At 61.6% G+C, this 54,998-nt stretch carries 56 protein-coding genes and 1 tRNA gene (1 of these 57 cut by a window edge); 31 read left to right on the top strand and 26 right to left on the bottom strand.

The window, feature by feature from the left end:
* The 7 genes from AC6I97_RS20750 to AC6I97_RS20720 all read left to right on the top strand — a co-directional run.
* Nucleotides 1-699, top strand: the 3' portion of a protein-coding gene (locus AC6I97_RS20750; protein WP_497946589.1) for a PIG-L deacetylase family protein. It extends 216 nt beyond the left edge of the window; only the last 699 of its 915 coding nucleotides appear in the window; its start codon lies beyond the left edge, outside the window; the stop codon is at nt 697-699.
* 95 nt (nt 700-794) lie between these two features.
* Nucleotides 795-1,622, top strand: coding sequence for an ATP-grasp domain-containing protein (locus AC6I97_RS20745; protein WP_497946587.1), 828 nt, complete (start codon nt 795-797; stop codon nt 1,620-1,622).
* A complete protein-coding gene (locus tag AC6I97_RS20740; RefSeq protein WP_497946585.1) occupies nt 1,619-2,896 on the top strand; it encodes a glycosyltransferase family 2 protein in 1,278 nt (425 codons plus the stop codon). Before AC6I97_RS20745 ends, AC6I97_RS20740 begins: the two co-directional genes overlap by 4 nt.
* Nucleotides 2,893-4,020: a hypothetical protein gene (locus AC6I97_RS20735; protein ID WP_497946583.1), complete on the top strand. Its 1,128-nt coding sequence runs from the start codon at nt 2,893-2,895 to the stop codon at nt 4,018-4,020. Before AC6I97_RS20740 ends, AC6I97_RS20735 begins: the two co-directional genes overlap by 4 nt.
* Before the next feature lie 43 nt (nt 4,021-4,063).
* The gene (locus AC6I97_RS20730; protein ID WP_497946581.1) at nt 4,064-4,393 is read left to right on the top strand and encodes a hypothetical protein; all 330 of its coding nucleotides are present in this window, start codon (nt 4,064-4,066) and stop codon (nt 4,391-4,393) included.
* A 117-nt stretch (nt 4,394-4,510) separates the two neighbouring features.
* Nucleotides 4,511-7,309, top strand: coding sequence for a phosphoenolpyruvate carboxylase (gene ppc, locus AC6I97_RS20725; RefSeq protein ID WP_309931174.1), 2,799 nt, complete (start codon nt 4,511-4,513; stop codon nt 7,307-7,309).
* A 148-nt stretch (nt 7,310-7,457) separates the two neighbouring features.
* Nucleotides 7,458-7,763, top strand: coding sequence for a hypothetical protein (locus AC6I97_RS20720; RefSeq protein WP_224094314.1), 306 nt, complete (start codon nt 7,458-7,460; stop codon nt 7,761-7,763).
* Nucleotides 7,764-7,770: 7 nt separating this feature from the next.
* Here the strand turns inward: AC6I97_RS20720 and AC6I97_RS20715 are convergent, their stop codons facing one another.
* Nucleotides 7,771-8,403, bottom strand: a complete 633-nt coding sequence (locus AC6I97_RS20715; RefSeq protein ID WP_224094316.1) for a DedA family protein — start codon at nt 8,401-8,403, stop codon at nt 7,771-7,773.
* Nucleotides 8,404-8,456: 53 nt separating this feature from the next.
* Between AC6I97_RS20715 and AC6I97_RS20710 the strand changes: the two genes are divergently transcribed.
* Nucleotides 8,457-8,993, top strand: coding sequence for an O-acetyl-ADP-ribose deacetylase (locus AC6I97_RS20710; RefSeq protein WP_497946577.1), 537 nt, complete (start codon nt 8,457-8,459; stop codon nt 8,991-8,993).
* Here AC6I97_RS20710 and AC6I97_RS20705 read toward each other — a convergent pair.
* Together AC6I97_RS20705 and AC6I97_RS20700 are read right to left on the bottom strand one after the other, a co-directional pair.
* A complete protein-coding gene (locus AC6I97_RS20705; RefSeq protein ID WP_497946574.1) occupies nt 8,990-9,250 on the bottom strand; it encodes a hypothetical protein in 261 nt (86 codons plus the stop codon). The genes AC6I97_RS20710 and AC6I97_RS20705 overlap by 4 nt on opposite strands.
* A gap of 36 nt (nt 9,251-9,286) precedes the next feature.
* Complete coding sequence (locus AC6I97_RS20700; protein ID WP_497946572.1) at nt 9,287-10,216, bottom strand: NAD(P)/FAD-dependent oxidoreductase; 930 nt, start codon at nt 10,214-10,216, stop codon at nt 9,287-9,289.
* A gap of 77 nt (nt 10,217-10,293) precedes the next feature.
* On the opposite strand from AC6I97_RS20700, the gene AC6I97_RS20695 reads away from it, so the two are divergent.
* Entirely contained in the window at nt 10,294-10,890 is a 597-nt protein-coding gene (locus tag AC6I97_RS20695) for a helix-turn-helix domain-containing protein (RefSeq protein WP_497946569.1), read from the top strand.
* Between the two features lie 44 nt (nt 10,891-10,934).
* On the opposite strand, the gene AC6I97_RS20690 is transcribed toward AC6I97_RS20695, so the two are convergent.
* On the bottom strand, nt 10,935-11,864 hold the full coding sequence (locus tag AC6I97_RS20690; protein ID WP_497947249.1) for a pseudouridine synthase: 930 nt from the start codon (nt 11,862-11,864) through the stop codon (nt 10,935-10,937).
* Nucleotides 11,865-11,959: 95 nt separating this feature from the next.
* Here AC6I97_RS20690 and AC6I97_RS20685 point away from each other — a divergent pair, with 95 nt between their 5' ends.
* Together AC6I97_RS20685 and AC6I97_RS20680 are read left to right on the top strand one after the other, a co-directional pair.
* Nucleotides 11,960-12,595, top strand: coding sequence for an ArsR/SmtB family transcription factor (locus tag AC6I97_RS20685; protein WP_497946567.1), 636 nt, complete (start codon nt 11,960-11,962; stop codon nt 12,593-12,595).
* Complete coding sequence (locus tag AC6I97_RS20680; protein ID WP_497946563.1) at nt 12,588-13,280, top strand: SRPBCC family protein; 693 nt, start codon at nt 12,588-12,590, stop codon at nt 13,278-13,280. The genes AC6I97_RS20685 and AC6I97_RS20680 overlap by 8 nt, the downstream gene beginning before the upstream one ends.
* Nucleotides 13,281-13,358: 78 nt before the next feature.
* Here AC6I97_RS20680 and AC6I97_RS20675 read toward each other — a convergent pair whose 3' ends face one another.
* Complete coding sequence (locus tag AC6I97_RS20675; RefSeq protein ID WP_497946561.1) at nt 13,359-13,934, bottom strand: TetR/AcrR family transcriptional regulator; 576 nt, start codon at nt 13,932-13,934, stop codon at nt 13,359-13,361.
* 79 nt (nt 13,935-14,013) lie between these two features.
* Between AC6I97_RS20675 and AC6I97_RS20670 the strand changes: the two genes are divergently transcribed.
* Nucleotides 14,014-14,517, top strand: a complete 504-nt coding sequence (locus AC6I97_RS20670; protein ID WP_497946558.1) for a DUF4188 domain-containing protein — start codon at nt 14,014-14,016, stop codon at nt 14,515-14,517.
* On the opposite strand, the gene yczR is transcribed toward AC6I97_RS20670, so the two are convergent.
* Nucleotides 14,514-15,968, bottom strand: a complete 1,455-nt coding sequence (gene yczR / locus AC6I97_RS20665) for a MocR-like transcription factor YczR (RefSeq protein WP_497946556.1) — start codon at nt 15,966-15,968, stop codon at nt 14,514-14,516. The two genes, AC6I97_RS20670 and yczR, sit on opposite strands and share 4 nt — an antisense overlap.
* 60 nt (nt 15,969-16,028) lie before the next feature.
* Here yczR and yczE point away from each other — a divergent pair, with 60 nt between their 5' ends.
* Nucleotides 16,029-16,721 (top strand): membrane protein YczE, encoded by a 693-nt coding sequence (yczE, locus tag AC6I97_RS20660; RefSeq protein WP_224094325.1) that lies wholly within the window; start codon nt 16,029-16,031, stop codon nt 16,719-16,721.
* A 33-nt stretch (nt 16,722-16,754) separates the two neighbouring features.
* On the opposite strand, the gene AC6I97_RS20655 is transcribed toward yczE, so the two are convergent.
* The 3 genes from AC6I97_RS20655 to AC6I97_RS20645 form a co-directional block, all read right to left on the bottom strand.
* Complete coding sequence (locus AC6I97_RS20655; RefSeq protein ID WP_224166437.1) at nt 16,755-17,699, bottom strand: carbohydrate ABC transporter permease; 945 nt, start codon at nt 17,697-17,699, stop codon at nt 16,755-16,757.
* Nucleotides 17,683-18,624, bottom strand: coding sequence for a carbohydrate ABC transporter permease (locus tag AC6I97_RS20650; protein ID WP_224094329.1), 942 nt, complete (start codon nt 18,622-18,624; stop codon nt 17,683-17,685). The genes AC6I97_RS20655 and AC6I97_RS20650 overlap by 17 nt, the downstream gene beginning before the upstream one ends.
* A gap of 80 nt (nt 18,625-18,704) precedes the next feature.
* Nucleotides 18,705-20,015, bottom strand: coding sequence for an ABC transporter substrate-binding protein (locus tag AC6I97_RS20645; protein ID WP_497946551.1), 1,311 nt, complete (start codon nt 20,013-20,015; stop codon nt 18,705-18,707).
* Between the two features lie 330 nt (nt 20,016-20,345).
* Here AC6I97_RS20645 and AC6I97_RS20640 point away from each other — a divergent pair, with 330 nt between their 5' ends.
* Nucleotides 20,346-21,398, top strand: a complete 1,053-nt coding sequence (locus tag AC6I97_RS20640; protein ID WP_224094334.1) for a LacI family DNA-binding transcriptional regulator — start codon at nt 20,346-20,348, stop codon at nt 21,396-21,398.
* Between the two features lie 8 nt (nt 21,399-21,406).
* On the opposite strand, the gene AC6I97_RS20635 is transcribed toward AC6I97_RS20640, so the two are convergent.
* The 6 genes from AC6I97_RS20635 to AC6I97_RS20610 all read right to left on the bottom strand — a co-directional run bounded on the left by AC6I97_RS20635 (nt 21,407) and on the right by AC6I97_RS20610 (nt 30,083).
* Complete coding sequence (locus tag AC6I97_RS20635; RefSeq protein WP_497946546.1) at nt 21,407-22,237, bottom strand: DNA-formamidopyrimidine glycosylase family protein; 831 nt, start codon at nt 22,235-22,237, stop codon at nt 21,407-21,409.
* A complete protein-coding gene (locus AC6I97_RS20630) occupies nt 22,230-27,140 on the bottom strand; it encodes an ATP-dependent helicase (protein ID WP_497946544.1) in 4,911 nt (1,636 codons plus the stop codon). The genes AC6I97_RS20635 and AC6I97_RS20630 overlap by 8 nt, the downstream gene beginning before the upstream one ends.
* Nucleotides 27,141-27,195: 55 nt before the next feature.
* The gene (locus tag AC6I97_RS20625) at nt 27,196-27,825 is read right to left on the bottom strand and encodes a DUF4232 domain-containing protein (protein ID WP_497946541.1); all 630 of its coding nucleotides are present in this window, start codon (nt 27,823-27,825) and stop codon (nt 27,196-27,198) included.
* Between the two features lie 114 nt (nt 27,826-27,939).
* Nucleotides 27,940-28,677 (bottom strand): YcnI family copper-binding membrane protein, encoded by a 738-nt coding sequence (locus AC6I97_RS20620; RefSeq protein WP_497946539.1) that lies wholly within the window; start codon nt 28,675-28,677, stop codon nt 27,940-27,942.
* A gap of 100 nt (nt 28,678-28,777) precedes the next feature.
* Nucleotides 28,778-29,398, bottom strand: a complete 621-nt coding sequence (locus AC6I97_RS20615; RefSeq protein ID WP_309931199.1) for a hypothetical protein — start codon at nt 29,396-29,398, stop codon at nt 28,778-28,780.
* Between the two features lie 133 nt (nt 29,399-29,531).
* Nucleotides 29,532-30,083, bottom strand: coding sequence for an SRPBCC family protein (locus AC6I97_RS20610; protein ID WP_497947245.1), 552 nt, complete (start codon nt 30,081-30,083; stop codon nt 29,532-29,534).
* 461 nt (nt 30,084-30,544) lie between these two features.
* On the opposite strand from AC6I97_RS20610, the gene AC6I97_RS20605 reads away from it, so the two are divergent.
* Both AC6I97_RS20605 and AC6I97_RS20600 read left to right on the top strand, forming a co-directional pair.
* Complete coding sequence (locus AC6I97_RS20605) at nt 30,545-31,825, top strand: MFS transporter (RefSeq protein ID WP_224094346.1); 1,281 nt, start codon at nt 30,545-30,547, stop codon at nt 31,823-31,825.
* 261 nt (nt 31,826-32,086) lie between these two features.
* Complete coding sequence (locus tag AC6I97_RS20600) at nt 32,087-32,734, top strand: hypothetical protein (RefSeq protein WP_309931203.1); 648 nt, start codon at nt 32,087-32,089, stop codon at nt 32,732-32,734.
* A gap of 93 nt (nt 32,735-32,827) precedes the next feature.
* Here AC6I97_RS20600 and AC6I97_RS20595 read toward each other — a convergent pair whose 3' ends face one another.
* Nucleotides 32,828-33,007 carry a hypothetical protein gene (locus tag AC6I97_RS20595; protein WP_497946535.1) on the bottom strand — a complete coding sequence of 60 codons (180 nt, stop codon included), beginning with the start codon at nt 33,005-33,007 and terminating at the stop codon, nt 32,828-32,830.
* Nucleotides 33,008-33,206: 199 nt separating this feature from the next.
* On the opposite strand from AC6I97_RS20595, the gene AC6I97_RS20590 reads away from it, so the two are divergent.
* Together AC6I97_RS20590 and AC6I97_RS20585 are read left to right on the top strand one after the other, a co-directional pair.
* Nucleotides 33,207-34,904: an FG-GAP-like repeat-containing protein gene (locus AC6I97_RS20590; protein ID WP_497946533.1), complete on the top strand. Its 1,698-nt coding sequence runs from the start codon at nt 33,207-33,209 to the stop codon at nt 34,902-34,904.
* A gap of 34 nt (nt 34,905-34,938) precedes the next feature.
* The gene (locus AC6I97_RS20585; protein WP_497946530.1) at nt 34,939-35,370 is read left to right on the top strand and encodes a hypothetical protein; all 432 of its coding nucleotides are present in this window, start codon (nt 34,939-34,941) and stop codon (nt 35,368-35,370) included.
* Nucleotides 35,371-35,543: 173 nt separating this feature from the next.
* Here the strand turns inward: AC6I97_RS20585 and AC6I97_RS20580 are convergent, their stop codons facing one another.
* Together AC6I97_RS20580 and AC6I97_RS20575 are read right to left on the bottom strand one after the other, a co-directional pair.
* The gene (locus AC6I97_RS20580) at nt 35,544-35,936 is read right to left on the bottom strand and encodes an ankyrin repeat domain-containing protein (protein WP_497946528.1); all 393 of its coding nucleotides are present in this window, start codon (nt 35,934-35,936) and stop codon (nt 35,544-35,546) included.
* 240 nt (nt 35,937-36,176) lie between these two features.
* Entirely contained in the window at nt 36,177-36,356 is a 180-nt protein-coding gene (locus AC6I97_RS20575; protein WP_497946526.1) for a hypothetical protein, read from the bottom strand.
* 965 nt (nt 36,357-37,321) lie between these two features.
* On the opposite strand from AC6I97_RS20575, the gene AC6I97_RS20570 reads away from it, so the two are divergent.
* From AC6I97_RS20570 to AC6I97_RS20550, 5 genes are all read left to right on the top strand, one after another.
* Nucleotides 37,322-37,567 (top strand): hypothetical protein, encoded by a 246-nt coding sequence (locus AC6I97_RS20570; RefSeq protein ID WP_497946521.1) that lies wholly within the window; start codon nt 37,322-37,324, stop codon nt 37,565-37,567.
* Between the two features lie 96 nt (nt 37,568-37,663).
* Nucleotides 37,664-37,873 (top strand): hypothetical protein, encoded by a 210-nt coding sequence (locus AC6I97_RS20565; protein ID WP_497946519.1) that lies wholly within the window; start codon nt 37,664-37,666, stop codon nt 37,871-37,873.
* Nucleotides 37,874-38,238: 365 nt separating this feature from the next.
* Nucleotides 38,239-38,745, top strand: coding sequence for a hypothetical protein (locus AC6I97_RS20560; RefSeq protein WP_497946515.1), 507 nt, complete (start codon nt 38,239-38,241; stop codon nt 38,743-38,745).
* A gap of 449 nt (nt 38,746-39,194) precedes the next feature.
* The gene (locus AC6I97_RS20555; protein ID WP_309931804.1) at nt 39,195-40,043 is read left to right on the top strand and encodes an FG-GAP repeat domain-containing protein; all 849 of its coding nucleotides are present in this window, start codon (nt 39,195-39,197) and stop codon (nt 40,041-40,043) included.
* 435 nt (nt 40,044-40,478) lie between these two features.
* Nucleotides 40,479-41,312, top strand: coding sequence for an FG-GAP repeat domain-containing protein (locus AC6I97_RS20550; protein ID WP_497946509.1), 834 nt, complete (start codon nt 40,479-40,481; stop codon nt 41,310-41,312).
* A 234-nt stretch (nt 41,313-41,546) separates the two neighbouring features.
* Here AC6I97_RS20550 and AC6I97_RS20545 read toward each other — a convergent pair whose 3' ends face one another.
* Both AC6I97_RS20545 and AC6I97_RS20540 read right to left on the bottom strand, forming a co-directional pair.
* A complete protein-coding gene (locus AC6I97_RS20545) occupies nt 41,547-41,705 on the bottom strand; it encodes a hypothetical protein (protein ID WP_224094353.1) in 159 nt (52 codons plus the stop codon).
* 236 nt (nt 41,706-41,941) lie between these two features.
* Nucleotides 41,942-42,031, bottom strand: a tRNA-Ser gene (locus tag AC6I97_RS20540).
* A 138-nt stretch (nt 42,032-42,169) separates the two neighbouring features.
* On the opposite strand from AC6I97_RS20540, the gene AC6I97_RS20535 reads away from it, so the two are divergent.
* From AC6I97_RS20535 to AC6I97_RS20520, 4 genes are read left to right on the top strand one after another with little or no spacing between them, the layout of a single operon-like run.
* Nucleotides 42,170-43,171: a zinc-dependent alcohol dehydrogenase gene (locus AC6I97_RS20535; protein WP_497946506.1), complete on the top strand. Its 1,002-nt coding sequence runs from the start codon at nt 42,170-42,172 to the stop codon at nt 43,169-43,171.
* 3 nt (nt 43,172-43,174) lie between these two features.
* On the top strand, nt 43,175-43,573 hold the full coding sequence (locus tag AC6I97_RS20530; RefSeq protein ID WP_224094356.1) for a 6-pyruvoyl trahydropterin synthase family protein: 399 nt from the start codon (nt 43,175-43,177) through the stop codon (nt 43,571-43,573).
* Nucleotides 43,573-44,580: a glycosyltransferase family 4 protein gene (locus tag AC6I97_RS20525; protein ID WP_497946502.1), complete on the top strand. Its 1,008-nt coding sequence runs from the start codon at nt 43,573-43,575 to the stop codon at nt 44,578-44,580. Before AC6I97_RS20530 ends, AC6I97_RS20525 begins: the two co-directional genes overlap by 1 nt.
* A gap of 4 nt (nt 44,581-44,584) precedes the next feature.
* Nucleotides 44,585-45,808: a DNA glycosylase AlkZ-like family protein gene (locus AC6I97_RS20520; RefSeq protein WP_497946499.1), complete on the top strand. Its 1,224-nt coding sequence runs from the start codon at nt 44,585-44,587 to the stop codon at nt 45,806-45,808.
* A 22-nt stretch (nt 45,809-45,830) separates the two neighbouring features.
* On the opposite strand, the gene AC6I97_RS20515 is transcribed toward AC6I97_RS20520, so the two are convergent.
* Together AC6I97_RS20515 and AC6I97_RS20510 are read right to left on the bottom strand one after the other, a co-directional pair.
* Nucleotides 45,831-46,211: a VOC family protein gene (locus tag AC6I97_RS20515; protein ID WP_309931793.1), complete on the bottom strand. Its 381-nt coding sequence runs from the start codon at nt 46,209-46,211 to the stop codon at nt 45,831-45,833.
* 22 nt (nt 46,212-46,233) lie between these two features.
* Complete coding sequence (locus AC6I97_RS20510) at nt 46,234-46,770, bottom strand: nucleoside deaminase (protein WP_497946494.1); 537 nt, start codon at nt 46,768-46,770, stop codon at nt 46,234-46,236.
* A gap of 22 nt (nt 46,771-46,792) precedes the next feature.
* On the opposite strand from AC6I97_RS20510, the gene upp reads away from it, so the two are divergent.
* The 4 genes from upp to AC6I97_RS20490 are packed head-to-tail and all read left to right on the top strand — an operon-like array spanning nt 46,793 to nt 50,045.
* Nucleotides 46,793-47,428 (top strand): uracil phosphoribosyltransferase, encoded by a 636-nt coding sequence (upp, locus tag AC6I97_RS20505; protein WP_497946492.1) that lies wholly within the window; start codon nt 46,793-46,795, stop codon nt 47,426-47,428.
* 48 nt (nt 47,429-47,476) lie between these two features.
* The gene (locus AC6I97_RS20500; protein ID WP_224094365.1) at nt 47,477-47,854 is read left to right on the top strand and encodes a VOC family protein; all 378 of its coding nucleotides are present in this window, start codon (nt 47,477-47,479) and stop codon (nt 47,852-47,854) included.
* Between the two features lie 45 nt (nt 47,855-47,899).
* On the top strand, nt 47,900-48,604 hold the full coding sequence (locus AC6I97_RS20495; RefSeq protein WP_497946488.1) for an HAD-IA family hydrolase: 705 nt from the start codon (nt 47,900-47,902) through the stop codon (nt 48,602-48,604).
* Between the two features lie 49 nt (nt 48,605-48,653).
* Entirely contained in the window at nt 48,654-50,045 is a 1,392-nt protein-coding gene (locus AC6I97_RS20490) for a pyridoxal phosphate-dependent decarboxylase family protein (RefSeq protein WP_497946486.1), read from the top strand.
* Between the two features lie 10 nt (nt 50,046-50,055).
* Here the strand turns inward: AC6I97_RS20490 and AC6I97_RS20485 are convergent, their stop codons facing one another.
* From AC6I97_RS20485 to AC6I97_RS20470, 4 genes are all read right to left on the bottom strand, one after another.
* Nucleotides 50,056-50,814, bottom strand: a complete 759-nt coding sequence (locus AC6I97_RS20485) for a MerR family transcriptional regulator (protein WP_497946484.1) — start codon at nt 50,812-50,814, stop codon at nt 50,056-50,058.
* Between the two features lie 89 nt (nt 50,815-50,903).
* A complete protein-coding gene (locus AC6I97_RS20480) occupies nt 50,904-52,985 on the bottom strand; it encodes a hypothetical protein (protein ID WP_497946482.1) in 2,082 nt (693 codons plus the stop codon).
* 69 nt (nt 52,986-53,054) lie between these two features.
* Nucleotides 53,055-54,137: a glycoside hydrolase family 130 protein gene (locus AC6I97_RS20475; RefSeq protein ID WP_497946480.1), complete on the bottom strand. Its 1,083-nt coding sequence runs from the start codon at nt 54,135-54,137 to the stop codon at nt 53,055-53,057.
* A gap of 5 nt (nt 54,138-54,142) precedes the next feature.
* Nucleotides 54,143-54,898 (bottom strand): carbohydrate ABC transporter permease, encoded by a 756-nt coding sequence (locus AC6I97_RS20470; protein ID WP_497947243.1) that lies wholly within the window; start codon nt 54,896-54,898, stop codon nt 54,143-54,145.
* Nucleotides 54,899-54,998: the final 100 nt, after the last annotated feature.

The following is a 54,998-nucleotide window of genomic DNA, read 5'->3' as shown; positions in this document are numbered from 1 at the left end:
CTCGCAGGAGCCGGGTTGATTGTGGGCTTTCTTGTCGCGCCCGCCTTCAGGATTCATCATGGTGTGGCCTCGCAGCCCCGAAGGGTGCTGGCCATAGGAGCCCACCCTGACGATCTGGAATTGGCTTGCGGTGCCACCCTCGCCAAATTGGCCGATGCCGGCCATGAAGTCCGAACCATGGTGATGAGCTCGGGGGGAAAGGGTGGAGACAGTGCCATCCGTTTGACCGAAGCCGCGTCAGGCTCGGATTTCATGGGCGCCTCCAAAGTCCATGTCCACGACTTTACGGACACCAGCCTCGCCGAACATGGGGATGAAATGGTCCAGGCGATTGAGGTCGTGATGGGCGATTTTCGCCCCGACGTTGTGATTACCCATTCCCGTAACGATTACCACCAGGACCATCAGGCCGTACACAGTGCGACTATGCGGGCATCCCGCCAGCACTCCTCCATCCTGTGCTTCGAGAGTCCTTCATCCACACGGCAGTTCGATCCCAGCGTCTTCGTGGATATCGCGGGGTATGTGGACGTAAAGATTCACGCCGTTGCCATGCACCGGAACCAAAAGGGCAAGCCTTACATGAGTGCAGAAAGAGTACGGAGCCTCGCAGCGTTCAGGGGCTCGCAAGTAAAGACGACATACGCAGAGGGTTTCGAACCTGTTCGGCTGCTTGGCTCTGCCGTAGGGGAGTTCTGATGGTTCGGGTACTCGTAACAGGCGTCGGAGGACCAGCTGGCTCCTCCTTGGCGCGCCAGCTAAGAGAACTGGGACATTGGGTCCTGGGCGTTGATATGCAAGCAGTGAACGGTTCCGCGGCTCACATGGTCGCCTTGGTATCGGCCTCCAGCTCTCCCGACTATCTTTGGGAACTGCGGGGACTCGCGGGCGTCCATGCCATCGATCTTGTGGTGCCCACCGTCAGCGATGAACTCGTCCTGGTTTCCGAAGCCAGGCAAGGCTTCGCTCCTAATGTCGAGGTCGTAATTGCGGACCCCGCACCCGTTCGAACCGCGAATGACAAATTCCTCACCATGAGGTGCCTTGCCAATGCAGGCGTCGCTGTCCCCGATTTCGGGCTGCCCGGCGATTTCGCCTCTGTCAATCAGGCGATGGCGCGGCTAGGGGGATCCCTGGTGGTCAAGCCTCGGATTTCGCGCGGCGGACGCGGGGTGCAGGTACTGGAAAAGGCTGCCGACGGCGGCCGGAACGCCGCCCATGTCTGGTCCTCCTTGGACGATTCCTGGATTGTGCAACGATTCGCGCCTGGAACGGAGTACGCGCCCGTGGTCCTCCACCACAGGCCTGAGCCGGGTCAGGACGATCTTGTGGTGGTGCTGGAGAAGACAGAACTCAAAGAGGGACGCGTGGGCAACGCCGTGTCCGTCAGGAGGATCGAGGGAGCCGGGAGTGCCGACGTTGCTCAATTGGCTGATTCAGCCGTGACCGCGCTCGGGTTGACAGGGCCCATCGACGTGGACGTGCGCCGCCTGCAGGACGGAAGCCCGGTGGTACTGGAGATCAACGCGAGGTTCGGTGCAAATAGTGCGTTCGCGCCCGAACTCCTGGAGAACGTCCTGGGCCGATATATCGCCGGTCGATTGACCGGAAGGCCTGCGTGACACCTCTTGATGCTGCCCTGGCGTTTGTCCAGGTTGGGGGCGTGCTGATTCTCAGTTTCGGTGTGGTCAAAATCGTCTACGTTCCACTGGCCTTGTATTTCAACCGGCTTTACCGTTCCAACTCTGCCAGGCATCGCTATTCCGTCATCACTGACCGGCCCCTGGTCTCTGTGATCGTGCCCGGCTATAACGAGGCCGTGGTGATCACCAGTTGCGTCGAGTCGATACTTGCCAGCCGCTATTTACGCCTGGAAGTGATTCTGGTGGACGATGGTTCCACTGATTCCACCGCCAGCATCATGGCAGGGCTTGCAGATCAATATGATCGGGTCCGGTTTCTCTCCCAAACGAACGCAGGGAAGGGAGCTGCGCTCAACTATGGCATCGCCAAGGCCAAGGGAGACATCCTGATGTTTGTCGACGCCGACGGCATTTTTGCCCCCGACACCCTGACGCGCATGCTGGAGGGTTTTGATCACACCAAGGTAGGAGCGGTATGCGGCGACGACCGGCCGGTTAACCTGAATCGCGTTCAAACGATGATGCTTGCCGTCCTAAGCCACGTCGGGACAGGCCTGGTCCGCAGGGCCTTGTCCTTGCTGCATTGCCTGCCAATCGTCTCCGGGAATATAGGTGCCTTCCGCCGTGACGTAGTCCAACTGGTAGGAGGTTTTCACGAGGACACGCTCGGTGAGGATCTTGAGCTCACTTGGCGTGTCTACAAGGCCGGCTACCGGGTGAGGTTCCAGCCCTCAGCCCTGGTCTATGCCGAGTCGCCGTCAACGATGGGCGGATTGTGGCGGCAGCGCGTGCGGTGGTCGCGGGGCCTGCTTCAGACGCTCCGGATGCATATCGGTATGCTGGGCCGGCGGCGTTACGGGCTGTTTGGCATGTTTCTTTTGTTCAATGCCATCACCATGGTGGTGATCCCTGTGCTGCAACTTGCCATCTTGGCTGTGCTGCCGTTCCTGTACCTCGCTGGTTCTGGTCCGGTACCCGGTGAAGTCCTCGCCATTCTTGGCTGGTTGGGACTGTTTGTGTCCCTGGCGCTAATTGTCTTCTCCATTGGCCTCAACCGTTCATGGAAGGACCTTCGTTTTCTATGGACGCTGCCCCTGTGGCCCCTCTATTCGGTATTCGTTGGCCTGGCTTTAGCCAGCGCAATCATCAAGGAGATCCGCGGCAGCCCTGCCGTCTGGAACAAGTTGCAACGGACGGGCGTCATTTCCGTAACTGCCACAGAATCCGGCCCCCGCTACGAGGCAGGGGTATGAAGGCTTTCGGATCCAGGATGCTGTTTGCCAGGCTAAGTGCTGCCCTGGTGGGCTCCGTTCTCCTTGGCGTTGCATTGACGGGTGTCGCCGTGTGTGGAGCAGAAACGGAGGTTCGTCCGATGGACCGCATGGTGAATCTTGGGTTTGAGGACGTCGTCAACGAGGACCGTTCACCCCTTGTGGACCTGGCGGAACGATTGGAAGCTGTGGACGCCACCGCCGTATCGATCTCCGTCGGACGCACAGATTGGACGGCCTTTCCATGGTCCGGCCAAGCCGGCTCGGCCTCTTATGAGGTTTCCCGCACTGGACGGGACTTCGTGGGGGAGGCGATCTCAGCATTGGCGAAAAGCGGGAAGGAACGGGATGTGATCCTCACGATCGATGTCCTGTTGGACCGTGCGCTGAGTGAGGACCCCTCCCTGGCCGGTCGGAATATCGCTGGTGAGCCATCCAAAGCCTTCGCCAGTGTGTCGTCCCTGCGGCACGGCAAGGCCGGCGCCCGCTTGGCTTCCTTGTCTGCCGCCGTCGCGAAGAAGTACCGGCCCACAGCGGTGAATCTCACGGAATTGATGTTCGATGATTTCACCTTTGGCAGTGATGACTTCGATGACTTCAAAGCCACCACCGGAGAAGATGACTGGCCCAGAAACCATGAAGGCGGGATCGACCAGTCGGATGCCCGGATCAGCACTTGGCGGAGCGAAGCCATGGCTGACATCGTGCGCAGGGTGGCAGCCGCCATCGAACCCTATGGCGTCCGGCTGGAGATGGATGTGCGCTCGCCGCGGGAATCACCGTTGGCGGACCGCTCCGACAGCGGCCATGATTACGTCCTCTTGCTAAAGCAGCTCGACCGGCTCCACGTTTGGGAGTACGTAGGACTTAATGCCGAGCGCTCGCCGCGGACGAAGGACCTCGCAGAAGCCCTGACCCGCCGCGCGGGCTCCCGCATGTCATTGTCCATCGGGCTCTGGTCCGATGACGGCACGATCTCCCCGGAAAGGTTCGAAACGGCTTTGCGTGAGGCTGCCCGGGGCGGCGCCACCTCGGTGTCCGTGACACCGGTAAGCCTCATGACCGACGCGCATTGGGAGGTCTTGCGGAAAGCTTGGGTCCGGTAATTACGGGCTGTCCGGCGCTCATCCCGGGGCGTACCCTGAGCGCATGGGCATGGAATCCGTGATGACGGCAGTAGTAAGCCTTGCACTGATTGTCGGGTCGGTTTGGGCTGGCACACGGCTGGTGCAGAAGGGTGTTTCCGCGAAGGGGGCAACGGGCACACTCGGGAGTGTCCTATCCATGATCGAGCCGGCCACTGGTGCGCCGACCAAAATGGAGGCCGCGGCAGCCCGCGAGGAAATGCGGCAGCGAAGGCACGAGAAATTGGTAGCCGGCCCGGGCACCGCAGAGGTCGGGCTATTCGCCGGGAAGGTGGTCCTGCCGCCGTCGGCCGACATGATAGCCAGGCAGCAATCCGGTGAGGCCAAAATCTGAGACGTATTCCCGAGGTCGAGTCTGGTGCGGGTAAGATCCCGTAGGAAACACTAGTAACCCGGCTCACAGTATCCAGCGCAGTGTACGAGCCAAACCAGATCCCGAAGGTAAGTATTTATGGTTCACACTGCCCATCAAGACACCGATCTCGCTGCAGAACTGCGGGCTGATGTACGCCGGGTTTCCACCCTGTTGGGTGAGTCCCTGGTGCGACAACACGGCCCGGAATTGCTGCAGCTCGTGGAGCAGGTCCGCTTGCTGACCAAGGAATCCAAAGAGGCCGCGCGGGGCGGGGCGGACGCGACCGGTCCATGGAGCGCGCACGACGTCGTAGCCCAGGTCCGCGAGTTGCTTGCCTCCCTGCCTCTGGACCAGGCGACGGATCTGGTTCGTGCCTTCGCGTTCTATTTCCACCTCAGCAATGCAGCCGAGCAGGTCCACCGCGTCCGCGGGCTAAGGACCCGACAGGAGAAGGACGGCTGGCTTGCGAAGGCCGTTACGGAAATTGCCGGCCAAGCTGGGCCGCAGGTCCTTCAGGACGTTGTTAATGAGCTTGACGTGCGGCCCATTTTCACAGCACACCCCACGGAGGCTTCGCGACGCTCAGTGCTGGACAAGGTCCGCAAACTCTCTGACGTCCTGGCCCAGCCCACGGAAGAGGGAACCACTGCCCGACGCCGCCAGGATCGCCAGCTCTCGGAAATCATCGACCAAATGTGGCAGACCGATGAGCTTCGCCAGGTCCGGCCAACGCCTGTGGATGAAGCCCGAAACGCGATCTACTACCTGAACAGCATCCTCACCGATGCCATGCCGGAGATGCTGACCGACCTTTCCGAACTCCTTGCCGAGCACGGGGTGGTCCTGCCCGCCGCAAGCGCGCCGCTGCGTTTCGGTTCATGGATCGGTGGCGACCGCGATGGAAACCCCAACGTTACCGCGGCTGTTACGCGCGAAATCCTGCAGTTGCAGAACCAGAATGCGGTCCGGATCAGTATTGCGCTGATCGACGAGCTGATCTCGGTGCTGTCCAACTCCACCGCCCTGTTCGGGGCCGACCAGGAGTTGCTGGATTCGATCGAGGTGGACCTCAAGAACCTCCCCGGTCTGGATAAGCGCATCCTGGAGCTCAATGCCCAAGAGCCTTATCGACTCAAGCTCACGTGTATCAAGGCCAAGCTCATCAATACGGGGCGCCGCGTTTCCGCCTCGACCTATCATGAGCCCGGCCGGGACTACGCCACCACGAGTGAGCTGCTGGCCGAGTTCGGCCTGCTTGAGGCGTCGCTCCGGAACCACGCTGCGGGCCTTGTTGCCGATGGCGCCTTGGCACGTGTTCGCCGTGCGATCGCAGCCTTCGGCCTTCACCTGGCAACCTTGGACATCCGCGAACATGCCGATTACCACCACGATGCAGTCGGACAGCTCGTGGACCGCCTTGGTACCGAGAAGCCGTACGCCTCTCTGACCCGCGAGGAACGTTTCGAATTCCTCGGTGCCGAGCTGGCCTCACGCCGTCCGCTCTCCGGCCACCCGATCAAACTCGAAGGCACTGCGGACGGCACCTACGACGTCTTCCGGAGCATCCGCCAGGCCCTGCACACGTACGGTCCGGACGTCGTGGAAACATACATTATTTCCATGACCCGAGGCGCCGATGACGTCCTGGCGGCAGCTGTGCTGGCACGCGAGGCTGGTTTGATTGACCTCTTCGGGGCAAAGCCGCACGCCAAGATCGGCTTTGCTCCGCTGCTGGAAACCGTCGAGGAGCTCCGCGCGTCCGCTGAGATTGTGGATCAGTTGCTCTCCGATCCGTCCTACCGTGAACTGGTCCGGCTCCGCGGCGACGTCCAGGAAATCATGCTCGGATACTCCGATTCCAACAAGGAATCCGGTGTCATGACCAGCCAGTGGGAGATCCACAAGACCCAGCGGAAGCTGCGCGATGTGGCTGCCAAGCACGGCGTCAGGGTCCGTTTGTTCCATGGCCGCGGTGGTTCCGTAGGCCGTGGTGGTGGTCCGACGTACGACGCCATCATGGCCCAGCCCAATGGTGTCCTCGAGGGCGAAATTAAGTTCACGGAGCAGGGCGAGGTCATCTCGGACAAGTACTCACTCCCCGAGCTTGCCCGCGAGAACCTTGAGCTATCCCTGGCAGCAGTCATGCAGGGTTCTGCCCTGCACCGGACTCCGCGTACCTCCGAAGACGAGCGCGTGCGCTACGCGAACGTCATGGAAACAATTTCCGATGCTGCCTTTGCACGCTACCGGGCATTGATCGACGACGCCGATCTTCCGGCATATTTCCTGGCGTCCACACCTGTGGAGCAGCTGGGTTCCCTGAACATCGGATCACGCCCTTCCAAGCGGCCCGATTCCGGAGCAGGCCTGGGTGGCCTCCGTGCGATCCCGTGGGTGTTCGGTTGGACGCAGTCCCGTCAGATCGTTCCCGGCTGGTTTGGCGTGGGCTCCGGCCTGAAGGCAGCACGGGAAGCCGGCGACGCTGATCAGCTGATGGAAATGATGGACCGCTGGCACTTCTTCCGTTCGGTGATTTCCAACGTCGAAATGACCTTGGCCAAGACCGACATGGAAATCGCGGGACACTACGTTTCCTCGTTGGTCCCGGAGGAATTTCACCGCCTGTTCCACATGATCCGGGACGAGTACGAGCTCACCGTGGCCGAAATCGAACGCCTCACTGGAGAGATTGAACTTCTGGACGCCCAGCCCACGCTGAAGCGGTCCCTGGAAATCCGTGACCAGTATCTGGATCCCATCAGTTACCTCCAAGTGGAGCTGCTGCGACGCGTCCGCGAGGAATCGGTGTCCGGCGCGGAAATCGATGAACGGCTCCAGCGCGCCATGCTGATCACCGTCAACGGAGTGGCAGCCGGCCTGCGTAACACCGGCTAGACGTTCTCTCACATCCTGCCGGTTTTTCCGGATCGTTCTCTCACATCCGGTCGGTTTTTCCGGAACGCTCTCTCACCCTTCGATATGTCGACGGGGCGGGGGAGCGTTCCGGCTTAAAGCACCTGTGCCGGAGCGTTAGGGTTGTTGGATGCCGTCGTTCCAGACCAAGTTGAAGATCACTGGCCTCAAGCCTGGCAACCCTCCCGAATCAGTCATGGCAGCGGCCATCGAAGCTTTGGAAACCCGCCATCATGTCGAATCGAACCAGCTCGATATCGTGGGAGGAGTCCCGCAGCTCAGCCTCCGCTTCATGGTTGACGCCCGCGATTACACGGGTGAGAACGACGAAGCCCTAACCTCGGCTGCCATGATGCGCGACGCCGTCGAACGCGTGGCGCTGACCGGGAGCCTTTACGTGCTGCGTCGTAGCCGCGGACGCTGGGCGCCGATTTAGGCTGGCGTCACTCCGGCTGCGGCAGGTCGCCGTCGAACGGTTCATCCACAGGGGAACGGCTCCCGCGCCGCCGCGTCACGATCAACCCGACCACCACACCTATGACCAACCCGACGCCCACTCCAATTAGTGAGCTGGCCCAGAACGGCAGTTTGGTTGCAGAGCCTGTGAAGTAGCCCAGGCCCACCTGCCAGACCGCCCACAGCACTGCGCCCAACCCGGCGCAGAGGCTGAAGCCGCGGGCCGAGACGTTGGCGATTCCAGCTGCGGACGAGGTTGCGAGCCTGCCGCCAGGGACGAACCGGGCGCCGATAATGGCGCCGTAGGTGGAGGATCGGCCTGCCTTGGCGATAGCCTCGTGGATTCCACGGTGGACTTTCCGGCCCCATCCCCAGCGATCAAGTACATGGCTCACCCGCCGCTTGAACAGCACGTAGACTGCCATGTCTCCGAGCCAGGACGCGAAGGCTGCGAGTAGGAGGATGAGCCAGAAATTGGCGTGGCCGTCGGCCGCCAGCGCACCGCCGGTGATGACCACCATTTCGGACGGGATCGGTGGGAAGATGGCATCGCCCAGCACGATGGGAACGATCCACAAGTAAATTGCGGATCCCCACGTCTCGGGGGCGATGAAGTCCATTGGCACAAGGTACCGCACTTGCCGCCATGGCCGCTCGGCGGGAGACTGGCGCAATGCAGATCGAAATCATGCACGGGGACATCACCACGCGCGATGTAGATGCGATCGTCAACGCCGCCAACTCTTCACTGCTCGGTGGAGGGGGAGTGGACGGTGCGATACATCGGGCCGCCGGGCCGGAACTGCTGGAGGCCTGCCGCGAGGTCCGTCGCACCAAAGTGCCGGACGGCCTGGCTGTTGGCGCCGCCGTCGTGACTCCCGGATTCAGGCTCCCGGCGCGCTGGGTGATTCATACCGTGGGTCCCAACCGGCGTGCCGGCCAAACCGATCCTGCTCTGCTCGCCTCTTGCTTCCGGGAAAGCCTGAATGCGGCCGTGGAGTTGGGTGCACGGTCTATCGCTTTTCCCGCGATCAGCGCTGGAATCTTTGGTTGGGATGCCCGGGAGGTCGCGGAAGTAGCGTTCGAAGCCGTGAGTTCGTTTTCATCTGGGTCTGCAGATGATGCCGGGACGGCCAGCGGCCTTGAGTTGGTGGAGTTCGTCCTGTTTTCGGAGGATACGACGGCGGTCTTCCGGTCCGTGTTCAGTTAGTTGGGCGAGCGTCGAGTAATCAGGTGGGCGCGCATGCGGTGCAGTTGGGGCATGAGGCCGTAGATGACGATCGGGACAGCGATGGTGGCCAGGATGAAGGTGCGCAACACAGGAGCCAGGGTCGCGAGCCATTCGCCGAGCACCGCATTGATCGCTACGAGGGTCGGGAATACAGCGAGCCAGATCATTAGCGCAAGTTGGTGCTTGTTTGGCGGCGGGACCTTTACGGGTGTGGTGGGGGCTGCAGGCTTTGTCATTGGTGCTCCATAATTCTGTTGAGGAGGTTTGCCGGGTCAAAGACCCAGGTTGAAGGTTCGGACGGCGTTTCGGATGTCCTCATCTACGAGGTCGGCATTGATGGCTATGCCCGAGGCGGAGCCTTCACCGGCGGCGGTGATGACCTGGGCTCGGGGGTTTGCAACATTGCCGGCGACCCATACGCCGGGAATGGTTGTTTGTCCGTGAACGTCCGTGACAGGCCAGCCGTTTTCGTCGATTTCGCAGCCGAGGCGAACGGGAAGCTCGTTGTTTGGGGCAAAGCTGGGCGGCACGAACAGTGCCTTGCGGGGGACAACGCGGCCGTCATCCATTTGGATTCCGGATAGCTGGCCGTTCTCGACCAAGACGCGCTCCACTTTGCCTTCGACGATGCCGATGGATCTGGCGACCAGTTGGGAGCGCTGATCGACCGAAAGAGTGTCAGCGGGCGTGAACAGCACTACGTCTTCACTCCATTGGCGGATGATCTGTGCGTAGCGGATTGTGTCCTGAGAGCCACCCAGGACGCCCAACGCTTGGTCACGTACCTCGTAGCCGTGGCAGTACGGGCAGTGCAATACGTCGCGGGCCCATCGCTCCCGAAGTCCTGGTATGTCCGGCAGCTCATCAGTGAGGCCAGTTGCGATCAGCAAGCGTCGGGCGGTAACCCGTTGGCCGTGTGCCAGCAGAACCGAGAACGCGGACTCTCCGCATTGCACGATCTCGCTGACAATGGCGTTCAGGATCTCGCCCCCATATCCCTTGACCTCGTTCCGTCCTGCTGCCAGAAACTCTCCAGGGGGCATGCCGTCACGGGACAGGAACCCTTGCATGTGGGCAGCGGGAGCGTTGCGCGGCTCCCCGGAGTCCACCACGAGAACGTTCCGGCGTGCCCGTGACAACACCAGTGCCGCGGACAGGCCGGCAGATCCGCCGCCGATAATGATTACGTCATAGTCGCTCATGTCTTCAAGGCTCCTTGGACTTCCCTACTTCGACAACAAACGTTGCTGTTTTCGGGAATCTGACGTTGGATGGGGCCATGGATGACAGTGCAACAGTGATCGCATCGGCGCTTGATCAGGTCGGCTCCAGGCTCAAACGATTGCGTAACCAGCGCAATGTGACCCTGACCAGCCTCGCTGCTATGACCGGCATTTCGAAAAGCACATTGTCCCGGCTGGAGACGGGGCAGCGCCGCCCCAGTTTGGAACTGCTCCTTCCGCTGGCGCACGCCTACCATGTGCCCCTGGATGATCTGGTCGGCGCTCCGGACGTTGGAGACCCCCGGATACGCCTCAAACCACGGCAGGCAAACGGGCGGACAGTAGTTCCGCTGACGAGGCACCCCGGGGGAGTCCAGGCCTGGAAGATCGTCATCCCCAACTCGAAGATCGAGCCTGAACTCAAGACCCATGAGGGATACGAGTGGCTCTATGTTCTCTCCGGCCGTATGCGGCTCGTTCTGGGTGACCATGACTTAACACTTGGGCCCGGTGAGGTGGCTGAGTTCGACACCCGGGTGCCGCACTGGTTCGGCAGTACGGGCGACCAGTCTGCGGAAGTGCTGAGCCTCTTCGGGCAGCAGGGGGAACGGATGCATGTCCGTGCCAAGTCCAGCCGGGAGCAAGGGCGCTAGCCCAGGCGCAGATCAGATTGGGATGGTGCCCGGAGGCGGGGGACTCAGTCGAGTGCTTCGCTGAGCTCCAGCCGGCTACGGTATTCCACGGGCTTGTTGGTGATCGGATCCACGAAGGTGATGCCGCGGGCCAACAACTGAAGTGGCTTGCTGTAATCGTCCGGGGCTTTGTCCAGCAGGTCCGGGTAGAAGGCGTCGTTGACAATGCCCAGACCCAGCGAGGCCATATGCACGCGGAGCTGGTGCGTCTTACCGGTGTGCGGCTCCAGTCGGTACAGCGCGCGCTGGTGAGTACCGGCGTCGAACGTTCTTGTCTGTTCGATGCGCGTTTCCGCGTTCGGCAGGCCATCGATAACTTCGGCGAGCAGATAGCTGCGGGACTTGGTCATGCGGTTGCGGACCACTGTGGGGAACTCGACGGCGGGATAGCCTGCGGCGGGCGTCGCGGCGGACACGCACTCGTATTCCTTTTGGACTAGTCGCTTCTCGAAGAGGACTTGGTATTTTCCGCGCGTCTCCGGGTTGGTAGAGAGCAGCAGGATGCCGGCGGTCATCCGGTCGAGGCGGTGCATGGGGATGAGATCCGGGAGATTCAGGAGGTTCCGGAGCCGGACCAGCGCGGATTCCTGGATGTACGTCCCGCCTGGAGTGGTGGGGAGGAAGTGTGGCTTGTCCACCACGAGGATGTGCTCGTCCTGGTGGAGGATGTTGATTTCCACGGGCAGCCGCGTTTCGGGCGGGAGCGTGCGGTAGTACCAAATGAAGGTGTGGTCTTCGAGTTTTGTCCCGCGGTCCAGGGGTACGCCGCCCTCGCCCACGATTTCGCCGGCATCGAACCGGTCCTCGATGCCCTGCGGATCAATGTGTCCCCAGCGATGCATCATGTAGTCCATCGCGGTGTCCCACGGCCCGTCATCCGGGAGGCGCAGGCGGGTCGCGTTTACGCCGTCGCGCACGGGAAGGGGGGACTGCATCACCGGACAATTCTACTGTGGCCCGACATCGCAGTCGCAGACCGACGATAAAAAAGTTCTTGACAATAAAATTTGTCGGTAGGCATACTGGAAGCATGTTGGACATCGAAGTGATTGAGGACGCAGCCGCGGCAGAGGCGTCGTTGGATCCGATCCGCACGCGCATTCTGCAGGAGCTCGCCGAGCCTGGGTCGGCCACTCAACTGGCCGCCAAGGTAGGGCTACCCCGGCAAAAGGTCAACTATCACCTCAAAGCCCTCGAGCGGCATGGCTTGGTGGAGCTTGTGGAAGAGCGCCGGAAAGGCAACGTCACCGAGCGCGTCCTCCAGGCGACGGCGGCCTCGTACCTGATCTCGCCCGTCGCGTTGGCTTCGGTAGCCCCGGATCCGCAGCGTTTCGCCGACAGGTTCTCCGCCTTCTGGCTCCTGGCGCTCGCCTCCCGCACTGTCCAGGAAATGGGCAAGCTCATTTCGGGTGCGGCCGCGGCCAAGAAGAAGCTCGCGAGCTTCGCGATCGACGGCGAAATTACTTTCCGATCAGCTGCGGACCGCGCCGCTTTCGCTGAGGAACTCGGCGTAGCGGTCACGCGCCTCGTCGATAAGTACCACGACGGCGGTGCTACCGCAGTGGCGGGCGGCGCACGAAAGCACCGGCTCGTCGTCGTACTTCATCCCACCCTCAAGACCCCGTCAACGGAAAAATCAGCAGAAAAGGAACAAGGCAATGACTGACAACCGGAAATTCGAGATCGTGGCGGACACCGAACTGCCGGGCACTCCTGAGCGTGTGTGGCAGGCGGTCACCAAGGACACGGCGGCCTGGATGTTTCCCACGGACCAGTGGCCCGATGTGAAGACCGTAGAGGAATTCCCCAACCATCTTGTGTCGCGGATGGAAGGTCCCAACGGTTGGTTCAACCAGTTGGAGCATGTCCTGGAGCCTGTGGAGGGCGGCCGGGCAAAGCTCCACTATGTCCACAGCGGCATCTTTGACGACAACTGGGACGAACAGTACGACGGCGCCAGCAAGCACACGGAGTTTTACCTCCACACACTGGGCCAGTATCTGCAGTACTTCGATGGGCAGCCAGTGGTCTTCACGGATATCCAGGCGCCTGCTTCGTCGCAGACTCCCGACGGATTTGTGCAGCTGAAAAAGGCCTTGGGCGTGGATGGCGTGGAAGCCGGTACGCCATTTGAGGTGGACGTCGACGGCGTAGGCCGGCTGAGTGGGGAGGTGGACTTCTCCAACGAGAACTTCGTGGGCCTGCGCACCGGAGATACGCTCTTCCGATTCTTCGGTAGGAACGCTTTTGGTGCACCGGTAGGAATGACCGTGCATGAATTCGGTGGCTCGGGGGACTCCGAACTGACGGCGAAGGCGTGGGGTGCGTTCCTGGAGAAGGTTTACGCGTAGGGGTTTCCCGCCCAACTGACTGGCAGTAGTTGTTGTTCCCAGCGCTGGGAACAACAACTACTGCAAGTCAATTTGCGTTTACGGGGCCCACGCGCGGGCGACACCGTCCAATGCTGCCTCGTAGATTCCCGCCCAATCCGTGCCCTGGTTGTCCACTTGCGCCAGTTCCAGGCTGACCAAGCCGTGAACTTGCCCCCAAATCGCCATGGCCACGGTAGCGGGGTCGTCTTGTCGGAGCCCTCCCGCTTCCTGCGCCTTGGTGACCGCCTCCACCAGGGGAAGCATGGAGGCTGAGGCGACTTCCGGCGTCGGGCTGCAATCCACATAGGCCGCCAGTGCGCCGCCGAACATCAGCCGGTAAAGGGCTGGATGCTGCAAGGCCCACTCGCGGTATGCGCTGCCCAGGCCGCGGAGTCCGTCTTTTGCCGCAGCCTGCTGGGACTCCCCAAAGGAGCGAAAACCGTCGTCGACGGCGGCCGTCAGGAGTTGCGCTTTCCCGCCGAAGAGCGAGTAGATCGCAGAGGTGGACGTGTCTGCGGCTGTGGCAACATCGCGGAGAGTGACACGTGCGGGGCCTTCACGGTCCACAAGTTCGGCGGTCACTTCAAGGAGCCGTTGCTGGACGTGCTGATCGTGAACTATGGGTCTTGCCATACGTCCAAGTGTTTCATAACATTGTTTCATAACAACGTTATGAAACCAGGAATCCCGAATTCCCCACCAAAGGAGTGACATGGCACAGGAGATCTTTCCCGGACGCTTCACGGCGGACGTCGGGCGCGAAACAGTGACTGTCTTCCTGATCGGGATGCGCGCCAACCGGTGGTGGAAGATGGGCAAAGTGGGACGGGTGGCATCAGCCATGCCTACGATGATGCGACATCTTGCCGCCAATCCCGAGGCAGGGTTGCTCGGCAGCGAGCAGTGGTTTGGGCGCACCACCATCCTGCTCAGTTATTGGGAAAGTCCTGAGCATCTGAGGCGCTTTGCCGTGGACCGCGATTCGCCACACCTGGGGCCATGGCGGAAGTTCATGAAGGAAATTGCCGGCAGTGGCGACATCGGGGTCTGGCACGAGACGTACCAGGTACCGGCGTCGGGCATTGAAGTGGTGTACAACGGGATGCCGCTTTTTGGCCTGGCCAAGGCAACTTCCCATGTTCCCGTCGGCCCGGGCAGCAATACGGCGAAGCAGCGCATGGGCTCAGCCGCCCGGACCTCAACGGCGGGCGCCTAGGCGATTGCGACGGCGGCCGGCCGCTCGGTCTTCAGGGTCCGGCGGAGTTGGGGCGAGGCGTCGAGCTTCTGCTGGGCGGCATGCAGTCCACTGACGGCGAATTCGAGTTGCGCGGGCGGCAGGGTGTAGGGGACGCGCAGGTAATGCTCGAAAGCTCCGCCGACTCCGAAGCGCGGTCCGGCCGCCAACCGTAGCCCGAAATCCGGCGCCAGCACAGTGAGGGCGGTGCTGCAGGCGCTGGGCAGGCGGCACCAAACCGTGAGCCCGCCGCGGGGCCGTTCCACTTCCCATTCCGGCAGGTGTTCTGCAAGCAAGGCCAGCAGCGATTCCCGATTGTGCCGCAACTGGTCCAGGCGGGCGTCGAGCGGTTCCGCGAAGGACCTGACCAATCGTGTGGCGGCCAACTGCTCAACCACTGGTCCGCCCAGGTCCATGGTGGTCCGCGTCGCCACGAACCGGGTGATCATCTCCTCCTCCGCCCGGATCCAGCCCGTTCTGAGTCCCGCCCAATGGGATTTGCTGAGCGAACCGATCGAAACCACGCTGGGACTGAAGGCGGACATCGGCGAGGTCCGGACGCCGTCGAGGTTCAACCCCCGCAACGTCTCGTCCACCACCAGAACTGTTCCGGCGGCAGCAGCCGCCCGGGTCAAGCGGCGGCGCTGCAGGTCCGACATGATGCGCCCGGTCGGGTTGTGGAAATCGGGCACAAGGTAGGCCATTGCGGGGCGCTGATGGTTCATTGTGGAGACCATCGCATCAACGTCCCAAGCAGGTGAGGCGTGGGGCGGTAACGCCACGGGCAGCACTTTGCAGCCGGCTGCCCGGATGGCGTCCAAGGCATTGGGATACGTGGGGTGTTCCACCAGAACTCTGTCCTGCTTTCCCACCAGCGTATGGAGAACGATGTTGAGGGCGTGCTGTGCGCCGGACGTCACCAGGATCTGATCCGGGGTGGTGGGCACACCTTCCGAGGAGTATTTCCCAGCGATCGCCTGACGCAACGCCTGAACTCCAAGGGCGTCGTACCCGAAGCCGGGGAGCAACGCAGGCAGTTCGGTGAGGGCGTCAGCGAATGCCCGGTGGACAACTTCGCCGGCGGCCGGAAGTGACGCGTAGGCCAGGTCCAGGAGTCCCTCGGGCGCGGCAAGGCCCGGAATGCTCGCAGGTGCGGCGCGGTGAGGGATGCTCGTCCTGCCACGGCTGCCTTGGCCGGTGGTGAGGAAACCTTGCTCGCGCAGGCTCGCATAGGCCGCGGTGACAGTGGTGCGGCTTAGGCCCAGGGTCTGCGCCAGCGCCCGCTCGCTGGGGAGCGCGACGTCAAGCGGGATGCGCCCATCCATGACCAGCAAGCGCACGACGTCGGCCAACTCGCGGTAGGCGGGCAGGGCGCCATTGTTCCAAGAGCCCAGGAGGCGGACGAGTGCGGTGGGATTCAGTGAGCCGGGCATGGGACCAGTATTCCAAACTGGCTATGGAATGCAAGGCCAGTTTTCCGCGACCATGGTTACATGATGACACGAAGAATCACACAACTCCTGATCGGCCTCGCGATGTACGGCATCTCCCTGGCCATGTTTATCCGCGCCGGGCTTGGCCTGGATCCCTGGGACGTCTTCCACCAGGGCCTTTCGGAAAAGACTGGCTTCAGCATTGGTGTTGTGGTGATCGCGGTCAGCTTCCTCGTCCTCCTCCTCTGGATTCCACTGCGGCAAATGCCGGGGATCGGAACGCTGGCGAACGCAGTGCTGGTGGGTGTCTTCGCTGATCTGGGTCTGTGGCTCATCCCGGAGTTCTCACATCTGGGCGGGCAAATTGCCATGCTGGCCGGCGCCGTGATCCTCAACGGAATCGCCTCGGCTTGCTACATCGGAGCCCGCCTCGGCCCGGGAGCCCGCGATGGCCTGATGACGGGACTGGTTCGCCGAACAGGGTGGTCGGTACGCCTGGTCCGGACGGGAATTGAGGTAGTAGTCCTCGCCGTTGGCTTCCTCCTGGGTGGCTCCGTTGGTGTGGGTACGGTGGTTTACGCGCTGGCAATCGGCCCGATCGTGCAGATTCTCCTGCCGAAGTTCATGGTGCCGGAGCCAGCTAAGACCTTGGAACCGGCCAAGGTCCCGGAAACGGCAAACATCCCGGAAACGGCCAACGCGACCACCCACGCGGAAGCCGTGGAGGCCGCGCCGGCCGCGCCAGCTGCCTGACGAACGGCCAGCAGCTTGGTCGTCTGGAATCCGTCAGTCCTTGATGGCTCCGAGCGAAAGACCCGATTGCCAGTAACGCTGGAGGCTGAGGAAGGCCGCGATCAGTGGAACGATCATCAGTAGTGAGCCGGTAATGACCAAATTCTGGATGAGCTCGCCATTCCCTGCCGTGGAGCCCAGCTTGTTCCACTGGTTGATTCCGATCGTTAGCGGATACCACGCTGGGTCCTTAAGCATGATGAGCGGCAGGAAGTAGTTGTTCCAGATCGAGACGAACGAGAAAAGCAGCACGGTGACTGTTGCGGGCGCAAGCAGGGGAAAGGCGATCTGCAGGAAGATGCGCAGTTCCCCGGCGCCGTCGATCCGCGCTGCCTCGATCAATCCGTTGGGCACGGCCTGATCGGAAAAAACCCACATAAGGTACAGGCCAAAGGGGTTGATGAAGGAAGGGATCAGGACGGCCCACGGCGTGTTGGTTATTCCGAGCTGGGCAAAGAGCAGGAATTGCGGAATGGCAAGTGCTATGCCGGGAACAGAAATGGAACCGAGCACGATGAGAAGGAATACGCGTCTGCCCACGAAGTCGTGCTTCGCGAGCGCATAGCCTCCCAAGGCGGCAAGGAACGTCGACACCAGTGCGCCGGCTACAACGTAAAGAATGGTATTCAGCAGCCAACGCGAAAAGATGCCGTCCTGGAAGGTGAACACCTGGACGATGTTGTCCCACAACGCGAACCGTTCGCCGAAGCCCAGCCCGAATGAGGAAACGAAATCTCCCTGCGACTTGGTGGCATTTATCACGAGCCAAGCCATGGGAATGAGACAGTAAAGCGCGAACAGCCCGGTCACAAGGGTCAGGGACGTGCTCTTCCTCGGGTTGGCCAGCGTGTACAAAGTCTTCTGGCGCCGCAGGGGAGCTTGGGGCGTAGGTGTTGCCCGGTCTGTCACTGGTGCAATGGGGCTACTTGTTGAGGACATTTTTCATTCCCTTGATTTGAACCACGTACGCGATGGCAATGGTGAAGATTGCCATGACCAGGGCAAGTGCCGCGGCGTATCCCTGCTGTGAGCCGGTGAAAGCGAGGCTGTACGCGTACATGTTCGGTGTGTAGTAGGAGGTTATGCCGCTGTTGGACACGAGCGTTGCGAGAATATTTGGTTCGTTGAACAGCTGGAAGGTGCCAATAATCGAGAAAATGATCGTCACGATAAGTGAACTCCGCAGCGCCGGCAGCTTGATGTGCCGGATGATCTGGAACTCGTTTGCTCCATCGATTGCCGCGGCCTCGTAGAGCTCGCGGGGGACTGCCCGGAGAGCAGCATAGAAGATCAGCATGTTGTAGCCGGTGAATCCCCACGTCACCATGACACCAATTGAAACCATCGTTGTTTCGGGAGCGAATGGATTGAAGGATGTGCCTGCAGCCTTGTTGAGGCTTCCTATAAGTCCATACCGGATGCCGAGCATAAATCCCCACATAAGAGTTGAGACGATGGCGGGGATGGCGTAGGGCAGGAACACCACGATGCGGAAGAACCGGGAACCGTGAAGCCGCAGGGAATCGATGGCAAGCGCCAGGGCGATGGCACTGAACAGCATGATGGGGACTTGGATGGCGGTAAAAAGAACGACTCGAATTACGCCGTCATAGAACTGGCTGTCCTGAAAAAGCTTTACGTAATTGTCGAACCAAATGAAGACTCTTCCTCCGATCAGCTTGTTCTGGAACAGGCTGATGTAGGCGGAATAACAGATCGGGACGATGAAGACGAAGAGGAACAGCACACTGAAGGGCGCAATGAAGAGCAGGCCCACTTTGCGGCGTTTAGGCTGTCTGAGGGATTGGCGAACGGGTACGTTGTCTGAAACCTTTATGCGGTTCGTGAGCGTTTGCCTGCTCATGGAGGAGTCCTTCTTTCATGTTTCATCTGCAGTAACGGCCGGTGGGTGCCGCGTGAAGGCTCACGCGGCACCGCACGCCGCTAACGGACAGAGAATCCTTGTTCGTTGCCGTACTCGATGCTGCGCTTCTTCCAGGTCTCCAGGACCTCCGCAAGAGTGCCTTGACGGCTGTCGTACAAGGGGGCGGCAACGTCCTCGTAGCTTGAGCGCGCCCATCCGAAGAACGGCGGATACTGCCAGCCGGTGGCCACGTTCTTGGATGCGTCTGCGAGGACCTGGTTGTATTTCTGGTCTCCGAAGAAGGGGTTTGTTTTGCTCAGGAAAGCCTCACTGTTGAGGTTTGAGAGGTTGGGAACGAACGCTCCTGCGTCGATGCGCGGCTGGAGTCCGTCACCGTGGGTGAAGTACTCAAGGAATGCGTAGGCCGCTTCCTTGTTTTGCGCGGCCGCAGGAATGGCCATGGCGCTTCCGCCGTTTTCCCCGCCGGATTTTTCGCCGGCCTCCCACTGGGGGAGTGGGGCGACCCGGAAGTTTCCAGCTGCGTCGGGTGCGCGCTCAGGGAGGGTGGAGGTGAACCAGCCGCCGATGAGCTGCGTTGCAAGGGTGCCCTCGTTCAGTCCCCGGTTCCAGTCATCGGACCAGTTGGTTACCTTTGTGTTGACGAGGTCTTCATCGAGGAGCTTCTGCCAGAAGGCCACGGCGCGGCTGCTGCCCGCGTCGTTGAAGTCAATGGTCACCTCCGTCCCGTTCACTTTGAATGGGTGGCCGCCACCCTCCCACATCAGGGACATCAGCAGGAAGATGTCGGCAGAATCATTGGTGATGTAGTGGTCCCCGCCGAGTGCCCGGACCTTCTTGGCGGCCTGATAGAACTCGTCCCAGGTTGTGGGAGGTGCAGGGACGCCTGCTTGTGCGAGGACTGATTGGTTGTAGAACATCGCAGCCGGGCCATAGTCAGACGGAAGAGCGTAGGGCTTGCCGTCGATGGTCACGTTGCCCCAGGCGGCATCGACATAATCAGAAGCGAGGTCCTGGGCGCCATACGGCGATAGATCAGTGAGCTTGCCGGGGATAGCGAAGAGGGGGAGCGAAAAGTACTCGAACATTGCAATGTCCGGCACCCCTGATCCGGCCTGCATAGCGTTGTCCAATGCTGTGTACTCATCGGTGGATGAACCGGCATTGACCACATTGACAGTGATGTTCGGATGGAGCTTTTCGAACCCTGTCACGGCTTCCTTGACGGTACCGTCCCAGCTCCAGACGGTGAGGGTGATGGGTTTGTCGGTAGGAACTCCGCTCTTGGCCGAAGCGTTTCCTCCGTCCGAGCAGCCGCTTAAGGCTACGGCAGAGGCAATTATCGCCGCTGCCGCAAGAATCTTCTTTGGCATTTACATACTCCTTCGTATCGATGATTTTTGCCCGGGAGCTCCGCCATGGGCCAGGGTGAAACGCGATGGGTACAACGTTGTACCTTAGATGCAAAAGCATCCTTGGCACGTGTAGTTCGTGTGGCGTTCCACCGGCTCGGAGCAGTTCAGGGCTCAGTGCTCATGTGTCTTGCGGGTCGCGCAGAGGAGGTGAGCGTCTGTAGGTACAACGTTGAACCTCATGGTAGGTGGATGCTTGCGAGAGCGTCAAGGAAAATCCGGAAGATTGCGTGAAGCTATGATCTAGGCATTGCCCTCGCAGGAGATGCTGCAGGGTAGGAAGGGCATTGAATGAACGCGAATCCGACTATTCATGATGTGGCCCGGGCAGCCGGAGTCTCGATCAAGACAGTATCGAATGTCCTCAACGACAACCCAAAGGTCGGCCCGGCCACCAGGCTTAGAGTGCGGCAAATTGTGGATGAGATGGGCTACCGGCCCAATCTTTCGGCACGCGGACTGCGTTCGGGAAAGACCGGAGTTATTGGCCTCGCGGTTCCCTCCCTTCGTGAGACCTACTTCGCCGAGTTGGCGGATTCTGTCATTCGTGCTGCTGCCAAGCGACGGCTGCGTGTTCTCATAGAGCAAACCAACGGGGATCGTGAGCTGGAGATTTCGATCCTCTCCGGCGGACAGATGCGTTTCACCGACGGATTGCTTTTTAGTCCCGCGGCAATCGGACAGCAGGACGTGGATGTCCTCACCACGGGCGATCCACTCGTCCTCCTCGGCGAACGTATTTTCGGAGGGCCGACCGACCACGTAACAATGCACAATACGTCGTCCGCCCGGGCTGCGGTGGAACACTTATTGGACATCGGGCGAACCAGAATCGCGCTCATCGGGGCTCCAGAGGCCATAGCCGATGACGCGAGTTCGGCGAGTCTGCGCGAGCGGGGCTACCGTCAAGCTTTGGAATCTGCAGGCATCCAGTATGACCCCCAACTCGTAGTGAGAGGTGGGACCTGGGTCCGGGAAACGGGCGTGGCCGCCATACGGCGTCTGATTGCCGACGGCACCGGATTCGACGCGATATTCGCCCTCAACGACACCCTTGCGCTCGGTGCCCTCCGCGCTCTTGCCCAGGCGGGCCTCCACGTACCCGACGATGTTGCCCTGATCGGATTCGATAACCTCGATGAGGGCCGGTTCTCCCTGCCCTCGCTCAGCAGCGTTGACCCTGGCAGGCTTGAGATCGCAGAGACGGCAGTGGATCTCTTGGTGAACCGAATCCAGGAAAGGGATGGGAAATCACCCCCCAAGACGGTCAAAGCAGACTTCAAAATCGTTAAACGGGAATCAACAGGATTTAGGGGCGACGACAACCTCGTGGGCGGTGGGTAGCAACACGCCTACGGAAGTCGTTGGCATCTGGGACAGAAGTAGATGTCCCGCTCTTCGGTTCCATCCGGCGCTGCGAGGACGTCGCGACGAACAGGTGTTCCGCAGCGCCTGCATGGCTGCCGGGCCCGGCCATAAACCCAGTAGCCGGGCCTCATCGCCCGGGGGCCCAAGGTGGTCCGCAGGCCTGGACCCAGGTTCTCGCCCAGGAGCCGCTTGGCATCGTTGACTGTCTTGGCGAGGTCCGGCACTGAGCCCACAGGCAACGCAGGGTGGATTCCGGAAAGGAAGCACGCTTCGCAGCGATATATGTTGCCGATCCCGGCCAGCTTCCGCTGATCGAGCAGGGCGTAGCCGATGGGGACGTCGGGTTCAGCCTGGAGCCGGCGGAGGGCTTCTTCTTCGTCCCAGTCAGGGCCGAGCAGATCAGGCCCCAGATGCCCGACGATCCGATCCTCCTCGCTGGTTGGGACCACCTCAAGAATGCCCAACGAGAACCCGACCGCGTCAACGGAAGCCGTTCGTAGTATGCATCGTGCAGTGTGCCCCGGTTTGGTCCAGCGACCTCCAGGCGGGTAGACCATCCAACTGCCTTCCATCTTGAGATGGGAATGGATGGTCAGCTCACGCGGTTTCCTGCTCGCTCCGGGCTCCTCGTCCGCAGGTCCCACCACCCGCATGAGTAGGTGCTTGCCCCGGGGAACCACCTCGGTCAGTGTCCAACCCGCTAGGTTCAGGGTGGCGAAACGCGGTACCCGGAAGTCTGAAGCTATTATGACCTGCCCGGCCAAGGCCGCGTTGAGGCGCGAAGCTGCGCGCCAAATGGAATCTCCCTCAGGCACGGATCCGCAGACCCTTCGGGGTTGAGTAGGCTCCGGCAGCCGCAAGGGCAGCAGCAATCGGCGTGTCCAGGAGGTCGTGACCGTTGACCTTTTCCATGAAAAGCTTGTCCACTGCTCCGCGTCGCACCACGTCCACCAAAGCTTGGGCAGCCACCGCAAGGACCGCGTCGTCGTGGCTGAAGGTGAGAAGAGTCTTACCGCCGCGCTCAACATAAAGGACCAACGCGCCGTCGACCATCACCACCAGCGCGCCGGCCTTCCGTCCGGGGCGGTGTCCGGAACCGGCGTCGATGGACAGCGCCGGCCACGGCAAGGCGGCGCCGTAAGGGTTGGCCGGGTCCGTGGCTGCAAGTGCCAGTGCCGTGGGCTCTGCCTTGGTAATGCGCGCATCTTCGGTGAAGGAACGGAGCCTGTCCACGGTCGCGGGGACGGCGAATTGGGCCGCTCCCAGGTGCTCGATGAAGTACCCGCGGCGGCAACGCCCGGCTTCCTCGAGCCGGGCCAGAACTTTGTACATGAGCCCGAAACCGCCGATGATGTTCTCGGCCATGACCGAGCCCCGGGTGACGACGCCATAGCGGTCCAGCAGAAGCTCGGCGGTGCCGCGAGCATGGATGGTCGGGTCGAGTTCGGGGGAAGGCAGCGCGGACCAGCGTCCTACGGCCGATGGCGGGGCGGGAGCGGTGCCGGAGACGGAACCATAGCGCCCACCCGTAAGCCCGGGGGAGCCCAGAAGGCCCGTACCGTGGGAGCGCCCCAACCTGCTCATTCTCGGGGCACGCGCGCGAGGTGCTTTGGCAACCTGCCGATGTGCTGTGCGCCCACCGGCGATCATGGCGCGCACGGGAGCAAAGGTGTCACCCGTGACGCGGCCGGCCCACACCAGATCCCAGAGCGCCGAGACCACTGCATCATCGCTCAGCACAGAGTCCATTCCGCCTGCCACTTCAGTGAGCTGGCGGAAGAAGTAACCGCCACCTGCACCCAGGTAGTCAAGGAGCCGCTGTTGGGCGTCGCCGGGCTCGAAATCCGGGGCGGGATTGAGCGTCAGCTCGGCGGAGTCAGCCACATGGAGACTGATCCAACCGTCGTTACCCGGCAAGGCTCCAGCCCCGGACCACAACAACTCACCGGCCGCCATGAGCTCGTCCAACATGGCTGGTTTGTAGTCCGCCACGCGGCTCGCGAGCACCAATGGCTCCCATGCAGAAGCGGGAATGGGAACGCCTGAGAGTTGATCAACCGCCGTGATGATGCCATCGAGTCCGCGCAGTGCCTGGCTTCGGGACTTCCCGGGTGCGGTAACGTTCTGCCATGCTGGCAGGAACCGCCCATAGGCGGCCGTGTCAACGGGCTCAACCTCTGCGCGCAAGGCGGCCAGAGAACGACGCCGGAGCTTCCGCAGGACCTCGGCATCACACCATTCGCTGGACGGCGGCGCGTCCGCGGACATGAGCTCGGAGTCCAGCGGCTCTTGTGGGGTGCTCTCCGTCGCCACGGCATGTGGCCGGAACTCGCCCTCCACGACACGGCCATCGGCAGCGAGCCGCTTCAGTGCGGTATTGACGACGGCGACGCCAAGTCCCAGCCTGGATGCGGCCTCGGCTGCTGTGAATGGTCCGTGCGTGCGCGCATACCGTGAGACGAGGTCGCCCAGGGGATCGTGGACGGGCTCAATGAAGGCGAGCGGCACGCCCATGGGCAGGGGGACACCAATGGCGTCGCGCAGCCGGGCGGCATCTTCCACTGCCGCGAAACGCTCGACGCCGCCGATCGTTACTTTTAGCGCCCGGTTGGCTTTCTGGAGTGCGGCAAGGTGTGAGCCGGCGTCCGGCCCTTCCTCAAGGCGCTCCGCCACTTCCTCAACACTGAGCGGACCAAGCAACCGGAGGAGGTCAGCAACGCCTTCCATTCCCCGCACGCGACGGTCCGGCACCAGCCGCTGCAGCTCGCGTTCCGTGGCATCAATGACTGCGGCGTCAAGAAGCTCGCGCAGTTCCACTCTGCCCAACAGCTCATTGAGCAGCGTGGAATCCAAGGCGAGGGCTGCCGCCCGACGCTCCGCCAAGGGGGAATCGCCCTCGTAAAGGAACTGTGCCACATAGCCAAACAGCAGGGACTTCGCGAAGGGTGATGGCTGCTGGGTGGTGGTCTCCACAATGCGCAGTTCGCGACGTTCGACTGATGCCGCGATGTCCTTCAGGGCGGGCAGATCGTAAACATCCTGCAAGCATTCGCGGACGGTTTCGAGCACGATAGGGAAGGACGGGTACTTTCGGGCGACGTCCAGCAATTGGGCCGAGCGTTGACGCTGCTGCCAAAGGGGTTGGCGCTTGGCTGGGTTTTGACGGGGGAGCAGCAGGGCGCGGGCGGCGCACTCACGGAACCGCGAGGCGAACAACGCACTCCCGCCAACCTCGGCGGTGACGATCTGTTCGAGTTCCTCGGGATCGAACAGGAACAGTTCAGCACCGGGTGGCTCGTCCTCCATCATGGGCACGCGAAGAACGATGCCGTCATCGGCGGCCATGGCTGAACCATCCAAGCCGTACCGCTGCTGAAGGCGTTGTCCAACGGCCAAAGCCCACGGCGCGTGAACAGGCATTCCGAACGGGCTGTGGAGAACAACACGCCAGTCCCCGAGTTCGTCGTGGAAACGTTCCACAACCAATGTTCGATCGCTGGGAACGATGTTTGTGGCCTGCTTCTGTTCTTCCAGATACTGCAGCAGATTGCCGGCCGCGAAGGCATCAAGCCCACTTGCCTGGCAGCGCTCCATGGCTGGTGCGGGGTCGGCCGCGGAAAGCTCGCGGATGAAGGCTCCCAAAGCGCGGCCGAGATCCACCGGACGGCCCAGCGAATCGCCCTTCCAGAAGGGGAGCTTTCCAGGCTGGCCGAAAGCAGGGGAAACCAATACGCGGTCATGGGTGATGTCTTCGATTTTCCAGCTGGTGGCTCCGAGGGCAAAGATATCGCCTACCCGCGACTCGTAAACCATTTCTTCGTCGAGTTCGCCAACGCGGCGCCCACCTTTCGCGGCACGGGCGGAGGCGCTGGGGCCTTCACCATCGGCGTTGGCCGGGGATGAGGATCCTTCAACTTCCGTGCCGATGATGTACACGCCGAAAAGGCCTCTGTCAGGAATGGTGCCGCCCGAGGTGACCGCAAGTCGCTGTGCCCCCGGCCTGCCCTCAATGGTGCCTGCATGCCGGTCCCAGATAATGCGTGGCCGAAGTTCTGCAAATTCGTCGGACGGATACCGTCCGGCCAGCAGATCCAGCGTGGCCTCGAACGCGGACCGGGGCAGGCTGGCAAACGGCGCCGATCGGCGCACGGTGCTGAACCATTCCTCGACGTCGATGCTGCCCAGGGCCGTGGCGGCGACGGTTTGCTGGGCCAGGATGTCCAAGGGATTGGTGGGGATGCTGAGGCGCTCGATTTGGCCGCTCAGCATCCGTTCCACTGTGACGGTGGTGTGAAGGAGGTCGGCCCGGTGCTTGGGGAACAACACGCCCTCGGAGATCTCGCCCACTTGGTGGCCGGCACGCCCTACTCGCTGCAGGCCGCTGGCTACCGAGGGCGGTGACTCCACCTGGATGACAAGGTCCACGGCTCCCATATCGATGCCAAGTTCCAATGACGATGTGGCAACGACGCAGCGCAGCCTGCCCGACTTCAGGTCATCCTCGATCATTGCCCTCTGGTCCTTGGAAACCGAACCGTGGTGGGCGCGTGCCAAGACAGGATCTGCTCCGCTGGTGCTGCCGGCCTGGGCCATCATATGCGCCGGTGTCGCAGTGGACACGGGAGCTGCCCCCGCGGACTCGGTGGCCAGCCCGGTGCCCCAGCTTCCCGAATCCTCTGCCTTGCCGGCAGCACCCCACTCACCGCCGGCCGCGGCCAACATTTGCCGCTCGGCATGGATCTCGTTCAATCTGGCGGTCAGCCGCTCGGCCAGGCGGCGTGAGTTGGCGAAGACTATGGTGGACTGCTTGGAAAGGACAAGATCGACAATCTGTTCCTCAACATGGGGCCAGATGGATGCTTGCGGCTGAAGCCCGGAGGCCGGGCCGGAGTCAAACGCGCCCGCAGCCCCTTGGAGGTCCGACATGTCCTCCACAGGCACAGTGACTGTGAGGTTCCAGTTCTTCTTGGACGGCGGAGCCACAATTTCCACAGGTGCCTGGCCGGCCAGGAACTGGGCCACAAGCTCACGCGGCTGCACCGTAGCAGAGAGGCCGATCCGCTGGGCAGGCTTCGGTAGAAGGGCATCCAGCCTTTCCAAGGACACCGCAAGATGGGCGCCCCGCTTGGTTCCAGCTACAGCATGCACTTCGTCGATGATGACGGTGTCTACTTCGCTCAATGTTTCCCGGGCGCGGGACGTCAGCATCAAGAAAAGGGACTCCGGCGTAGTGATCAGGATGTCCGGTGGGTTCGATAACAGCGAGCGGCGATCTGCCGCCGTCGTATCTCCGGAGCGGACTCCGACTGTCACAAGAGGTGCCGGCAGTCCCAATCGTTTGGCGGTTTGCGTTATCCCGATGAGCGGTGAGCGAAGGTTCCGCTCCACGTCCACGCCCAGTGCTTTGAGTGGCGAAATGTAAAGGACCCGGGTCTTTGTTTTAGGACGTTTGGCGCGACCCTTCCCGTCGGCAACGGATTCCAACCCCGGCAACGTGTCCGAGGGCGTGGAATGCAATCTGTCCAAGGCCCAAAGGAAGGCGGCAAGAGTCTTGCCGGAACCAGTGGGGGCCACCACCAGGGCATGCGAGCCCGAAGAGATAGCGTTCCATGCGCCATCCTGGGCGGGGGTGGGCGCGGAAAAAGCGCCAAGGAACCATTCCCTGGTTGCCTGGCTGAAACGGCCGATGGCGCCCGTGGACGCCTGCTGCTCCTGCATTCCTCCATCATGCCCCACGGCTCAGACAGAATAAGCCCGAGCCGTGGGTTGATGGTCAGACGGCCTGGAAGACAGTGATGGTCAGTAGTTTGATGCCGGTGTTGCTGCAGGCATCGTGCTGCTCGGCAACGAACAGTGACGCGGTGTCATTTGGCGGGTAGATGCGGTAACCGGCAGCAGGCACCTTGGTGCAGTCGCCGTAGTTTCCAGCCTGGGTGTAGCGCAGTTCAGCCCACGCCGATTTGCCCGGGGCAAGCTCAATCTTGGTGACCGGCGTGGTGGTTTCGCGGGTAGCAGGCTCGCCGATAGGGGCGCCGTTGGCGTCGGCCGTCAAAGAAACGCCTGCGAAACCCTCCAGGGTACAAGGTGTGGTTCCGGAGTTCGTCAGGATCAGTTTTTCGTAGATGCTTCCGGCAGCGCCGCCGCCAGTGGAATCAGTGGCGGCAGTCAGGGAATCGGCCTTGCATTGACCTTCGGCGGCGGGTGCTGCGGAGCTGACCGTTCCCGACGGCGAAGGCGAGTTGCTCGCGCTGGGGGAAGCCGACGTCGGAGATGCCGAAGATGAGGTGGGCGGGGCACTGCTGCTTCCCGCGGGGCTTGGGCTTGGCCCGCAAGCAGCAAGGAGCAGCAGCGAGGCTGCCGCCGTCGTCGTCACAAGTCCGGTTTTGATGCGCTGAGTCCACATGGGCACCAGCCTTGCGCCGGGTGTGACGCGAGTCAATTGAGCCACGGCAAGGAAAGAGGATTGGCGTCCGGATCGTGATCTTTCCGGACGCCAATCCGCTAAAGGTTCGCCCTGTTACTTTGCGTCGACCTTGGCCGCTGCTGTCTTCGCTGACCGGCCGCGGAAGAACGCGGCGCCGCCCAGGCCCAAACCAGCGATACCGGCAACAAGGCCCGCCCAGCTGCGTGCCTGTGATCCGTCGTCGGTCACCGATGACGCCTGCTCTGTTGACACCGTGCCTGCTGCGTGGTGGTCACCTTCGGCTTCGGCCGGTGTGATGGTTACGGACGGGGCCGGGGCCTTGAGTTCGTGCTCGTCCTGTCCCTCCTTCGGGATCTCCGACCAGTCAGTCTGGCCCTGCTCGCAGGTCTGCAGAGTGGGGAAGTAAAGCGTCTTGCCGGCGGCGTCGGGCAGCTTGACCGAGAGAACCAAAGCATCACGAAGATGCGGGTCCAGCGGAGCCTTGGCTGTGTACACGATCTGGCTGGTCCGCTTGGTGATGGTGGTGCCATTGTCCAGCTTCTTCGGCTCAGCCAACGTCTCCGTAACTTTCTCGACGGTCCAGTTTGGGTTGACCGTGGGCTGGGCATCGGTCAATTGCTCGGGCAACGAGATAGCGACTTTTGTTGTGCCGAACGTGTCGCAGCCGTGGGGGATACCGAACGTCAACAGGGCGTACGAGTTTGCGGCAGTCTTGTTCGGATCGGCCGATACGTGTGCGGATGCTCCGGCCAGGCCGGCCATCATCAAGGCGGCGGTTCCGCCGGCGGCAGCGGTCGCGGACAGGGTACGGCGGAGGGTGGACTTCTTCATGGGATTGCCTTTCAAGGGCGCCGGAGTTGGCGCCGGGTACGGGTTTATGGCCCGTCACCAAAGGCGTCTGCTTGGTGCGTTGCGCTGGTGCCGGGCGGAATCAGGGAAGAACGACGGCGGCGGGCGGGCCGCGGCGGCTGTCTTGCCTCAGGTTCCGCCAGGGGCGGGGCAGGAAAACGTCAGGTGCGCCGACGGCGATAGGGGAGGCGCCGGCGTCGGGCCTGAACAGCAGCGTGGGCAGCGCAACCAATGGACGCAGCCACGCCGCCAGCTGCCACAGTGCGTCCTCGCCCTTGGCCAGGATCACGGCAGAGCCGATCGTGGCCAGGATGTGGCCAGCCAACATCACGGCGCCCAGAGTTGAGTCCAGCTCATGGAGGTGGGGCGCCGCTGTGTAGAGCAAAGGATTCAGGGGCTCGGCCGCGGCGTGGTGCGCATTTCCTTGGGCTGTTGCCGTAACTGGACTCAAAGCTGTGAAGGCTTCGTGGAGTACGAACTGGCTGGTTCCAAGCAAGGCTGTCATGGAGGCGACGTTGAGTTTGAAGCGCGTGGCCAGCGTCGCGGCCAATGCCGTCAAGGCGACAAGTGCCAACAGGACCGGGACAACGGGAAGTTCGCCGCCGCCGATCACATGGGCTCCGGCAGCAAGAAACACGATAACGAGCGAGATCGCGCCGGACCGCAAGGCATGGAAGGGTGCCCGGGGCTGCGATAAGCGCACGGAGTCCTCCCTGAATTGCCTGCCTGGATGCTGCTGTTGTCAGCGTCCTGATTCTATCGGGAGTTCGGAGCTGGACTGGCCTCGGATGGGTGCCTATGTGGATACTTTGACGCTTTGTGGCGATGCCGGCGCCTTAGGTGCGGACAAAGGTTGGTCCGGGTGGCTCCGGGATACGGCTGAGGTCCGCACCAGGACGACGACGGCGGAGCTCAAGTTTCAGGCTTTCCTCGCCACGCGCCATGGCCCAGTGGTGGTTGGCCGAGAATGCAGGCTTCAGGAGCCAGCTCAGCCTGCGCAGGAGTGGCTTGGCGGCGCTGACCCGCCAGTCGTAGGTGATGACGACTTCAGGGCCGTCGGTTTCGAAAGTCCAGCGGCCAGTGCCGTTGAGGTCTCCCTCGGCTTTGAGTGCAAAGCCGTGCAGGGTAACGGGTTCGGTAACTGTGAGCCGCCAACGCAAGGTGTAAGGAAGCCAGCCCTTGGTGTGGAGGTCGAAGGATTTACCGGTGCCATCCGGGTTGCCCTCGTTTACCGGGGTGACTTGGAGATAGACGGCAGGCCACCACTGCTTGAGGGTACCGGCGTTGCCGAGGACATCCACCACTTCCTCGCGTGTTCCGGGCACACGCCACACGGTGACGAACTCGTAGTCGGTGCTTTTGCTCGTCTTATTGGTCAACCCGGCCATTGCTGCCTCCGCAGTGGGTGTGGCTCCGAGGGTGTCTTGTGGCATCCGTGATTAATGTACTGCTGACACGGCGGCTGTTCCTACGAAAAGTCGCTGCTGGGCGGACCTGTATGGGTAGGACTCCGGCGGGAAATAGCTGGACTGAAGTTCAGGTCATGGCAAGCACTAACATCAGTAAGATACTTAGTATCAAGCAAATTAGCTCTTGACCTTTAAGCACTAAGAAGATAAAAATGACGAAGTGCCAATAATCTTCACCACGTTCGGCACCTCGCCAGCCCCGCACTTGGGCCACGTTTGACGGCGAATTTGCATCTGTTGTCGGTAATTGAGAAGTCGCATGAGGGAGCCTCCAATGACGGAGGCCTATCTCTCGCTGTGGTTTGTCCAGCCGCCGATAACCGGTGGATGCCCCAGCTTCGAAACTGGATTCGAAGCCCTCCCTACCTTAAGGATGTCCAATGGACACGACGAGCGAATTCAAGAAACAGGAAGAGGCAAAGCCGAAATGGTGGGTTCTGTTTCTTACATGCGCGGCTGTAGTGCTCGATGGCTATGACACGGTCGCGCTAGGTGTGTCCATACCTACGATTGCCAAGGACTGGGGGGTTCAGCCCTCGTTCTTCACGCCTGCCCTCTCGCTGACCAGCGCCGGAGTGGCTCTGGGATATCTCGCCGTGGGACGCCTCGTGGCCAGGCTGGGCACCAGGAACGTCATCCTTTCTGCGGTTGTGGTCTTCACTGTTGGTTCGCTGCTGACAGCGTGGTCGACTTCGATTGTGGAACTCACGATTCTGCGGTTCATAACGGGTCTGGGATTGGGTGCCGTTCTTCCAGCCGCTGTATCGCATGCAACCGCAGTCAATCCCGCACGCTTGCGTCAATCCATTGCAGTGGTCGTGATGACGGGCATCTCCTTCGGGGCACTCATTGCGGGTCTCACCGGCAGTGGCATTGTGGGCGCATTTGGGTGGGAATGGGTGTTCATTTTGGGTGCTATCGCCTCTGGCGTTCTCCTGCCATTCCTGTGGTTCGGGTTGTCAGGCAGCCAAGCGTCAGACCCGCTCCACGAAGCGCCCGAGGCCAAGCACCATGCGTCGGTTGCCCGCCTGTTCGATGCCTCTGTTCGAAGCAGGACGCTGCTCCTGTGGGCCTTTTCCTTCCTCATATTCGCCGTGTTCTACGTGTTCTCGTCGTGGTTGCCGACCCTGCTCACCAGTTACGGCTTCAGTGCCGGGCTAGCACCCTTGGGGTCAGCAGCTCTGGGCATCGGAAGCATCGTGGGTGCTGGCGTGCTGATTGTCGGATCGCGTCGATTCCGCATGACGTCCGTGCTGGCTGGAACCTCGGCCGTCGCCATTACGTTCCTTGTTGTTTCTGCGTTTCTCGGCCCCGACAAAACTCTGCTGCTGCTGGTCTTCGGTGGAGTCGGCCTGGGACTCCAGGCCGGAATGATCGGCGCTACGGCGCTGGCGGTCACACTGTATCCGCAAGCAACCGTGACGGCCGGCGTCGGATGGGCTGCTTCGCTGGGCCGACTCGGATCCGTGGTTGGGCCGATCTTCGGCGGGGTCCTCATTGGATTCGGCGTGGATACCAGCTTCATTGTTCTTTCAGTCTGTGTCCCTGTGATCATTGCTCTTGCCTTGGTGTTGGTTGTAGGGCGTATCACCGCATCAAGAGCCTCTACTCCGACACCAGCACACCAGGAGAAATCGTCCCTGGCTTCGCCCCGTACGTAGAGCACGCTGTCCCTTATGGCCAGCCGCCGTCTATCCGCCTTCAGACAGAGCCGATGACACCGATCTGCATCATGTTTGGGGGAGTGCGGCCACGTTATTAGTAGTCGGTGCTTTTGCTGGTTCGTTGTGCTGAATCGTACCGAGAGATTGGTCTCCCCGCCTTAGCTTTCCGGGAGCGCCCCGATCTCGCTCGTGGTGACTACCAGAGCGACTCGCGGTGGCGGATTAAGAATGCCGATGCCGTTGTTGCCGACACTAGGCTTGACGATTGTGTACATAGGTCATTTCGCCGCAGCTGCGGTCATTCTCGCAGTTGCGCCTGAAACGCCCGCCTTACCCATCGCCGTGGCAGTCGCGTGGCCAGACATTGTTTGGCCTGGATTGGTTTTCGCTGGCAAAGAGTCGGTTAAAGTGGACCGCAATAATCCGCTGCAATCCCGCGTCAAATTCACCTCCTACCCGTACTCACATTCGCTGGTCCTCGGTGGTGCGCTCAGTATTGTGCCCGCACTGCTGGCCGGGCTGATTTATCAGAGTGTCCTTGTAGGTGTTCTTTTTTGGGTCGGCGTCCTGTCTCACTGGCTTCTGGATGCGGTGGTCCACCTCCGGGACCTTCCAGTACTTGGCTGGGGACGGAATGATCGCCGCGTCGGCTTTGGCCTGTGGGCCCGGCCCCGACTGGCGTTCGTGCTGGAGTATGTGTTCTTTGCCGCGAGCGTTCTTTTGGTGGCCCCACCTTCGATGTTTGTAGGGCTGCTTGGCGGAGGGTTGCTGCTTCATTTGTTCAATATCAACTCGTTCTTCGGCTTTACCAAGAAGAACCCAGTGGGCACGCCCAAACGCTTCGCTTTGCTGGCACTGGTTGGCTACGTCATCGCGATCATCTGGTTCACGATGTCATGGCAGTAGCAGTTGCCTCGCGCGGAAAGAGTTCCGTTCAAGCTGATGTGGGACTGCATCGAGGATTAGTCTTCTGGAATGGAATCCTGGCACTGTAACCGGCTAAGCGTGAGCCAGGCCGAACTTGTAGAAAGCTGGTTGCCAGGTGTTCGTCTCCTCAAGGATCTCTCCTGGAATCTCGTAGATACCGCAGTCCTTGAAGTAGCGAACAGGCACCATAAGTACTTCGTACCGGCCCGAAGTGGGGGAGGTCACATCGCTCTTGGTGCTGGCTCCCGGCATGCGACCGGCCCTCGGGTCCAAGAAGCCGTTTCCGGAAGTCGGCCAGCTCTTCGCGGTACCTATCCTGGATTTGTACACTCAATGCATAAATATCCACCCGGACAACTTGCCCGGAGCAACGCCCCGTGGGTGAACGTGGCACGGTTCATGTCATTCGGATGTGATTTTGGAGCTTCAGGCTAAAGGTAGGGTAAGCCACATGCGCACTCATCTGCTTGCCCGGCTAGGACTCGCGGCGGTCCTCACACTCTCTTTCGCGGCCGTCGATCAGGGTGTCGACAGTGCATTGGCAGCCCCTGAGGCGACGACCATATATGCAGTTGACGGCAGGCCCTCTGCCGTCGCCTATGACCCGGCGGCGCGAACGGTCTACGCTGCCGATCGGAACGGAAATACTGTCTCCGTTCTGAAGGATGGCGTGCTGACGGCGAAAGTTGTCGTCGGCAACTACCCAACCGGAGTCGCTTTGGACCCGGTTTCGCATGCCGTCTACGTGGTCAATTCCGCAAGTAATTCGGTGTCGGTCATCAGTGGAACGGTGGTGACGGCTACTATCCCGGTGGGTAACGAGCCGTGGGGGATCGCTGTGGATCCGAGTACCCGGAAGGTCTATGTCGGCAGCTCAGGAACTGGCACGGTCTCGGTCATCGAGGGCAACGCAGTTACCGGCTCCATCGCAGTCGGCGGCGGGTTTCTCAGAGGTCTTACCGTAGACACGTCATCTCATGCCGTTTACGTATCCAATTACAGCACCAACAGCGTTTCAGTCATCGTCGGAAACGCGGTGACGCAGGTCATCCCGGTGGGTAACGGACCGTGGGGGATCGCTGTGGATTCGGCGACCCATGACGTGTACGTGCCGAGCGTCTTCGACGGAAAGGTTACGGTCCTCAACGGCGGAGCCGTGGTGCGAACCATCAAATTCGACACGTACGACGCCTTCCCGCAGGACGTAGCAGTGGACTCAACGACAGGCACGCTGTACGTCACGAACCCCGGCCGCAACACGCTATCCGTCGTCAATGGCACCTCGGTGACACAAATGCTTCCCATCCAGCAGCCCGGCCAGCCGGTTGTGGACCCGGTGACACATACTGTGTACGTCGCCTCTGGCAGCGGCTCAGTGTCGGTCATTCGGGATCCATCCAACCGGGATTTCACCACGGACGGTCGTGCTGATGTGTTGGCCAGGGACACCAACGGAACGCTGTGGCTGTACCCAACCAACGGTACGGGAGGCTGGCTCGTTCCAGGCCCGGTAGGCCAGGGCTGGAACTCCATGACAACCATCATGGCGAGCGGCGACTTCAACACCGATGGACGCGCGGACGTACTGGCCCGTGACAGCAGCGGAGTGTTGTGGCTGTACCCGGGGAATGGAGACCGCGGCTGGCTTCCACGGGTTCAGGTCGGGCAGGGCTGGCAGTCGATGACCGCTCTTGCCGGTCCTGGAGATTTCAACAGCGACGGCTTTCCTGATGTTCTGGCCAGGGACGCTGGTGGTGTTCTGTGGCTGTACCCAGGCAACGGAGCTGGCGGCTGGTTTGCTCGTACACAGGTCGGTCAGGGCTGGAACGCCATGACGACGATTCTTGGTGGCGGAGACTTCACCGGAGATGGGGAAGTCGATGTTGTGGCGCGGGACTTGAACGGCATCTTGTGGATTTACCCCGGGGACGGGACCGGAGGCTGGCAGTCACGGGTCCAGGCTGGCCAGGGCTGGAACATCATGAGCGCCATCATCGGGCCCGGCGACTTCAATGGTGACGGCCGTTCCGACTTGCTGGCACGTGACACTGCCGGGATCCTATGGCTGTATCCCCGAGCCGAGGGCAATAACTGGATATCGCGCGTGCAGGTTGGGCAGGGCTGGAATGTCATGAACGCTCTTGTCTGAGGCCCACTTGTCCGCAGCAGATGCAGACTCACGCATGGAGATTGACGAAGGAGCCAGGCGTTGGCATGACCAGGCCGTCGCCGCGGGGGAGGAGCGAATTCTTGCCCGAACTGTGGACGGTGATCTCTACAGCTACCGCCGGGACGAAATCACCCTTGGCGGGAAATACGCGCCGACAGTGGCGCCTCTGTGGTTCATGACGACATTCGCCCTGCTGTTCGGTTCATTGACAGTTTTCGCCTTCGTGCTTTCAGTCGTATTCGCAGTATCAGATGGTCAATGGGGACGGCTGGCCCTGCCATGTGGCTTTTCCCTCTTCGCCTGGTTCCTCGCCTTTTGGGCGCGTCAGGACTGGGACGCCCGGGCACGGCGAAGGGAACGGGGTGTTCCTGAGCCAAAGACGGGCAAGAGACCGCTCAAGATTGATCTTCAATGGCCACCGCCCCGAACGCGGAAGGCTGGTTGATGCCCTTGCCGGTCGATGGTGCGTTCCCGGCTAATTTGTCCGTCTGCGGGCGCCCCGCGGCCGTGTGACAAATTAGGCCAGCTGCGCCGTGAATGGCCGGCTGCGTGTTGGACCGCTATCGTCGGACGGCTAATGGGCACTTTGAGAGCGTGGAAATCTGCTCGCTCGCATGTTCATTCGGCTACGTCAGCGAAGTACTGCCCGATGTCGTAATTGCCGATCAATCGTGCTAGCCCGACAGGGGTCTGGCCGCTCGTGTTGGCCCAGAGCGGATCGGCTCGGCGTGATCGCAGGAGTTTGATCATTTCTCCGCGGCTCTTCGAGTTGAAGACGGCGACAAAGAGGGGTGTGTTCCCGAAAGCGTTTCCCACGTCAACGGTTGCGCCAGCATCCAGCAACGCGGAGGCTGCCCTCACGGAGTACTCCTGGGCAGCAAAGTGAAGGGGCGTGAAGCCGCTCTTGTCTTGGGCGTCGGGCGAAACGCCTTCAGCCAACAGAGCCAAGACCGCGGGGACGTCATCGTCCAGGGCTGCATAGTGAAGTGCTGTCCGTTCCATCTCATCCATCCTTACAGTCTGGCATCCGGGCCACCGGCGACGTGGAGAAGCAGCACAGGCAATCTCTTGGGAGCCCTGCCGTTAGTTACATAGCCGAGAGGGTCCAGGAAGCCAGACCATCGGCGAAGATGATGCGCATAACGCGCTGCGAGCCGCCGTTGTTATCGGCGCCCGCTTTCGCCGTTCGAGTTTTTTCGGGGCACATCGTGCCCTGCAGTAAGGGGTCAGGACCTCAGCATATTCTCACCGTTATGGTGCCAAAATGACATGCATGAGCATCTCCGACCGACTGCGGGCAGTGGCGCGAAGGTACTGGCTGGTGACGAGTCCATGATCGCCGCACAGCAGCTGGAAGGTGTAATTATCGGGGAGTACCTCCACGACGAACAGACGGACGAACTTCTCTATGCAATACCGAGGCAGTGTCATTTGGCTTCGAGGCCGAAGGTGAAGCAGTTTCGGGTGGCTTCAAATCGTTGCCAGAATTCCTTCGGCCCCCGGACACAGGGAGGGAACTTGTATGAAGACCAGATACAGCAAAGCGACGGAGGATGCATTCTTCTCAAGCTTGGGTCTGTTCCATATCGGCTATTTCCTTCTGGGGACAGGGTTCCTTTTCCTTGCGATAGTCCAACCCAATTTGAACGATCCCGGCACCTATTGGGCCATTGGCCTAGGAGCACTTCTCATGATCGTCGGAGGCGTCCTAATCATAGGAAATGCAGGAAGACGATGGCTGCAAGTACGCCAATCAGCGAAGGAAGACCGCAGGCGCATCCAAGAAGGTCGACCTCGCGAACGAGATAATCCACCAGAAGCAACGCCGGGCAACCAGGCGTAAGGCCGTTTATCCAAGCCGGTGTCGTCCTGCTCGCCCCAATGCTTGGAGGCGATCGGGTGGATGCGCCGTAAGTCGAGAATACGATGGCGGGGCTGAGCTGACATGAGGGAAGACAGATCGAGCAGGGCAACACGGAAAGCCTTCTTTTCGCTCTTCGGACCATTCTCGGTAGCGAATCTTTTATTGTTGGTGATGTTTGTTTGTTGTCCTGCTTGTAGTTAGGCCCAGCAGATATGACCCTGGTAAATATTGGGCGCTAGCGCTCATGGGGAATTCTTGGCATTTCTGCGCTTGTGGTCGTGATTTGGGGCTCATGGGGTCGCCTCATGCGCCTCACCGCGTCCGCCAAGGAGGATCGTAGGCGAATTTCAGCTGGCCTCCCGGTCGATGCAGACGAGAACCAGCCTCCTGAACCGCCACCTGGGAGCGGGCTATAGCCGTTGCATGCTTTTCGGGGGCCGGTCACGGGAGATGGGACAGACCCGAAGCGATGAGGTCTATCGTCGAATCAGGGACTTATGAAGGTCTTTAGGGATAGATTGTTCCCATGCTCATGGGCGCCGTAGCAGTCATGTTTGGTCTGTTCGTCTACGCTATTTCGAATGCCCTGGCGACGTGGGCTGCCAACTGGCATTGGACGCTTCGAGATGAGCAAAAGCCGTCGTATGCTGCCCGGAAACGCCAAACAATAAGAATTGGTGGGGGCTGCTTCACGTCCTTTGGCGGTGCCATCCTGCTGGTGGTGTTGCTCGTCGGTCTCTTGAGCGGACGTTGGCATTGGATCACAATTGCTGCCTGATATAAACGTTCGTCAACCGCAGCATCACAGCGGCACTTTGGATATTTTGGCTCGGGGGCTGGGGTGACACTGTCGTTGGTCTTTATAACTGTTGGATTGACGTGGCTGCTCCTGCGAAAGCGGATTGCACGCCGCCAGTACTTCATCGCTGCCCGGATGCTCGGCTGGGGAGCTGACGATCTGGATGATGACCGGGTGCAGGGCTTCGAAAAGTTCGGAATCTTCTTCTGCTCACTGTTGATCCTTGCAGGCGTCATCATCTTGGTGCTGACACTCGTTCTCCGGCCACCGTGGGGAGGAGCCTAGATGAACCACCAATTTCTCGGCATCGTTGGGGATTCCTTGTTCTTAGCGGAGCCATCTTGTACTTGCTCCGCAACAAGCTTGCGCGCGCTGGAGTCGATGGGTGGGCCCGGCTTCCCGAAAATGCCAGGTTCAAGACCTACGAGCGCCAGCTCGTCTGGTCGAAAATTGCTGCCACAGTAGTGGCCGCAGCGGGGTTGGTTTTCCTCGCACTATTCATGCTTCGGAGCTAGGATTGCTCGGATTCAGTTCCGTCATTGAAAAGGCCCGGGGCGACATTCCGGACGCCCAATGGCGGCCCTTCGCACCCGGAAGGTCTCCCTGCGTGGCGGTTTGCCGGTGAGGGTCCGTGATGAAACACTCTCGCCATGAGTCCTTGGTTCAAACGCCCGGAAGGTCCCTCGCCGCTGACGGAAGCGACGGTCCATTTCGTATGTGCTTCCACCGCGATCAATGCGACCCGGCGGCAGATCTGGGACTTCATCAAACCGCCGGAGAATGCTGCCCTCCTGTCGCCGGGTGTGGTGAGCGGCTTCCGGGCTCCTGACGTGGAGGGGCTCGGCGAGATCCAGGTCTTCATCTCGGTGCGTGCTGGAATTGAACAAGTGTCTGCTTTGGAAATCATGGAAGAAATTCCTCTTCAATTAGCTGTCACCCGCATCTTGGGCGGCACAGATCCAGCAGCGCGCATGCGGTACTTCATACATCCCGGCGACAATGGCGCGATGATCCTCGATATCGGGCAGTACTTCACGATCCCGGCCGAGGACGCCGAAAATCTCGCCAAGTACGAACAGCACTACTGGCTCGGGTGTCAACAGCTTGTTGACCGGGTGAAGGCATTCTTTGAGCAGTCCGCTGCACGTCGCTTCTGACCCTTGGCCGGGTCGGCACATGTCGGATTCCTGTAACGGCCGTCAGCGCTGGTGCCCGTTGGGCCGAAAACAGTTCCCATGGGCCGAAGCGTTCAGCCGATCCTGATCACAGCGGCGGAGTGTTCGTCGTTGGGATATGTGGGGCCTTTGAGGGCCTGAAAATCCCGTGGTGCAAAGAAGCCCGCCGATGGGGGACCGACGGGCTTCCGCATTCGACACTATCGCCAGATGCCCAGGACATCGAATGCAAGTTCCACAGGACCACGCCCTCGTCATGGCGGGGCTTGGTGCGGCAGGCTCGTGGAGGGCTCGGGTAACTTGGTGCCAAGTTGCGGCGCTTCTGGACGTGGGGGATTGGAGGCCTGCTCGGTTGCTGCGGCATAAGAGGTCAGATAAGCTCACAGTGCCCCGCCCCACTGCAGGGAAGGGGTTCTGTTTAGGGGGATTCAGTGCGCCGCTTCAGCATGTCCGTTGTTGCCCTTTTCGCCATATCATTGGCCGGCGTTATTATGGCCGCCCCTGCACGCGCCGACGATTTCCTGTGGCATAACTTGGTCCAGGAATTTTGGGACAACGGTGCTGTCTATTCAGACCTCGTAGCCATTCAGGACGACGGGATGGTCTCCGTCTATGCAGCGAACCCTGAGATTCAGCCTCAGCGGGCAGGGGGTTACGTAGGCGCCGACGTAGATGCCTTGCTTATGCCGGGGGATTGGGATGGTGATGGCTACGCTGACTGGATGTATCGGGCCACCGACGGCGGGCTGCACGTGAGGGCCGGCTGGAGCAGGACTACCCCTGTGGGCCAGATCGGTTGGGGCTGGGACGTCATGACGGCTGTGACCTCCCCGGGTGACTGGAACGGTGACGGAGCCGCAGACGTCCTTGCCAGGGACAGCACGGGTGCCCTGTGGATGTACAAGGGCAACGGTCACGGAGGCTGGCTTCCCGGCCGGACCCAGGTCGGCTGGGGGTGGAACGTCATGACGGCCATTTTCAGCGGACATGATTTCAGCGGCGACGGGCCCTCGGACGTGATCGCCAGGGACACCAACGGGCAGCTGTGGCTCTACCCAGGCAACGGGTACGGCGGATGGCTGGGCCGCATTCAGATCGGGTGGGCGTGGCAGGGCATGGACCTGATCACCGCCCCGGGCGATTACGACAACGACGGGTACGGCGATGTCATCGCCCGGGACAACACTGGCACCATGTGGCTCTACCCCGGAAACGGAAGCGGGGGCTTCACCGGTGCTAGAAGCGTCATGGACATCCCAACTCCGCAGCTTTTCGGGTGACGGCGTTTTCGCTGGCAGCACCCCATCAGCAGCTGGCGAAACATCCTCGACGGCAGGATCCAACCGACGACCAGCGCCGCCAGCAAACGACGGTGTTAGACATTCGCCTTGATCCCGTCGTCAGCGCTTCTTAGGGATTGGATTCACTTCCGCAATTCCCGTGATGCGTCTGCAAGAACAGTCCCGCCCGCGGATGAGCTCCTGAAGGTCCGTCCACGCACGCTTGCGGAACCGGGCGCATGGATGTGGCCTGCAGGCAGCCCGCATCCATGCAAGCCACTCATGGTCCAAGGTTTGTTCCTTTCCATGCGCGACGCCGGGTTGGAAACGCAACAGTGAATATTGCGGCGGCTATGGCAGGCCGAGTACCCTCGCGGCAAGAGCGTGTCGCTGGGGTGCGCTAGGAATTGGGGGGCTACCGTGCGCCGTCTGGTCATGATCCTTTCTGCTGTAGTTGCCATGACGCTTACCCAGCCCGCGATGGCTGCTCCCGCCCGCGCAGATGACTCCTGGCACAACTTCATTCAGCTGTGGTGGGACTGGGGTGTAGTTTATTCCGATCTGGTCACCATCACTGACGAAGGCGGAGTCATTGTCTATGAGGGTAAGCCGGGTTGGGAAGGGCAGGGTCTGGGCCCTGGAAACACTGTCGTTTTGGACGCGGACGCCTTGGTTACGCCGGGGGACTGGGATGGAAACGCCCAAGCCGACTGGATGTTCCGCAGCAGCGACGGCGGCTTGTACTTACGCACCGGCATTGGCGGGGCCGACGCGGAACAAGTCGGTTGGGGCTGGGACGTGATGACAGCAATGGTTTCACCTGGAGATTGGAACGGTGACGGCGCCTCCGACGTTCTGGCCCGCGACGACGCGGGTGCGCTCTGGATGTATAGGGGCGACGGCTCTGGTGGATGGCTGCCCGGGCGCACCCAAGTCGGGTCGGGGTGGAACATCATGGCTTCCATCTTCAGTGGACGTGACTTCAATGCGGACGGGAAGCCGGACGTTCTCGCTGTGGATACGGGTGGTGCGATGTGGCTGTATCCGGGAAACGGAGCTGGCGGGTGGATGAGCCGCGTACAGGTTGGGTGGGGCTGGCAGAAGATGGATCTGATTGCCGCCCCCGGAGATTTTGACTATGACGGACATGCCGACGTCATCGCCCGCGATATCGCGGGTTCCATGTGGCTCTATCCTGGCAACGGGGCAGGCAGCTTTACGTGGACACGGCGGCTCCTGAACATCCCAACACCGGCACTCTTCGGCTGAACTGCGCGCCAGCCCGGTGGCGAGGGTTCTTCGCCCACTCGAACGAGCAGTTATCCTCCTGAGAGGCCGGTCTTCATGCACGCACGCATGAGTCCGTCATTGAGGCTACGCTGCCGGCGGAGGGGCGTAACGGGGCACCATCGGGACACTTGGACGCACCAGGGCGGTCATCCAAACGGCATGCCTCTGTCTAAATTTAGCTCGAAGCGCTGAAAAGCGTCGGGGGCGTCGTGGCTAGTACCAATACCGGCGCCCAGCCAAGATGGGGCGATTGAGCGCGCCGAGAATAAGCAGTATGAGGCCGATGGCCAGCACAATCCAGCCGATGGTGACGAGGATGCCGATATTGAGTAGCCAGCCGACGATCAGCAGAACAAGTCCCAGGATGATCATTTCTTTCCTTTCGCGTTGTCGAACAAACTAGTCGTAAACTAAGCGCCCTTACTAAATCAAGATTACCCGCACCGGAAGGAAATGGGGATGCTGCTAAACCTGGCCGTGCCAACGAATCGCCATGACTTGCCGGAAAACATGAACGGGGCAAGGCTCAGAACCAATGCACGCTGTGTTCATAGATGAAGAAAGGCCCCGCATCCCTCATAAGCAAAGGGAAACAGGGCCTTTCTACGTGGCGGTGACGGTGGGATTTGAACCCACGTTGGCTTTTACACCAAACAACATTTCGAGTGTTGCACCTTCGGCCGCTCGGACACGTCACCAACTGAAATAGGGTACCGGAGTTGGGGCCCGTTCCCCAAAACGAGCCCGAAGCGAGCGCTCGGACACGGGCCCGGGAAACGCCGGGAAGTGAACTCAACTTCCGCGCACCCCAACCCAGCGATAGATTCATAAGCATCATGACTATCTCGCACGAACAAGAACACGAGGCCCAGGCATACTGGGTCACTGAGTCGGGACACGGTGAGTTGCGCCCGGAAGCCCTATCAACTCCGGGTCCCGAAGAAGCCCTCATCAGGACCCTGTACTCGGGCGTCAGCCGCGGCACGGAGCGCGTGGTGCATGAAGGGCGCGTTCCGGAGCGCGTTGCTGATCTGATGCACGCCCCACATCAGGAGGGCGACTTCCCAGGGCCGGTCAAGTACGGCTACCTGTCCGTCGGCGTCGTAGAACAAGGCCCGGACAACTGGACCGGCAAAACCGTCTTCAGCCTGCACCCGCACCAGGATTTTTACGTAGTCCCCACGAGCCAGCTCACAGCCATCCCGGACGAGGTGCCTGCCCGCCGTGCCGTGCTTACGGGCATCGTGGAAGTGGCCATCAATGCCCTTTGGGAAGCCGGGCCGAAGCTGGGAGACCGTGTCGCCGTCGTCGGGGGTGGCCTGGTGGGCGGTGTCCTGGCGACCATCCTCCGGAAGTATCCGCTGGGCCGTCTGCAACTCGTGGATGCAGATGCGGACAAGAGAAATCTCGCCGAAAAACTCAACATTGACTTCGCGCTCCCGGACGAGGCAGAGAACGATTGCGACATCGTTTTCCACTGTTCCGCATCCAATGAGGGTCTCAAACTGAGCCTTCAACTGGCCGGCGATGATTCCGAGGTGATCGAGCTGTCGTGGTTCGCAGACAAGGAAGTCACCCTGCCGCTGGGCGAGGATTTCCACGCGCGCAGGCTCACCATCCGCTCCAGCCAGGTTGGGGCAGTGGCGCTGCCCAGAAGGCACAGGAGAACCAACGCCCAGCGCCTCCAACTCGCGGCGGCAACCCTGAAAGATCCGCTGTTCGATGCATTCCTCAGCAGCGAGTGTCAATTTCAGAATCTGCCCACCACCCTCGTTAAGTTGTTTGAAAAGCCCGGCGGCTTTTGCCACGTGGTCGCCTATCCAAAGCCGGAGGAATAAGACATGTTCAGCCTGACCGTCCGACGCCACTTCATGATTGCCCACAGCCTTCCCCGCGAAGCGTTCGGCCCAGCGCAGGGCCTCCACGGTGCTACGTTCGTCGCCGAGGTGACCTTCCGCCGCCCCGATCTCAACGAGGACGCGATCGTCCTGGATATCGGTGCTGCAGGCGGCATTCTCGAGGAAATTCTTGACGACCTGAACTACAAGAACCTCGACGAACACCCCGCGTTCAAGGGCAAGTTGTCCACCACGGAGGCGTTGGCCAAGCACATCGCCGACGCAGTTGCCGCACGCATCACGGACACCCCGGATGGACCAGCCCTCAACGGCATCGACGTCCTCCTTCGCGAGAATCCGGATGCGTGGGCAGGATATTCACTGGAGCTCCCGGCCAAGTAATGCACATCCGCTTCCTGGTGCCGGGAAACGTCCGGCACGGCTCCGGCGGGAACAAGTACAACGCCAAGCTCGCCGAGCAACTGACAGCCCTGGGCGTCGGGATAGAGACAGTCATCGTCGACGGCGATTGGCCGGTTGGGAGCGCGGCGGACCGGCAGCGGTTTGCCGGAATGCTCGACGGCGGCACCACAGTGATTGCCGATGGCTTGGTCGCCAGTGGGGCGCCGGATGAAGTGGCGGGCGCGGTGAGCGCCGGAACCAAGGTGTGGATCCTGTCCCACATGGCGCTCGCAGACCACCCGGACCATGAAGCCAGGGCCATGACCGCAGCCACGGGAGTGATCTGCCCGAGCGCCCATGCTGCTGCCGCACTGGAAAAAAGGCATGGCCTCAAAAACGTGGTGGTTGCCCATCCCGGAGTTGAAGCGGCTGAAACAGCAACGGGTTCGAAACCCCCTCACATCATCGCCCTCGCCGCGTTGCTGCCCAACAAGAGCGAAACAGAACTGGTGGAAGCACTCGCCACGCTAATGGACCTCCCATGGACGGCCGCCCTGATCGGCACAGACCAGCCGGACCCGGCGTACGCGGCAGAGGTGAGGGCCGCCGTCGAACGTTACAAACTCCAAAACCGCATCATGATGACTGGGGAGTTAACCGGCAAACCGTTGGAGGACCAATGGAGCACAGCCGATCTCAGCATCCTCATCTCGAAGTCCGAGTCGTTCGGGCTGGTAGTGACGGAGTCCCTGGCCCATGGCGTTCCGGTTGTTGTCCGGCAGGGGACCGGTGCTGTGGAAGCCCTCGGGAACACGGGAGCGGGGATGGCGGTTGACCTCACACAGCCCAACAACCTTGCCAGCACCCTCCGGAGATGGCTCACCGACCAAGAGCTCCAACAGCGCTGGCGCACGGCAGCACTCCAGGCGCGGTCCAACCTCCCCGGGTGGGACACCACAGCAGCAACCGTTCTGAAAGCCCTCGGCAGCGGCGAGGGTGCAGAATAGGGCCATGACGCCCAAAGTCCAGACCATACCTGCTGCAACAACCCTCACCCCGGAGCGTCTCCGGGCCTGGGCCTGGCACAAACAAGGACTCGACGGGTCACTCGCAGGAAAGACATCCGAGGAAGTCCTGGACAACGCCGGCTGGGCACGCTCCGTGGGCGGCGCCAATCCGTACCTGACACTGTTTGCGCGGGCCGGGATCAGCCGCGAACAGGTGGACCGCGACGTCAAAGAACTGCGGATCCACGAACTGCCCACTGCCCGCGCCTGCACCTACGTCCTGGGCCAGGCCGACTTTGCCTGGGGCCTGCAGGTAGGCCGGGACGCCGCCATCGCCCCGTTCAAAGTGCTGGCCAGGATGGGTGTCGAACGCGGCGAGATCACGTTGTTGGAAGACGAGATTGAGCATGCCCTCAAAGAATCCAGTGATCCCCTGGACCCCAGACAGCTGAAGGACCAACTGGGCGATTCCGTCCGGAGCCTCGGGGAGGAAGGCAAGAAGAAGGGCGCCGCCACCACGCTGCCCACGGCCCTGGGCCTGCTCCAAGCCGACGGCCGCATTCGCCGGGTCCCCATCAACGGCCGCCTCGACCAGCAGCGCTACGCCTACACGAGCTGGGGCCTGCCGCCCAGCAAAATCGACGACGACGCCGCCCGCCGCCTCCTGCTCGAACGGTACTTGCGCTGGACTGGCGGAGCGACCCTCAAGCAGAGCCAGTGGTTCACCGCGTTCACCGTAGCCCAGACCAAAGCGGCGCTCGCGGGCGTCGGGGCAGTAGAAGTGCCCACGGCAAACGGTGACGTGCTGTGGATGCTGCCGGACGACGTCGAACGCTTGGCCAACTTCCAAGAGCCCGGAGAGGAACAGATCCAGTTGCTTGCAGGCACGGATTCACTGGTCCTCCACAGGCGGAATTCGGCTGACATGTTCGCTGAGGAGGACAAAGGAAAGAAGGTCCTGGACACCACCCTTGCGCTTCAGGCCGACCTCCCGGATCACCCGATTCTGGACCGGGGCAGGATCATCGGCCTGTGGCAGTACGATCCCGGCAAGGAACGCATCGCGGCCTGGACCTTCGCCAAGCCCACTGCCGCAGTCAGTAAGCGGATCGCCGAAGTTGAAGCATGGATCCGCGAGGAACTTGGCGATTTCAGGTCGTTCAGCCTGGACTCACCAGCGTCCCGCCAGTTGCGGATCGACGCCCTCAACGAGGCCGCTGGCCTGTAACGCGCTCAGCCCGAAGAGGCATTCAGCCCGAACCGTACGGCCGGGTGATTGCTTCGAGGAAGTGCCCGTCAGGGTCGCAGAAGTAGATCCCGCGGCCGCCGTCGTTGTGGTTGATCTGTTGCGCACGGGAGCGTGCGGGGTCTGCCCAATAGGGAATGTGTTCGGCGGTGATCCGCAGGAAGATCGAATCGAACTCCTGCTCGCTGACCAGGAAGGCATAGTGCTGCGGCGCGATGGTTCCCGGGGCTTCGAGGAAGTCCAGCGTGACGCCGTTCTCCAGGGAAACAGTGACAAAGGACCACATCGGCTGTGGGGTGGGAAGCCCAAGGATGCGGGCCAGAAACGCAGCGGACGCGTGCTTGTCCTTGGCGTAGACGATGGTGTGGTTGAAAGCGATTGTCATGATTGGCTCCTCAACATAGAGCTCAAGCGGGCGATCGGTGCTCCGCCGTCGGTACGCGGTGCGTAGCGAAGAAGTCCCGAAGGAGCGTTGCGCATTCTTCCTCACGCACGCCTGCGTAGACCTCCACCCAATGGTTGAGCCGGCGCTCGCGGAGGATATCGAACACGGAACCTGCGGCCCCGGCTTTCTCATCCCACGCGCCAAACACGACGCGGGGAATCCGTGCCAGCACAATTGCCCCGGCGCACATTGCACACGGTTCGAGGGTTACCACCAAGGTGCAGTCCTCCAGGCGCCATCCATCGCCCCCTTCGCCCAATTCGAGGGCGTGGCGTTGCAGGGCAGCCGCGGCTTCACGGATGGCGACGATCTCTGCGTGGGCGGTTGGGTCCCCGTGCGCTTCCCGTTCGTTGCGTCCGGAACCCAGCACACCGCCGTCGGGTCCTAAGACAACCGCGCCGATCGGCACGTCGTCCGTCTCCAGCGCCAGCCGGGCTTCGTCCAGGGCGAGGCCCATCCAAGCCATGTGTTCTGCGTGATACGGCTCGTTGGCGCTCATATCTCAATGATAGTTTTGGACGATGCGCACACTCGTCGTGGACCACCCGCTGGTCGCTCACAAGCTCACCGTTCTGCGGGATAAGAACACCCCTTCACCGGTCTTCCGGCAGCTCACTGAAGAACTCGTCACCCTTCTGGCCTATGAGGCCACCCGGGAGGTCAAGACACAGCCAGTCGAGATCGAGACCCCTGTCACGAAGACCATTGGCACGGCGTTCACCAAGCCGACTCCGCTGGTGGTTCCCATCCTGCGCGCAGGCCTGGGCATGCTGGAAGGCATGACCAAGCTGGTTCCCACCGCCGAGGTCGGCTTTCTGGGCATGGCCCGCGACGAAGAAACATTGGACATCATCACCTACGCTGAGCGCCTCCCCGAGAACCTCAACGGACGTCAGATCTTCGTGCTGGACCCCATGCTTGCCACCGGCGGCACCCTGCGCGAAGCCATCAAGTTCCTTTTCAAGCGCGGCGCCTCGGACGTTACCTGCATCTGCCTGCTGGCCGCTCCGGAAGGCCTCGCCAAGTTGGAGGAGGAGCTACAGGACGCCAACGTGAAGGTAGTCCTCGCTTCGATTGACGAGAAGCTCAACGATAAGTCGTACATCGTTCCGGGCTTGGGCGACGCCGGCGACCGCCTCTACGGCGTGGCTGGCTGATCCGCACGCCCCTACCGCTTTCCGGCGTGCCCGGTTAGCCTGTGGCGCATGGACTGGAAACTTGAACTGGTGTTTGTCCCTGTGTCCGACGTGGATCGCGCGAAGGACTTCTACGTCAACAAAGTTGGTTTCAACGCCGATTTCGATGAGCGTCCCATGGACGGCATCCGCTTTGTGCAGTTGACCCCGCCGGGTTCGGCTTGTTCCATCGCCATCGGCGAAGGGCTCAGCGATGCCCCTCCGGGAACAGCGCCATCCCTGCAAATGGTGGTGAGCGATATCAACAAAGCGCACGAGCACCTCAAGGCCAATGGCGTCGAGGTCAGCGATATCGATGTCCAGGACTGGGGACACTTCGTCCACTTTGCGGACCCGGACGGCAATAAGTGGGCTGTGCAGTACATTCCGCACCGGCCCAACGGCTAGGTCACAGTTCGACGCCACCCCTGCATGGTGCGGCAGGATGGAGCCATGAGCCATCCTGCCGAACCAACCTTGCCTTCCGCACAAGCCGAACGATCGCCAACCCTGACCGTCCGTGCTGTCCTGTTCGACATGGACGGAACACTGGTTGATTCCACAGCGATCGTCGAGCAGGTGTGGCTGGAATTCGCAGAACGATACGGCCTGGATTACAACGAGATCCTGCGGACGTCCCACGGCGTGCAAGCAGGCGATACTGTGCGCCGTTATGCTCCAGCAGGAGCCGATCTTGAAGCCTTGACTGCCGAGCTCGGCCAGATGGAACGAACGCGGACCGACGGCGTGATTGCCCTGCCTGGCGCCGAAGCCCTGCTCGCTGCCTTGCCGGACGACGCCATTGCGCTCGTCACATCCGCTGACCGCATCCTTGCCGATATCCGGATGAAGGCCGCCGGCCTTTCCATGCCATCTACTGCGGTCACCGCCGAGGGCGTTACGCGCGGCAAGCCGCACCCGGAGGGGTACCTCAAAGCCGCAGCGTTGCTGGGCGCGGAACCAGCCGACGTCGTGGTTTTTGAGGACGCCCCGGCAGGTATCGCAGCCGCCCGGGCCGCCGGGATGCGAACCGTGGTGGTCGGCGACGCCGGTGGCGAGCTTGAGCCGGGCATGTGGCGTATCCCGGACTACTCCGCAGTCACCGTCGCTGCTGTGAAGGACGACGACGGCGGTCACCTCATCAGCTTCACGCTTTAGTCGTTCGCCTCCGCTGTTCCAACCGGTGAAGCGGGAGTAGGCTGTGCGCATGTCTGCGTTGCCGGAGGCGTACGGTGCTGCACTGGAGCGGGCCATGGCGCACGCTACGGATTGGCTTGCCTCGGTGCCCGGCCGTTCTGTCCGGCCCACATCCGACGCCGACCAAGTCGCCTCGAGCCTTCTTTCGAGCCTTCCCGATGAAGCAACGGACGCGGCTGACGTAGTAGATGAGCTTGCCGCATTGGCTGAGCCCGGGTTGATGGCAATCCAGTCCGGACGCTTCTACGGCTGGGTCATGGGCGGGACGTTGCCCGCTGCCATGGCCGCAGATTGGCTTGTCTCGGCATGGGACCAAAACGCCGGGCTCAGGTTTGCGACTCCAGCCGCCGCCGCGATCGAAGAATCCGCAGCGGCCTGGCTCCTGGAGTTATTGGATCTTCCGCGAGGATCCGACGTCGGATTCACCACTGGCGCTACCACCGCCAACTTCGCGGGGCTGGCTGCCGGGCGGCAATACCTGATGGATGAAGCCGGGTGGGACCTCGCGGACCTGGGCCTGACCGGGGCGCCGCGGATCACCACGTTCGCAGGCCGCGAACGGCACGCCGCCGTGGACCTCGCCCTGCGGTACCTGGGGCTGGGAGCCTGCGTTCCCGTGGACACTGACGATCAAGGCAGGATCCTGCCGGAGGCGCTCGCGGATGCCATGGATGAACAACCAGGACCTTCCCTCGTATGCCTGCAGGCCGGCAATCTGCATTCCGGAGCGTTCGATCCGATGTCCGAAGCTATTGCGGTAGCCCATGACCGCGAGGCCTGGGTGCATGTGGATGGCGCATTTGGATTGTGGGCTGCGGTCAGCCCACAACTGCGGGGGCGGCTGGCCGGAGTAGAGGCCGCCGATTCGTGGGCCACCGATGCCCACAAAACATTGAACGTCCCGTACGACTGTGGCTTGGCCATCGTCTCCCGGCCGGAAGCGCTGAGACGCGCCTTCAGCGTCCACACGAGCTACCTCATTGCAACGGAGACCGGACTGGGCGATCCGTTCGACAAAGTTCCGGAACTGTCCCGTAGGGCCCGGGGCATCCCGGTATGGGCTGCCCTCCGGCAGTTGGGCCGATCCGGAGTCATTGCCATGGTGGACAGGCTGGCAGCAAATGCCCGCGCGTTGGCGGAAGGCCTCGCTGGTATCCCGGGCGTGGAAATTCTCAACGATGTAGTTTTCACGCAAGTCTCGGTCGTCTTCGGCAGTGATGACCGCACACGCCGGGTTACTCAACGGCTCATGGCCGAAGGCATTGTGTGGATGTCCGGTTCCTCGTGGCGCGGACGCGATATCCTCCGGATTTCGGTAAGCAACTGGTCCACGGACGCAGGTGACGTAGCTGCCTCCATAGCAGCCGTTCGAGGTGCGGCAGAGGCCGAACCGGAAGCATAGAGGCGTCCTGTTACAAGGCCGAGCGTGCCTTTTCCAGGTATGCCATCAGCCCGCCCAACTGCTCAGCGGTCCACGGCAGTCCCGCGCTGATGGCCTGGCTGTTTTCCTGCCAGGTTGCACGTGCTGCGGCTTTGGTGTCCTCACTGGAGTGGAACATGGAACCTATGCCGTCCCATGAGTGCACCCATTCCTGGACCGAGGGGTCCGTGACGGGCCTCTCGGCTTGGACGTGCGCCAGTCCTTCTTCCACGAGGGCAGCCCACTTCTGCTTGGCGGCTTCGACTTTTTCTGCGCCGAGTTCTTCCCGCTTGTCCGCGAGTTGCTGGCGTTGTTCGGCTGTGAAGTTGTTTTCGAGCACGGTAATCATCTCCAACGTTGACATGAATTGTTCAGGGGTGGGCATGGCGTGTCCGTCCATGCGTGACAACAGCTCGCCCAAACGGTTTTGGAGCGCTTGGAGTTGCCGGGCGTGCTCCTGCACATGAACCAGCTGCTGTTGGAGGAGGCCCCGAAGGGACTCCAGATCATCCTCGGGAGCTTGCAGCGCCTTGCCGATGGCCGCGAGCGGAAGCCCCAGCATCTGAAGCGATCTGATCCGGTACAGCCGGCGCAGGTCACCCTCCGAATACCTGCGATGACCGGACGATGTCCTTTGGCTTGCGGATAGCAGCCCGATCTCGTCGTAGTGGTGGAGCGTCCGCACGCTGACACCACACGCTGTGGCCAGCTCACCGATGCTCCACGGCCCGGATCCTGTTGTTCCCGTCATGGGCACAACGCTAAGTCCTGACGCAACGTCAGGTGCAAGTGGGTGTGAAGATATTCGGTGTTGGATGGCTTGGAACGTCGGTTTGTTCCTTATTTCTTGACGAGTTGCACCACAGTGAACCCGCCCGGCGCAACCACAACCCGGCCGGAGTGGTCTTGCCCCGTGGAGTTGACAGGAGTACCGAGGGGCTTCCCGGAAGCATCATAGGCCTGCTGTTTGAGGGTGAAGCCTTGAGGCAACTCCACTTTCCGAGTGATGGCCTCCCGGGCAGCGCTGACATACAACGTGGAGTCACCGCCCGGTCCTGTCACCGAAACCGTGGAGATCAGCGGCTGGACGAGGAGTGCGTCAATCGATGTGGCGCCGTTGGTCTTGGCCACGACTTTGCTGGCTCGCGCCGGGAGGCTCTGTTCGAGGGTGAGCGGGGACAACTTGCCTACAGTCTCGGTGATGCCCTGGGCCCCAACGCCACCGTTGGCCGTCGCGCCAAGTTGGACCTTGTCAGCCGTCCAGATGGTGGTCCCGGACGGGGTAGTGCTTTGGTTGACGATCGGGTAAACGTTCCGTTCTTGATCGTCCGCCGGCACTTGGATGCTCAAAGACGCTCCGGGTTCAAGAGCCACGTAGGCACCTCCGGAATAGTTGGCTTCCCCTGTCCATGCAGATGCGGGCTTGACCACTGAGCCGGGGCCCTCGATGCTCCCCGATTCGGCCTCGACGATGCTGAGTCCGTGAGTCCTGACCGTTTTGTTGATGCCCAAAGCCTCTGCCTTCAACGCTGGATTAGCGTCGAGGGTCAGCATGGTGAGCAGCGCATGGATAGTGGATTCGGCACCTGAATTCGGGTTGACGCGTCCGTCACGTTCGATGCCGTCGACGGCGGTGCCCGTCGCTGGATTGTAGGCAGGGGAGTTGCTGCGGTTGGCTCCAAAGAACCAGCCGGCGGTCACGGCTGCAACGTCCAGGAGACCGGGAGCGTTGCCCGCCTTGGCTGTTGCTACCAGGCTTTGGACGCGGGAATCCACCCCGTAGGCAATCTGGGCCTCGCCCGGCGTTGGGCTCCAAGCGTTATCAGGTCCGCCCGCCGCCAACAACTGCGGCGTGAACTGGGCCGAATCCTTGACTGCGGCAGCCAAAAGGTCCTCGCGGTGGAGCACCGTTGAGGCAGTCGCTACGGCGGCTGGTGCCATTCCACCCCAAGCGTGCCAGAGTGTTTGGGACTTGTCCCACGGCATGATGGCGCCGAACGGCCAACGATCCACGGAACCGGAGGACATCTCAGCGATGCCTTCGCTGAAACGGGTCAGGGCCGTTCTGGCCACGCTGTCCTCGGGCTCGGCCTGCGAGTAGACCGAGAGTCCAAGAACGGCTTCTGCCGACGCATCGGCTCCCCCAGCAATCAGCCATGCCGGGACCTTGGTGCCGTCAGCCGTATCGTAGTTGCCGTACTTGCCCAAGGATTGCTTGTTCAAGGACTCAAGTGCCAGGTGCAGACGACCCTGCAGGAAGTCCGCGAAGTCCGGATCGGCCGATTCGAAGGCCGCATATCCTTCGCCGAGGGCCCACACGGTTCGGGCGAGCCAGTAGGATTCAGCTGAATCGGACGGGTCGGGCAATTCAACGGGCGAGGCACTGGGCGTCAGTGTGCCGTCTGTCTGCTGCCACAGCACCACGTTGCCCGCATTGGGGCCGGTGGCGGTCTGCAGGTACGTCAAAGAGCGCAGAGTTTGGAATGCGTGTTCGCGGCTGGCGGTGTCTCCGGTCTGCTGCCAGTGCCGCAAGTAGACGACGGCGGTGCGGGCAATGTCGTCCGCGTTGTAAGCGCCTTGGGTCCAGTGCCCCGTGGCGGGGTCGATCGAACCGCCACCGACGCGCCGATAACTGCCATCCGCGTTCCTGTCTGCATACGTCCACGGGGCCTGTGCCGTCGGTTGGGTGTCCAGGCCGTACGTGGTGTGCCCTTCCACAGGTTTCAGCGGGACCGTATCCAGCAGGAAATCGAGATGCGCCAGATTCGTGAGTGGCGTGGATATCGGGGCCGTGGGCGTTGCCACGGCCAGCGGGTCTGCCGCAGCGGGTCCGGTGCCCGCTCCCACCATGAGCAGTGACAGAGCTGCAGCGACAGCCGCGGGCTTGGAAAACGGCTTCGAACGAACAGTTGTGCAGGTCATGCTTCTCCTGGTGGTGTGGGGATGGAACGCAGGTGGCCAAGGCTGGACGCTTCGGCCACCTGCCTGTTGTCATACGTGGTCGAGCTTGGCCACGCCGATCTTCGAATCAGCCATGCCGTAGAAGACGAAGAGTTGATCGCCGATTTTTTCGATGGCGGTAGGGAAGACGACGTTGGGTACGATGCCCGAGATCTCATCTTCGGTTTCGGGGGCAAGGAGCGGTTTGTCGCTGCGGGCGATGACGCGTGAGGGATCATCGGCGTCCAGGATCATGGCAGCAGCCGTGTAGTTGACGTTCTGCTGTTGTTCGAAGGCGGAGGCAGCGATTTTCCCTGCTACTCCGTGGTGGATGACAAGCCATCCTTCCTCCACACGGATCGGCGCGGGTCCGCCGCCAATCTTGAGCTCCTCGAACGGATACTCGCTTAATGCCACAAGTTTGTGTTTGCCCATGTGGACCAGGTTCCGCAGGTCCTTCTGGACATCTTCCACGGCCACATAGGAGATCCAGATGCCGGGTCGGTTGTCCGTGATTCCGGCCGGAAGGTGCTCGCCCTCGCCTTCGCGGATCCAGCCAAGATCCCACATGGGCCGGTGAAGCATGGCAAAGGAGGGCACGCCGTCGGGGTCGTTGACTGGCTCCGGGAAGAACACTGCGTCCTTGTTGGGAAACAGGTTCAGGTCCATGGACAGCTCGGCTTTGTACTCAAAGAAACACGGGCCCAAGCGTTCCCAGCTGCGCAGATCCTCGGAGTGGGCGAAAGCCAGGCGCGGCCCCAACGGCCCGTACGCAACATACGTCATCAGGTGCTTGCCCAACGCGGGCGCCCAGGTGGTGCGCGGGTCCTCCGTGCCTGCATTGTTCAGGCCGCGTTCCCACCCTTCGTCGGGAGCCAGTACAACGCCTTGGCGTTCGACGCCGGAAGGTACGCCGTCTGCGCCAATGACCACTTTTGCAAGACCCACACGGGAGACATTGCCCTTGGCAACGAGGCGGGGCAGGAGGTAAAGCTCGCCGTCAGGACCGCGGCCGCTGGCCGGATTGAGAACCCCTTCGGCTTCAAACTCATTCCCCTCCTCAGGGGTCATGATGACACCCGCCCGGGTGAGGGTGAACGGGACGGTCGGGAGTGCTGTTGGTGAGGAAGTCATAGAGATTAGCCCTTTACGCTTGAACCGATGTTGCTGGAAATGAACTGGCGCTGGAAGAAAATGAAAAGTGCGATAGCGGGTGCAGCGAGGACACAGGCGCCGGCAAGGATGGCGCCGAACGGGTTTGAAGCCGTCGCTGCCACGTTGGAGATGTAGTTGGCCAGTGAAACGGCCAACGGCTGGATGGACTGGTCCTTGGTCACCAGGAACGGCCACAGGAATTCGTTCCATGGGCCGATGAACGTCAGCAGGATGGCCGTGACGATCGCAGGCCGGACCAACGGAATGGCTATCTGCCACAGGATCCGGAGTTCGGATGCGCCATCGATCCTTGCGGCCTCGAACAGAGTTGATGGCAGCTGCATGAAGTATTGGCGGAACACAAAGACTGCCGTGGAATTGATGGCGAAGGGCAGGATCATCCCGAGGTAGCTGTCCGCGAGCCCGTAGTCGCGCACAATCATGACGTACAGCGGGATGAGCAACAGCTGGAACGGGATCATTTGGACCAGGAGCATCATGCCGAACACCACGCCACGGCCACGGAACTGCAACTGCGCCAGCGCGTAGCCCACCAAAAGCCCGAACACCACGGTGAAGAAGATGACGCCGCCGGTGAAAATCCCTGAGTTGATCAGGCCCCGGAGGAGATCGATGGACCCGTTGATGCTGTTGTAGTTCTCTCCGGTGAGGTTGGCCGGATTTGGGAATGCTCCCGCCACGGAGGTGTCCGGCGAACTTTGCAGCGAGCCGATGAGCATGTAATAGAAGGGAAAGAGGAAGACGAACGCTCCGATAGCCAGCAGGATAAAGTTGCCGGCCCCGAGGCCCTTGCGCTTTTCCAGCGCGGAGCGCCCCGCT

Source organism: Arthrobacter sp. TmtSoilC48 (assembly GCF_059739425.1).
Note: the sequence above shows the minus strand (reverse complement) of the source record. Positions and strands in the feature narration are given on the sequence as shown.

What these genes read in the sequence shown, in the direction of transcription:
- AC6I97_RS20535 (WP_497946506.1), top strand. Translation starts at nt 42,170, where the DNA reads ATGACTATCTCGCACGAACAAGAACACGAGGCCCAGGCATACTGGGTC.
- AC6I97_RS20530 (WP_224094356.1), top strand. Translation starts at nt 43,175, where the DNA reads ATGTTCAGCCTGACCGTCCGACGCCACTTCATGATTGCCCACAGCCTT.
- AC6I97_RS20650 (WP_224094329.1), bottom strand. Translation starts at nt 18,624, where the DNA reads ATGAGCAGGCAAACGCTCACGAACCGCATAAAGGTTTCAGACAACGTA.
- AC6I97_RS20705 (WP_497946574.1), bottom strand. Translation starts at nt 9,250, where the DNA reads ATGACAAAGCCTGCAGCCCCCACCACACCCGTAAAGGTCCCGCCGCCA.
- AC6I97_RS20585 (WP_497946530.1), top strand. Translation starts at nt 34,939, where the DNA reads ATGGAGATTGACGAAGGAGCCAGGCGTTGGCATGACCAGGCCGTCGCC.
- AC6I97_RS20470 (WP_497947243.1), bottom strand. Translation starts at nt 54,898, where the DNA reads ATGCTCATCGGCTCGCTGCAAAGTTCGCCGGACACCTCCGTGGCGGGA.
- AC6I97_RS20475 (WP_497946480.1), bottom strand. Translation starts at nt 54,137, where the DNA reads ATGACTTCCTCACCAACAGCACTCCCGACCGTCCCGTTCACCCTCACC.
- AC6I97_RS20745 (WP_497946587.1), top strand. Translation starts at nt 795, where the DNA reads ATGCAAGCAGTGAACGGTTCCGCGGCTCACATGGTCGCCTTGGTATCG.
- AC6I97_RS20520 (WP_497946499.1), top strand. Translation starts at nt 44,585, where the DNA reads ATGACGCCCAAAGTCCAGACCATACCTGCTGCAACAACCCTCACCCCG.
- AC6I97_RS20675 (WP_497946561.1), bottom strand. Translation starts at nt 13,934, where the DNA reads ATGGCAAGACCCATAGTTCACGATCAGCACGTCCAGCAACGGCTCCTT.
- AC6I97_RS20645 (WP_497946551.1), bottom strand. Translation starts at nt 20,015, where the DNA reads ATGCCAAAGAAGATTCTTGCGGCAGCGGCGATAATTGCCTCTGCCGTA.
- AC6I97_RS20545 (WP_224094353.1), bottom strand. Translation starts at nt 41,705, where the DNA reads ATGATCATCCTGGGACTTGTTCTGCTGATCGTCGGCTGGCTACTCAAT.
- AC6I97_RS20495 (WP_497946488.1), top strand. Translation starts at nt 47,900, where the DNA reads ATGAGCCATCCTGCCGAACCAACCTTGCCTTCCGCACAAGCCGAACGA.
- yczR (WP_497946556.1), bottom strand. Translation starts at nt 15,968, where the DNA reads ATGCCCGGCTCACTGAATCCCACCGCACTCGTCCGCCTCCTGGGCTCT.
- AC6I97_RS20515 (WP_309931793.1), bottom strand. Translation starts at nt 46,211, where the DNA reads ATGACAATCGCTTTCAACCACACCATCGTCTACGCCAAGGACAAGCAC.
- AC6I97_RS20575 (WP_497946526.1), bottom strand. Translation starts at nt 36,356, where the DNA reads ATGACACTGCCTCGGTATTGCATAGAGAAGTTCGTCCGTCTGTTCGTC.
- AC6I97_RS20595 (WP_497946535.1), bottom strand. Translation starts at nt 33,007, where the DNA reads ATGCCGGGAGCCAGCACCAAGAGCGATGTGACCTCCCCCACTTCGGGC.
- AC6I97_RS20580 (WP_497946528.1), bottom strand. Translation starts at nt 35,936, where the DNA reads ATGGATGAGATGGAACGGACAGCACTTCACTATGCAGCCCTGGACGAT.
- AC6I97_RS20695 (WP_497946569.1), top strand. Translation starts at nt 10,294, where the DNA reads ATGGATGACAGTGCAACAGTGATCGCATCGGCGCTTGATCAGGTCGGC.
- AC6I97_RS20570 (WP_497946521.1), top strand. Translation starts at nt 37,322, where the DNA reads ATGGGCGCCGTAGCAGTCATGTTTGGTCTGTTCGTCTACGCTATTTCG.
- AC6I97_RS20715 (WP_224094316.1), bottom strand. Translation starts at nt 8,403, where the DNA reads ATGGACTTCATCGCCCCCGAGACGTGGGGATCCGCAATTTACTTGTGG.
- AC6I97_RS20610 (WP_497947245.1), bottom strand. Translation starts at nt 30,083, where the DNA reads ATGGCCGGGTTGACCAATAAGACGAGCAAAAGCACCGACTACGAGTTC.
- AC6I97_RS20480 (WP_497946482.1), bottom strand. Translation starts at nt 52,985, where the DNA reads ATGACCTGCACAACTGTTCGTTCGAAGCCGTTTTCCAAGCCCGCGGCT.
- AC6I97_RS20685 (WP_497946567.1), top strand. Translation starts at nt 11,960, where the DNA reads ATGTTGGACATCGAAGTGATTGAGGACGCAGCCGCGGCAGAGGCGTCG.
- AC6I97_RS20510 (WP_497946494.1), bottom strand. Translation starts at nt 46,770, where the DNA reads ATGAGCGCCAACGAGCCGTATCACGCAGAACACATGGCTTGGATGGGC.
- AC6I97_RS20550 (WP_497946509.1), top strand. Translation starts at nt 40,479, where the DNA reads ATGATCCTTTCTGCTGTAGTTGCCATGACGCTTACCCAGCCCGCGATG.
- AC6I97_RS20640 (WP_224094334.1), top strand. Translation starts at nt 20,346, where the DNA reads ATGAACGCGAATCCGACTATTCATGATGTGGCCCGGGCAGCCGGAGTC.
- AC6I97_RS20710 (WP_497946577.1), top strand. Translation starts at nt 8,457, where the DNA reads ATGCAGATCGAAATCATGCACGGGGACATCACCACGCGCGATGTAGAT.
- AC6I97_RS20485 (WP_497946484.1), bottom strand. Translation starts at nt 50,814, where the DNA reads ATGACGGGAACAACAGGATCCGGGCCGTGGAGCATCGGTGAGCTGGCC.
- AC6I97_RS20720 (WP_224094314.1), top strand. Translation starts at nt 7,458, where the DNA reads ATGCCGTCGTTCCAGACCAAGTTGAAGATCACTGGCCTCAAGCCTGGC.
- AC6I97_RS20680 (WP_497946563.1), top strand. Translation starts at nt 12,588, where the DNA reads ATGACTGACAACCGGAAATTCGAGATCGTGGCGGACACCGAACTGCCG.
- AC6I97_RS20630 (WP_497946544.1), bottom strand. Translation starts at nt 27,140, where the DNA reads ATGCAGGAGCAGCAGGCGTCCACGGGCGCCATCGGCCGTTTCAGCCAG.
- AC6I97_RS20730 (WP_497946581.1), top strand. Translation starts at nt 4,064, where the DNA reads ATGGGCATGGAATCCGTGATGACGGCAGTAGTAAGCCTTGCACTGATT.
- AC6I97_RS20625 (WP_497946541.1), bottom strand. Translation starts at nt 27,825, where the DNA reads ATGTGGACTCAGCGCATCAAAACCGGACTTGTGACGACGACGGCGGCA.
- upp (WP_497946492.1), top strand. Translation starts at nt 46,793, where the DNA reads ATGCGCACACTCGTCGTGGACCACCCGCTGGTCGCTCACAAGCTCACC.
- ppc (WP_309931174.1), top strand. Translation starts at nt 4,511, where the DNA reads ATGGTTCACACTGCCCATCAAGACACCGATCTCGCTGCAGAACTGCGG.
- AC6I97_RS20525 (WP_497946502.1), top strand. Translation starts at nt 43,573, where the DNA reads ATGCACATCCGCTTCCTGGTGCCGGGAAACGTCCGGCACGGCTCCGGC.
- AC6I97_RS20620 (WP_497946539.1), bottom strand. Translation starts at nt 28,677, where the DNA reads ATGAAGAAGTCCACCCTCCGCCGTACCCTGTCCGCGACCGCTGCCGCC.
- AC6I97_RS20700 (WP_497946572.1), bottom strand. Translation starts at nt 10,216, where the DNA reads ATGAGCGACTATGACGTAATCATTATCGGCGGCGGATCTGCCGGCCTG.
- AC6I97_RS20690 (WP_497947249.1), bottom strand. Translation starts at nt 11,864, where the DNA reads ATGCAGTCCCCCCTTCCCGTGCGCGACGGCGTAAACGCGACCCGCCTG.
- yczE (WP_224094325.1), top strand. Translation starts at nt 16,029, where the DNA reads ATGATGACACGAAGAATCACACAACTCCTGATCGGCCTCGCGATGTAC.
- AC6I97_RS20670 (WP_497946558.1), top strand. Translation starts at nt 14,014, where the DNA reads ATGGCACAGGAGATCTTTCCCGGACGCTTCACGGCGGACGTCGGGCGC.
- AC6I97_RS20590 (WP_497946533.1), top strand. Translation starts at nt 33,207, where the DNA reads ATGCGCACTCATCTGCTTGCCCGGCTAGGACTCGCGGCGGTCCTCACA.
- AC6I97_RS20735 (WP_497946583.1), top strand. Translation starts at nt 2,893, where the DNA reads ATGAAGGCTTTCGGATCCAGGATGCTGTTTGCCAGGCTAAGTGCTGCC.
- AC6I97_RS20605 (WP_224094346.1), top strand. Translation starts at nt 30,545, where the DNA reads ATGGACACGACGAGCGAATTCAAGAAACAGGAAGAGGCAAAGCCGAAA.
- AC6I97_RS20655 (WP_224166437.1), bottom strand. Translation starts at nt 17,699, where the DNA reads ATGTCCTCAACAAGTAGCCCCATTGCACCAGTGACAGACCGGGCAACA.
- AC6I97_RS20560 (WP_497946515.1), top strand. Translation starts at nt 38,239, where the DNA reads ATGAGTCCTTGGTTCAAACGCCCGGAAGGTCCCTCGCCGCTGACGGAA.
- AC6I97_RS20490 (WP_497946486.1), top strand. Translation starts at nt 48,654, where the DNA reads ATGTCTGCGTTGCCGGAGGCGTACGGTGCTGCACTGGAGCGGGCCATG.
- AC6I97_RS20500 (WP_224094365.1), top strand. Translation starts at nt 47,477, where the DNA reads ATGGACTGGAAACTTGAACTGGTGTTTGTCCCTGTGTCCGACGTGGAT.